Genomic DNA, 57,671 nt, shown 5'->3' on the forward strand with positions numbered 1-57,671 from the left:
TTCTCCCACAATTCACGATAAACACCCGCACTAATTGGATCGTTTACGTTTTCAAAATAAGAAGGTAAATAGCGGTAATAATCAGGACGAGGATCATTGGCGTCATTCCAATTTAAACTCGAACGCCTGTATTTCCCAAAAGTAGTATAGACAGAAGTATTTAATTTCGCTTCATTTTTTAATTTCCATTCGTGGCTTAAAGTAATAATCGGCATATGAGAAGAACTTGTTCTTGCATTGCGTTTCACTTTTTCACCATTTGGCAAAGATTGATAGCCCCAATTTGCGTTATAATAAGGATCGTCAGTTAAGTCATAAATTTCTTGAACCGCTAATCCTTGACCACCTCTATAAGAAGGAGCGCCCATCACAGAAAAATGGATACCATGTTTTTCGTTGATCTGTTTTTCGCCTGCAAAGTAATAACCTGCTGCTTGGTAAAAAGTTCCTTTAACATAGCCCTCTTGAGCATACCTTGCAGAAACCGATCCTGCAAAAGCCCATTTATTGGCTAAAACACCCGAACTAAAAGTATACATTAAACGGTGACGATAAGAACGGTTTGTGATGCCATAAGAAATTTGATGCCCCTTTCTGATGTTTGTTGGTGTTGCATCAATGTTTGAGTAACCACCTATACCACCAAAGTGATACGGATTACTCCCCAACCATCTTTTTGATTCTGCGTACCTTGTTACATCATTCAAACCACCCCATTTATACCAAGTACCATTCCCCGACTCTAAATCGTTCATTGGAATACCATTTATCATAATGGTTGTTTGATTTGAGTTATATCCACGTATTTTAAAACGCGCTACACCAAAATTAAAAGCGGCCGTATTAGTGAACACATCTCTTGACGATTGCAGCAATCCTGCTATTGCTTGTACAGCGGGGGAACTATTGTTTAAATCTTTTAATGTGCTTACAAAAACAGGGGACTCTACCTTCCTAATAATAGAATCTTTTTCTTGGGCATTTAAAAAACTATTAGCCAAGAAAAAAAATAATAAAAATCTTAATTTTAAGAGAGAAAACTGAATCATTAAAATTTGTTAAATAAGGTTATTTCCTATCAAAAGTACATATTTATTCTTTCGATTTTTCTTTATTTTTCATCCTTTCAAAAACTTAACGTTAAGTTAAAATCTACTTAAACTAATAAATATTGATTTAATTTGCATTAGTCTTACTTTTACCATACTAAAATAAAATTCATGGCTAAAATCAAATTATTAATAAGGGTAATCATTTTTATGTTTTTATCCACTTCTGGTTTCGCTCAAGCTAACAAGCAAATAGAAGTGGCTTGTATTGGTTTTTACAATTTAGAAAACTTATTTGACACCATAGACAATCCTGCGGTTAGAGATACAGAATTTACTCCTATGGGTAGAAAAAATTGGGACAGTAAGAAATACATGGAAAAACTACAAAATCTTTCTTTCGTCATTAATGATTTAGGCGCTGAAACTAGTCCGGATGGCTGCGCTATTTTAGGCATTTGTGAAGTTGAAAATAGAAAAGTAGTAGAAGACTTGGTAAAAGAAAAAAAAATTGCAAATAGAAATTATCAAATTGCACATATTGACTCTCCAGATAAACGAGGTATTGATGTCGGCTTATTATACCAAGAAAAATATTTTAAACCTGCTCACATCCGCAGTCATCCATTAATTTTTAAAGATAACCTGGACTATAAAACTAGGAATCAGCTGGTGGTAACCGGTAGTTTATTGGGGGAGGAAATTTCTTTAATTGTTTGTCACTGGCCCTCTAGATTTGGTGGACAAGCGGCTTCGGAAATTAGAAGAATTCAAGCAGCCAAATTAGGACGCCATATTATCGATAGTCTTTTTAAAGTAAACCACCAAGCTAAAATTATTTTAATGGGGGATTTAAATGATGATCCAGTAAATAAAAGCATCAAACAATATTTACAGGCAAAGTCTAAAACAACAAAGGTAAAAGCGAACATGCTTTATAACCCAATGTATGATTTATACAAAAAGGGATTAGGAACCCTTGCATGGGGAGATGCTTGGAATTTATTTGATCAAGTATTATTAAGCTATGCTTTTTTGGGGAGTGATTATACTACTTTTAAATATTTTAAAGTCGCCGTATTAAGAAAACCATATTTATTTCAAACAGCAGGTAGATATAAAGGTTATCCAAAAAGAACGACTGCAGGTGGAAAATATTTGGGTGGCTATTCTGATCATTTACCAGTTTATATTACCTTAGTTCGAAAAGTGGCTTCATAAATGCGGTATTATCTCTACATAACTATATTTCTTTTATGCCTAAGTTGTCATTCTAAAAAAAACTTATACGAGCAAAAAGCCAACTTAATTGTTTTAAACGATTCCATTATTGGGGATGAAAAAATAGAAGGACTAATTCAACCATATAGGATAGCACTAGACAAAGAGATGGATGTTGTGTTAGGTACTTTAGACACTACCTTTGAACAAAAACGTTCTGCTGCAGAATCTATGCTAGGAAATTGGGTCGCTGATGTGGTTTTTGAATCAGGATACACTTATCTCTTAAACCAAAACATTTTGCAAAATGAAGCAGTATGTTTTTCATTAATTAACAAAGGTGGATTAAGATCTAGTTTAAATAAAGGACCTATTACGAAGGGCGAAATTTATGAATTGATGCCTTTTGACAATGAAATTGTAGTCCTTAAATTAGATAACATACAAATTCGGGCTTTACTTAAATACTTATTTAATTACCAAGGCCAACCGATTGGAAATGCAAATTGTCAATTATCCAGTAATCAAAATAAATTATTTATCCATTCCAGACCTTATTTATTCGACCAGCCCATTTATGTAATTACTTCCGATTATTTAGCCAAAGGGGGCGATAAAATGTATTTTTTTGATGCGCCGATTACCTATATTCAAACGGGTATATTAATTCGAGATGCTTTAATACAGGAAGTAAAAACTAAAAAGAGTATCCACGCTCCCCTTAATTTTGGGAGAATTCAGTTTGTCAAATAAAATGAATAGAAGGCATTTTTTCAATCAATTAATAATCGGTGCAGGGGCGTATAGTTTACTTTCTCTTAAAGACAAGGAAGCATATACAAAGCTTACTATACTGCATACCAATGATACGCATTCCAGAATTGACCCATTTCCTTTAGACGATTCAAAATATCCTGGCTTAGGAGGCATCAAAAAAAGAAAAACAATTCTTGACCGTATTCGAAAAGAAAATGAGCATGTTTTATTATTAGATGCTGGCGATATTTTTCAAGGCACCCCCTACTTTAACATGTACCATGGTGAGATTGAATTAAAGGCCATGAGTGCTTTAAAGTATGATGCTGCTACCATGGGAAATCATGATTTTGATGGCGGATTAAATGGTTTTTTAAATGCGTTAACATTTGCCAACTTTCCATTTATTTGTTCAAATTACAACTTTGAAAACACCCAATTGAGAGACAAAACAATACCATATAAAATAGTAAAAAAAGCAGGTATTAAAATAGGTATACTTGGTGTAGGTATTGAACTGAAGGGACTGGTAAGTAAATCCTTATATGAAGATACCATTTACCAAAACCCAATTGAAAAAGCACAAGAATATGCTGACATTTTAAAATTTGAACAACAGTGTGATTACATCATTTGTCTTTCACATTTAGGCTATCAATTTTCCAACCAGGTAGATGACATTGATTTAGCCCAACAAACCAACCACATCAACCTTATCATAGGTGGCCATACCCATACTTTTATGAAAAAGCCAGCCATAAAAAAGAATAAAGACGGCAAAGAAGTAATGATTAATCAAGTGGGTTGGGCTGGTATAAACCTCGGCCAAATTGAAGTCTATTTTCACAGAGATAAAAGAAGTGAAATCTTAGCCCAATATACCTTAAAAACACCAATTCAGATAGGCTAAATTTAATAAGCGGAAAGTCAACCAACTAACCAGTAAACACAAGGGTTTACAAGTATTAATCGACCGTTTATACAAATAATTACTATATTTACTCGACCTAAAATTAAATTTTGCTGAATTATTTCATGAAAAGTAAATTCTTTTCAGTGTTTTCTTACTTCACTTGGATAGTTATTACCCTGTCCTTTAATGGCTATGGGCAAAACTTTTTAAACGGTGATTTAAACGGAAACGTTTCCATTAGTTCAACTCCAACCAGTTGGATACCTGTTCCATTCACAGACCCTGCAAGTTTAGCGACTGCGGCAGTTTATACTAATCCAGATGTTTGCGGTCCTTCTGGTCCAAATATTGGTACTGGAATTTACGGCTCCCCTTTTAGTGGTAACACATTCGCAAGTGGCATGTATGCTATCTCCAGCGGAATATTTATCTACCACGAAGGAATTCAGCAAACAGTGAATGGTTTTAGCCTAACCTCGACCTATAAACTAACTTTTCATCAAACTATTGTGAAGCAATCTAATTGTTTGGACACCTCGGGCGCTTGGCGTGTTTATATGGATAACACTTTACTGGGAACCTCTAATATCTCTATAAATCAAAATCCGTATGATACTAGCGTATTAACTTGGGATTTTCAACAGTTTAACTTTACCCCAACTGCCGCCTCACATACTTTTAAATTTTTACCCTATGATGATGATGCAGATTTAGATTTTTCTACCACGAATACCGCCGGTGCACTCCGACTGGGTATAGATTCCATTACCATTCAACCAGTAATAGATTGTTTAGACTCTTTAAATTTGGGGCCTGACACTACCATTTGCTTTAATGACACCTTGCATTTAGTGGTGAGTGATTTTGTTAACTTTAATTATTTATGGAGTAATAACGATACAGATTCCATTACCGATATCACTACCCCTGGTATGTATACCTTAGAAATTGATAGCACCTATTGCCATTATTACGATACCATTAATGTCTCCTTTACCGCCCCCATAGTGTTAGATTTAGGAACTGATACCACTTTGTGTTTTGGAGATAGCATTTTATTGGATGCAACTACACCAAACGCCAGTTACCTATGGTCGACCAGTTCAACAGACTCTGCCATTTATGCCAATCAAACCAATACCTACATTGTAAATGTTACTCAAAACAACTGTAATTTCTACGACACTATATCGATTAATTACCATCCAATACTTCCCTTAAACCTAGGTCCTGACACCCTATTTTGCGCTGGAGACTCCATTCAATTAGGTACACATATCAGTGCCACAGATTACCTTTGGAGTAATGGTAGTAACGACTCTTCTGCCACCTTTTTTAACTCTGGAAATGTTTGGGTAGATATTACAGAAAACAATTGTGTTTATACAGATACCATTGCCATTGGCTACCACCCTATTTTAAACCTTGATTTAGGTAATGATACTACGATTTGTATTGGCGATTCCTTGCTGTTTGATATCACTACGCCCAACGCTTCTTATCTTTGGAATGATTTATCTACTTTAGCGACGAATGGTATTTATACCGCCGGAATTTTAGGGGTGACCTTGACGCAATTTGGCTGTACCTATACCGATTCCATTACTGTGGGTAATTTCACTCCTCCTACTTTTGACTTAGGCAATGATACCACCCTTTGCTATGGCGACAGTATACTTTTAGATGCAACTACTTTAAATGCGACTTATTTATGGTCGGATGCCAGTACTACACCAAGTATCCAAGCAACCCAGGCGACAATTTATAGTGTTACCCTAACCCAAAACAATTGCGATTATTTCGATACCATCCACATTTCGTATTTCACTACCTATCCAAACTTTTTAGGTAACGATACTTTGTTTTGTGCTGGTGACTCCATTCAATTAGGTGCGCAACTAAGTGCCAGTAGCTACCTTTGGAGTAATGGTAGTACTGACTCTTCTACCACCTTTTTTAATCCCGGTATTATTTGGGTAGAAGTAATGCAAAATAATTGCCTTTATACCGATACGATTTCCATTGGAAATCATCCTATTTTAAACCTTGATTTGGGTAATGATACTACGATTTGTATTGGCGATTCCTTGCTGTTTGATATCACTACGCCCAACGCTTCTTATCTTTGGAATGATTTATCTACTTTAGCGACGAATGGTATTTATACCGCCGGAATTTTAGGGGTGACCTTGACGCAATTTGGCTGTACTTATACCGACTCTATTATAGTCAGTAATTTCACTCCTCCTACTTTTGACTTAGGCAATGATACTACCATTTGTTATGGCGACAGTATACTTTTAGATGTAACGACCTTAAATGCGACTTATTTATGGTCGAATGGGGCTAACACTGCTACACTTTATGCAAACCAAGCGACCAACTATGACGTAGTACTAACCAAAGATAATTGTACCTATTACGACAGTATAATAGTTAATATAAACGCAGCAATCAACCCATATTTAGGTAACGACACTACTTTATGTGCTGGAGACAGTTTAAAATTTCAATTCAATTACTTAAATGCACTATATATATGGTCTGACTTATCCACGAATACTTCACTCACCGTATATAACTCGGGTGATTATACCGTTGAAATTAATAGTAATAATTGTATTTACAAAGATACCATTTCGGTTATTTTCAATCCAGCTCCTTCACTCCATTTAGGAAATGACACTAGCTTTTGTACCGGAAGCTCTATTCCGTTGGATGCTGGTGCAGGCTTTTCTTATCTGTGGCAAGACAATTCTATTAATCAAATACAAACTGTAAATACAGCTGGAACGTATTGGGTGGTTATTGAAAATGGAAATGGTTGTAAGCAATCAGACACTATTGAGATTAATCAAATTGACATTAGTGTAACTTTGGGGCCCGACTTAAGTTTATGTGAAGATGATGTTGCATATATTCAAGCCATTGGTACTGACATTTCACAATACGAATGGCAAGACAACTCTACAAATGCAAGTTACACGACCAATATGGAAGGTACTTATTTTGTGGAAGTCACTAATGCTGCTTGTTCTGCTTCAGATACCATTGAAATAAAGTATACGCAAATTCAAGTTGACTTTACAGGTGAGACAGAAAATTGTACGTACGATAACACAAAATTTATTCAAAGTTCCTCCACTTCAAATAACAGTGTAATTAATAGTTATTCTTGGAATTTTGGAGACAATAGTTATTCCAATGTTCCAAATCCTAAACACCAATACAAGCAAGCAAACTCCTATGACGTCAGTTTAACTGTCACCACCGACAATTACTGTTCAGATACGGTAAAAAAAATAAACTTTGTGACCATACATCCTACACCGAATGCAGATTTTACATTTAGTCCAAATCCCGTATCCGATTTAAATCCTGTGATATATCTCAATGATATTTCAACACCTGCGCCCGACTTTTGGCGCTGGGAACATAACCACACTATTTTTTCAGATCAAAAAAACAACACCTTAAAATTAAACCAATTCGATTCTGGCAATCATCCAATTACACTTTACGTATATACTAAATTTGGTTGTGGCGACACGATTCAAAAAACGGTTTTGGTTAAGGAAACAGAGTTTTTATACATACCAAACGCATTTACGCCTGAAGGAAACAAGGGCATTAACAATGATTTTTCACCAGTATTCACAGATGGATTTGATCCTGTAAATTACCATTTTATCATCTTCAATAAATGGGGCGAAATACTATTCGAAAGTTATGATCCAAATGTTGGTTGGGATGGATATTACAATGGAAAACTGTGTAAGCTAGGGGCTTATATTTGGCAAATGAATTACCAAAACGATTTAAATGCTGCAGAACAAATTAAAACAGGACATGTTTCATTAATAAGATAAGTATTTTCATTCTTTTCTCTGTATTTTTCACTTACGCATATTGTGCACAATTTATACGATTTTAATCCACGAAATTTAGTATTTTTGTTTGTCTTAAACTTCCTAAAATGAAAAATAACAAACCATTAATTTTACTATTACTAGCTACTATATTCCTTATTGCATCTTGTAGTGAAGACTTGGAACCCAAAACAAAAAAAGAGGTCATAACTAAGGAAGTAGAATCTACAGAAAATAATACTTCAGCAATAATAAAAGATATTAGTCCAGAAGCATTTAAACGTAAAATTGCGAATGGAAATCGACAGTTAATAGATGTGAGAACTCCAGCGGAATACAGCAATGGAACTATAGAAGATGCAATAAATTTGGATTTTAATGGGGGTGTTTTTGAAAACGAATATGAAAATTTAGACCCTAATCAAACGGTGCTTATATTTTGTGCCTCAGGTGGACGTTCTACAAAAGCAAAAATGCTGCTTAAAGAAAGAGGCTTTCAGGAAGTCTATAACCTCATTGGAGGATATAATAATTGGCCACATTAATATTAATAATTACCGATAATTTTGACTGATAGAATTACTTATTTCGTAGATGTTGTTTTACCGTTGAGTATTCCAAATACTTACACGTATAGATTACCTTTTGAGTTAAATGATCAAGTTGCAGTAGGAAAAAGAGTTATTGTTCCTTTAGGTAGAGCAAAGTATTATACTGGCGTTATAAAAACGGTACACCAAAAAATACCCACCGCTTACCAAGTAAAATATGTGGAAACCATATTGGATGAACAACCTATTATTACCCAAAAACAATTAACCCTTTGGGATTGGATTGCGAGCTATTATATGGCCGATATTGGGGACGTTATGAATGCGGCAGTTCCCAGTAATTTTAAATTGGCTAGTGAAACCATTATATTTCTCCACCCTTCCTACGAAAGAGATCATGAAAACTTGAGTAACCGGGAATATTTAATTGTTGAAGCATTAGAATTACAAGAGTCACTGACTTTAAAAGAAATAGCTGAAATTATTCAAATAAAAACCATTCAACCAATTATTAAATTATTGATTGAAAAAAAAGTAGTGATTGTTTCCGAAGAATTAAAATCTAAATACAATCCTAAATACTTAAGTTTTGTAAAGGTTCATGAAGACTACAATAATGAAACATCACTAGGGGATATTTTAAATGCTTTAGAGAAAGATAAAAGAGCCGAAGGACAGGTTTCCGCTTTGTTAAAAACCGTTCAACTGACCAAATGGACGGACCAAAAACAAATTCCTGTCACTAAAAAACAATTAATAGAAACGGGGATTTCTGAATCCTCCATACAAACACTTGCAAAAAAAGGTATTCTTGAAATATTTTTATCCGAAATATCAAGACTAGAAGAATCGGATGATAAGGTTCACAAAATTAAAGCCCTTTCGCCAGCACAGGAAAATGCTTTTACCGAAATAAAAAGTGCCTTTGTCGAAAAGGACATCTGCCTCTTACATGGCGTAACCTCTTCGGGAAAGACCGAAATCTATGTCAAACTCATACAGGAAGCATTAGACAAGGAAGAACAGGTGCTATTTTTATTACCAGAAATTGCCTTAACCACCCAATTAATCACTCGATTAAAAGCATATTTTGGAGACTTAGTAGGCGTTTACCACAGTCGCTTCAATCAAAATGAAAGAATTGAAATTTGGAACCACATATTAAACAATAGTAAAAATCAATACCGAATTGTATTGGGCGCCCGATCTTCAGTATTTTTACCTTTCCAAAACTTAGGTTTAATCATTGTGGATGAAGAACACGAGAATTCTTTTAAGCAATACGATCCTTCTCCAAGATATAATGCAAGAGATGTAAGTATTGTCTTGGCCAAACAACACCAAGCAAAAGTATTATTAGGGTCCGCAACACCGGCATTAGAATCTTATTTTAACGCCAAAGAAAATCGCTATGGACTGGTGGAACTTTTTGAAAGATATGGCGGCGTTCAACTGCCCGAAATTCAATGTGCTGACCTTGAAAAAGAGACTAAAAATCGTTCTATGAAGTCGCATTTCTCTTCTTTTTTACTTACAGAAATGGAGGAGGCTTTAAAGAGAAAAGAACAAATTATTTTGTTTCAAAACCGTAGAGGATATACCCCTTTATGGTCTTGCGAAATGTGTAACTGGACCGTGCAATGTAAAAACTGTGACGTTTCTCTAACCTACCACAAAGCTAGCAATGTATTGAAGTGTCATTATTGTGGTTACTTTGTATCTCCCCCATCTTCTTGCGGTGCTTGTGGTAGTAAAAAGTTAAAAATGCTTGGTTTTGGTACAGAAAAAATTGAAGATGAACTTGTCATGTTTTTACCTAAAATAACCGTACAACGTCTAGATTTAGATTCGACAAGGGCCAAAAATGCCTACCAAAGAATAATTGAAGATTTTGAAAATAGGAAGATTGACGTTCTTATTGGTACGCAAATGGTGACCAAAGGACTTGATTTTGACAATGTAGGTTTGGTGGGGGTATTAAGCGCCGATCAAATGCTAAAATTCCCGGATTTTAGGGCCTTTGAAAGATCTTACCAACTAATGTCTCAAGTAGCAGGTAGAGCAGGAAGGAAATCAAAAAGAGGAAAAGTAATCATACAAAGTTTTGACCCGAACCATTGGATCATACAAAAAGTAATGCAGCATGATTATATTGGTATGTATACCCAAGAAATTTTAGAAAGAAAGAATTTCAACTATCCACCTTTTTATCGTATCATTACCCTTCAACTCAGACACCGAGATAGTAATTTACTTGAAGTGGCTGCTGCCGAACTTGGCAATAGTTTAAAAGTCATATTTAAGGACCGACTATTGGGACCTGAAACTCCTTTAGTTGGAAGAGTTAGAAATTTATTTTTAAAAAATATTACGATAAAATTTGAAAGAACAGCAAGTCCTCCTAAAGTGAAAAAAATAATAGCCGATAAATTAAATGAATTCCAATCCCAACACGATTATAGGTCAGTGCGGGTTGTGATTGATGTAGATCCACAATAAATGCATACCATAAAGTCAGCTATACAATTACTTATTTTAATCCTTTGGACTTTATTGATCATTGTGGTCACTTTTGTTACCCTAGTATTAACTTTTCACCCGACATGGGTACTAACTATTGTGAGAAGAGTTTGGGCTCCCTTTATATTAAAAGTTATGGGAGTGAAATTAAAAGTAGAAGGATTAGCACATTTTGACCGCACTAAAAACTACATCATCCTTTCTAACCACACTTCTTATCTAGATATTCCCATATTATTGTCGGCACTACCAGTAAACATTTATTTTATCGCAAAAAAAGAATTAATTCGTGTTCCATTTTTTGGCTGGATGATGTGGCTTTTAGGCATGATTTTTATTGATCGTAAAAATGCTAAACGGTCCTTAATCAGCATGAAAAAAGCTGCTATAAAATTAAAATCAGGTAAAAACGTATTGGTTTTTCCAGAAGGCACTTTTGACGATTCGCCTGGACTTCTTCCATTTAAAAAAGGAGCCTTTCATATTGCTGTCCGTGCAGATATACCGTTATTACCGGTTGTAATAAAAGATGCCGATCTTATTTGGCCTCCGAATCAAATTTTAAACTTCACCAAAGGCATAGTGACTGTGAAATTTGGGCAACCTTTTGGGAAAACGAAGGAGTTAGACAATGTAAAGATGGTACAACATTTAAAAGAGCAGGCGGAAGAAAGTATTCAACAATTATTAAAAAATTAAGTTGGCCTTTTAATTCCTTTATTAAATTGATAGGTCGCAAACCAGCCAACCACGCCAAATATTGCCGCCATTAAAAACACCAATTGATGGCCTAATGCCCCAGCATAATCATCTAACAATACACCCATAATAGGTCCCATAAAAACATCAGGAGTATACCCTATAAAAGATACCAATCCAACTGCTGTTCCGGTTAAAGCAATAGGTACATTAGCTTGATTCAAAATGGCGAAATATAGAATACGGAGCGTATACACACCGATTGCGACAAAAAAGATACTGACAAAAAATAAGAGCAATAAAGAAGCGTTAACTATTCCTGTGGCCAGTGCCCCACTCCCAATTATCATCAGTATAAAACCGAATTGTAATATGATTAATGGCTTTTTTCTATCTGCAACAACGCCAACTACCACACCTACAACAGGTCTAAGAAAAAGTAACAAAGTCCCAATTTTTGCTGCATCAACTTCATTATACAACATCACTTCTTTGGCATATAACGAAAAATCATCTGTTATTTTATAGCCAACATAAGCCGTTAAAACAATAAGCATTAACCACCATATTTGCTTATTCTTCATCACCAGTAAAATTTTTGAAACTGAAAACTGATGCTTATTCTCTACTGAATCTACTTCTATTTCCTCACTATTTTGACGCATGAACAACAGTACTAATATGCCAATAAAAGCAACAAAAATAGAAGCGATTAAAATTACATTTCTAAAGGCAGACTTTCTTTCACCAAAGGTCAAGTTATCCAAATTAATGGTAGCGGTATTCATTAAAAAGTAGGAGAAAAGTAGAACACCAAACAAACCAAAACTAGCCGCTACAAGTCCTCTTCCACCATCTAAAAAACCAAAAGCTTTCCCTTGTTTATTTTGACCTCCCCAAATCCTGGTTGCCTTTATCATGGCACTCCAAAACAAATAAATGGTAGTAAAGCCAAAGTAACCATACAATACTTTGAGTACAAAATAATTTGGAAACATGGCCATTACAAAACCACCAATCGAAGTACTTAATAAAGCGACAGACATCAATATTCGAGGAGAATACTTATCGGCCAAAGTCCCACCAAAAAGGTAGGAAAACATGGCCACAATACCATATACTGAAAAGCAAATACCTAATTCGTAATTACTCAAGTCGAAAGTGGTTAAAAAAGTAGGTCGAAAAACCCTAGCTAAGACGAATGGTAAGGCAAAGATAGCTTCTCCCGCTAAGATAAGCAGTAAAATAACATGTACTTTTACGGGGTTATTTTTTGCCATATTTACCCATCATAAATTGCGGATTATTCCTTAACCAACACTAATTTGTCTTGGTTCAAATTTACTATTTTTACTTTCCGTTTTTCTAGCTTCCTTTTCTGCGCGTACTTTTTTAGCTATAGCAACTTTTTCATCTGCTTTAGTTTCTGGTTGCACACCATCTTGAAATGGTTTCTTGGTCGTTAACCCAAGCAATTCAAATAAAGCCGCATCCTCATTAAAATCTGGATTAGGAGTCGTTAATAGTTTATCACCAGCAAAAATAGAACTTGCACCAGCAAAAAAGCATAAAGTTTGTGCTTCGTGACTCATTTGCGTTCTACCTGCAGACAATCTAATGATTGTTTTAGGAAATAATATTCTTGCCGTAGCAATCATTCTAATCATATCCCATACAGGAATAGGGTCCTGCTCTTCTAGAGGAGTACCTTCTACGGCAACTAAAGCATTAATAGGTAATGATTCTGGTGGTTGCTCCATGTGTACGTAAGTCATGAGCATGCCTACCCTATCTTCTACGGATTCTCCCATACCGATAATACCACCCGAACAAACAGATATTCCTGCAGAACGTGCATGGTCTATCGTTTCAATTCTTTGTTCGTATTCTCTTGTAGAAATAATGTCTTTATAAAATTCAGGAGAGGAATCTAAATTATGGTTATAGGCATACAACCCAGCATTTTTTAATCTATCTGCTTGAGAACGGTTCAACATCCCTAAGGTTGCACATACTTCCATTCCCATCCCATTAATCTCTTGTACCATTTCGACCACTTTGTCAAAATCTCTATTATCCCGTACTTCTCTCCATGCCGCTCCCATACATACACGAGATGAACCATTGACTTTCGCATTTTTAGCTAAACCAATCACTTCTTCTACTTGCATCATAGGTTTAACCTCTAAATGCGTGTTATATTTGGCAGATTGCGGACAATAGCTGCAATCTTCAGGACAACCACCCGTTTTAATTGAAATTAAAGAACTCATTTGAACCTCATTAGGGTTATGATTTTCTCTATGTACAGTCGCTGCTTTATACAATAAATCCATCATTGGACTGTGGTATAAGTCAGTTAGTTTATCAATTGAAGTGTATTGTTTATTTACCATTTTTAATGCTGTTTTGTCGCTGTAAATATAATTGAATTGCCAATTAAAACGAATTTTTTTAGGTTAATTATAACTGTAATTTAATGGCCTCCTGAAATACCGTTTTCTTAATTTTACTATATACCCAAGCTTTAATATTAAAATACTCCAATATTACTTGCTCATTACTCTCCTTTAAGAGATTGTCTAAAGATTTGTAAAAAGCTTTATATATCATTTCTTTATCTGCTGCAAATTCTGCTTTAGAAAGTTTTTTGATATAATGGATAAATACTTTTTCTATTTGGTAATCTTTTTCTTTTTTATTTAAAAACCTAGAAGTAGATTTTACCTCATATTCAACAAAGTCAAAATTATTTAATTCATAATGAATAATTAGGTTAAAAATTCTTGAAAAGCTATAAATATCTTGTCTTAACTTTTTTTCATTGTCATTTAACACCAAATTCATCAACTTAAGCGCTCCTTTATAATCCCCTATTCCAAACAAACTATATGCTTTCGAATAGTTGAAAAGAAGCATTTTTTCTTTGGTGAGTTTACTTTGATAGGATTCAAGTCCCTGGTTAATAAAAGTCAATACTTCTTGTGCTTTTTCAAAGTCGCCTTTTCTATTGTACATTTGAATTTCACCAATGCCAATAGATGAAAATATTTTTACTTTGGAATCAATACTATCATACCCTTTTTGGTTGGTAAGGTCTTTAATTTCATTTAAAAACTTTTCCGCATTTACAAAGTCTTGCTGATCGATATAACAATTTAGAAGAAAAGTTAAGGTTGAGATATAACGTCCCTGTAAATCCATTTTAATATCTGGATTTTTATCAATCACCAATTTTACTTTTCTAAAATTAATCAATGCCTCATCATAATCTCGATTACTGGCTGCACATAAACCTTTTATATAATAACAAATAGATGTTGCTCTTACTGAAATAGCCGTATTTTTCCCCTTAATTAAATGGTAGTTTTCCAACTCTGACACCACTTTCTTTTCTTCTGCATTCCTAGAAAAACCACCACTTTTAAAAATCAGATTTATTTTTGAATACAGCACTTGGTACTCGGCCAAATTCCGCAACTTGTCTATAACTTCTGCCTCTTCTTGAATAAGTTCATTGATATCTTGGTTAAAATGCCCATCTTCATATGCTTCCTCCAGTAATTTCTTCTCCCAACTAATTAATTCAAACCAATAATAGAATTTCTCATACTTTTTGGCCATTTTTTTTGCCCGAATAACAAACTTAGAGCACTCACGATACAAGGCTTTTTTGTGCAGAACTTCTACATTTTTAATTTCTTGTTTTAATTGGGCACTAATACTTTGTTCCGAATAAAAAGCCCGCAAGCTTTTAAGGATTAATTTGTATAAATGATTTTTTTCTGAGGGTAAATGATCGATAAAAACTTCATCTTTAAAATACTCTTTTAATTCCTCTTCATCATATTTTTTCTGCTTTTCTATAAAGTTGAAAATTTTTATGTAATTTTTCTCACCCGATTGTAAAGTAGAATTTAGTTTAAAAAAACGTTTCTCTGATTTTGTTAACGAGTCAATTAAGTTGAATAATTCATTAGAAGGCTTCATGGATAGGAGTTCAATAATTGATTGAACTAATTTATTAAAGTTTTTTTAATAAACTATTAGAATCCTCATATATTTCCATCTAATATTGAGATTAAATAACATAAGTTAACAGATCTCTAAGGTTGACTATTGGAATAAACACTGAAAATAATACATTATAGCAATACAATAAAGAAAGGAAGCACTTCGTGCCTCCTTTCCACAACAAACCAAAAAACCTCCTGTCGATTCACGATTTTACAGTATGCTTTTCAGAATATGTAAAATAGTCGTTTTTCAATTTGGTAACCAGCCGAATTTATTTAACGACTACCGGAGGGTAACTTTAGTACCTTTATTTATTATTTCTTCTGGATTCGAAATCAGGTTTATTTTCATTAGATTATTCAATCTAATTCCTTCTTCGTGTGCAATTTCTCTTAAGCTCAAATCTCTTTGGCAGGTGTACATCTCATTCATTCTGAGTGCCCGTCCTTTTTTTGGTGCAATGTACACTATCTCCCCTACCTCTAAAACGTCTTTTTTAATAAATTCGTTGTATTTGTATAGTTGGTTAATAGTCATTTCAAACTCATTTGCAATTCTTAAATAAGTGTCTCCTTCTTTAACAACAATAAATTTCACTTTATTTTTATTGGTATTAATTCTGTGTGAATTTTGACGTATTACAATGGTATTATTATTTGCCGTAGCTTGCTGCTCATCCCCTTTTACTACATTAGCGTTTTCATGGGTATTATTATGCTTTTTATCTGCATCTTCCATCACCGCTATTTTACTTGGATGTTTTTTTCTTAAATGGTGGTCTTTTTCATCTACACTAGTGTACTTATCGTATTGATTGAGGTGAAACCTTTCAATGATTTCTATTAATAAATGGGCATATTTTGGATTGGTTGCATAACCTGCAGACTTGAGTCCCCTTGCCCATCCTTTATAATCGGTTAATTTTAATTCAAATAAACCTGCATATCTTCCTCTTCCAGATAAGAACAAGGAATGATCAGTATAGGAGTCTGCAGCGGATACATAACTCCTGAAACATTCATTTTTAGTATCATCATCTTGAATAAAGGTCGCCCCACTCCATGCTTTATGGCATTTTATGCCAAAATGATTATTTGCTTCTTTAGCCAGCTTACTATTTCCATTAGCGGATTCTAAAATCCCTTGAGCCAAGGTAATACTGGCTGGTATTTTATGGGACAACATCTGCGCAATGGCAGTGTTTTTCCACATATCTATGTACTGTTCTGAAGAATATTTTGTTTCGCCGAAAATGATAGATGTGGTTAGCAAAAATCCGGTTAATAATAAAATTTTCATACTTATTGGTTTAGTTGTCTTCACTTTATTACGTCAAACATTTAAATGGGTTACACTTTAATTACTAAATAATCTTTTAAAACTGGTATGTTAACCCTAGCGTGCCCCCTAATAAATACATTTTATGCTCTAGGAATAAGCCGGTATAAGTATTCGAGAAATACTTTCTATAATCTACATTCAAATAAACACCAGCATTGCCAAAATTATATTTCACCCCAGTACCAACTGTTGCAGCGATTTGAAAAGAAGTAATGTTTTCAGACTTAGCGTCTATTTCATTTTCAAATTCTTTTCCAGTTGCATCCGTATAACTACTTTCCACCCGTTTTTGTAAAATAGTAGAAGGTATTAATCCCACAAAACCAAACCAAGAAATTTGCTCTCCCACCTCATAATACAGCCGTAAAGGAATAGCGATTTGTTGGTATTTATTTACATAATGATAGGAGGAATCGTTGGTGGATGACTCAAAATCATACCCTTCTCCTGCTCCAATAAACGAAGCACCAATCGATATTTTAAACCTTGGAGAAAGTGGTAAGAATGCCCCTACTTCAATACCTTTAGTGAAAATAGCGGTCTCCTCTAATCTATTTTGGTAGCCCTGGTAAACGGATAAATCTGTAAAATCTCTGTACGCATAAAAATAATTACCTTGCATATAAAATGTGGCTTCATTTTCATTTGTTATTATCTCATCAGCCCCTTTTGCAAATGAGCTATCTGCCATTTGTTCCTCTTGAGAAAAACCTGGTAGGTTAAAAAAAATAAATCCTAGTTGAAAAAAAAACAAAATTCGCATATTATACTACCTTTAAATTATTATTTGTAAACAAATGTATGAAAATCACCTTTAATTCTCCTGTTGTATTAACCTTTTCCTTTTTAAGTGTATTGGTTTACATTTTAACGGTACAAGTTGGAATAGGATTGGAATGGTTTACCTTATCCCCAAGCTTCAATTACCGAAATTTTTACGATTATTTAAAACTATTTACTTATGTATTTGGACATGTCAATGCCGACCACATCATTGGAAATTTATCTTTTATACTTTTACTAGGTCCAATCATAGAAGAAAAATACGGTTCGAAAAACACATTAATTATCATTGCCTCCACTGCTTTAATTACAGCTATATTGCATATTCTTTTTTTCAAAGCTAGTCTATTAGGGGCTAGTGGCATTGTCTTTGCATTTATTATCTTGGCCAGTTTAGTCAATATCAGAAACAAAGAGATACCCATTACCTTTATTCTGGTAGCCTTAATTTTCATTGGAAAAGAGGTTATTGTTTTTTTTGAGCAAGACAACATATCCCAATTTGCACATATTATAGGTGGATTTATCGGCGCATTTTTTGGATTCAAATTAAAACCAAAAGCAGGATTTTCTAGCGCAAAGTCGGGTAGAGATATTTTAAAGGGGTTAAAGTAATAAATTATGCCTCCTTTTTACTATTTTTGAAACAATTGAAAAAACTATGCAAAACTTAACTGACAAAGAAGGAGTTGACCTTCTTTCAAAAAAATACAATGCCATTAGTCAAGAAATTCACAAGGTAATTGTGGGACAAGAAACAGTTGTACGACAAGTTTTAATGTCAATTTTCAGCAATGGACATAGTCTTTTAGTTGGTGTACCTGGGTTAGCCAAAACACTTTTGGTACAAACCATTTCCGACTCATTAGGTCTTGGGTTTAAAAGGATTCAATTTACACCAGATTTAATGCCATCCGACATTGTTGGATCTGAAATTTTGGATGAGAATAGGAATTTTAAATTTATCAAGGGCCCTATTTTTTCGAATATTATTTTAGCGGATGAAATAAACCGAACTCCCCCAAAAACGCAAGCTGCATTATTGGAAGCTATGCAAGAAAAAACGGTTACTGCCGCTGGACACACTTATGTTTTAGAAAAACCATTTTTTGTTTTAGCTACGCAAAACCCAATTGAGCAAGAAGGTACTTATCCACTACCCGAAGCCCAATTAGACAGATTTATGTTTAATATTTGGCTAGATTACCCATCTTTAGAAGAAGAAATTAATATCGTAAAAAATACAACAGGCAACTTTAAACCACAGTTAAATTCTATCTTAGATGCGGCTGAAATTATTTACTTTCAAGAATTAATCAAAAGATTACCGGTACCTGAAAATGTTTTTGAATACGCTGTTAAACTAGTAGCTAAAACAAGAAAAAGCTCACCCCTTTGTCACCCTTTGACAGAGAAATATTTAGAATGGGGAGCGGGACCAAGAGCTTCGCAAAACTTAATTATTGGGGCCAAATGTCACGCAGCCATTAACGGCAAATATTCACCTGATATTGAAGACGTGAAAGCTGTAGCATATCCTATTTTACGACATAGAATTGTTAGAAACTATAAAGCAGAAGCGGAAGGATACTCGATTGAAGCAATTATTGACGCATTAATGCAATAAATTAATTAGCATTTTTTTACAATTCTAGAAATGGTATTCCAATTTCTAGTAGTAATTTCCTTACCAAAACTTGCTTCAACTATGCCCATGGCTTTTGGTGTGTTTGCTTTTGAAAGATCTAAAACAGAACAGATAATCTTGCTTTCATACCTTAAAATTTTAAAACTTTGATCTTCACTTGACCAAGGTATTTCGATTGGTGATTTATTGCTTTTTTTAAGAAATGAAACAAAAAACCTTGTTTCTGTAGTCTCTTCTATTTCTTTAAAAGGATTATTTTCCATTAAGGAAACAATTGTTTTAGCTTCTGCCAAAATGAGCGGTATTGGAAAACCAAATACAGAGGAAATTCGATTTTCAATCGTTTTGGTGAGAAGGCGTATATCATTTACATTGGACTCAAAAACTACATTCCCTGAATTTAAAATAGTATAAACATTTTCGCAATTTAAATTCTGTAATACTATTTTCAAATCCTCCATGGGAACTTTATGTTTCCCGCCCACATTCACTCCTCTTAATAATCCAACGTATTTTTTCATGCGTATAATTTCAATGCTAAAGATAATAACTTATCCATAGGAAAGTCTATTCAAAGCGGTGTAACTCTACTTAAACTATTTCCCGACTCAGTATTACAGTCCATAAATATTAAATTAAAAAACCATTACAGCTAATGCGACAAAGTAAAGCTATTCCAGTTCATTTCTTTTTTTCCAAATCGTTTTTGCCGTCGCACACACTTTTTGGTCTCCTTCGGTTCTGATGGTATGTAAAAAAGTGTCTTTTTCGTTTTCATCAGCCGTAAAGGTCAAGATAACATCTCCATATTGGGCCTCTGCAATAAACCGTCCATCAATAGCATGCAAATCATAGTTATTACTGATCTCTTCTGGTACAGATTCCATTAACCAATGTAAGTATTTTATATTATTCACATGCTTATTAGTGTCCACATCAAATCTATTTACCTTAAATTTATTGATTGGAAGGTGGTTTTGTATTGGTGCTATTTTCCGGTTAATGTTGTGTTCAATACTTTGCGTTTTACAAAAAGACCATTTCTCTTTAAACACATCCAGTATTGGAATGGGTCTTCTTTTCGCTATATCAAAAAACACCCACAAACCTTTTGCGCGACCAATAATCTCTCCAGCTGCATTATAAATAATATTTTCTCGTACCCCCTTTATGGTCGAATAACTCGATAGCCAAGTCCTAATGGTGATTTTATCCTTATAAACAGGATAATAATCTAATTCCATTACGCCTGAAACCAATACCCATCCAATATTCTGTTTCTCTAAATCCAACAAACTATGCCCTATGGCATAACAATGCTCTGCTGCAGTTTCTTCTAATAAAGTTAACATGGTAGTAGAAGAAGCTTCACCAAATTTATTCATTTCAAAATACCTAAGGTCATACTCCTTATCAAAATAATTATTCAAATCCATGGGTATGTATATTTCAAGATTGTATTAACTGTTTCCTTCTTTTTCTATCAACGTATTAAAAAGTAGTTTATTTACAAATACTCGTTTTAAATTGTTGTGGGGTCATTAATTCATTTTTTTTAAATTGGCGGTTAAAATAACTCACACTATTAAAGCCTGACTTATATGCAATTTCAGCGATTTGATCGTTACATTTTTCCTTCATCAATTTTTTGGAGAACTTAATTTTTTCAGAATTAATATAATCAATAGGAGAAATACCCAAGGTATTTTTAAACTTTTTGTGAAAGTGAGAACTACTCATATAAGCTTGCTTAGCAAGTAAATCCACCGTTATATTTTTATTGGTTAAATTGTCTTGAATATATTTAATAACGTTTCCAATCCTGGTATCATTAAAAACTTGGTCCTCATTACTCAATATTAACTTTTTGGCCTTTGTCTGTAAAAGCCTTACAATTAACTCCTGTATCATCAGGTCTAGAAGAATGTCTTTAGATTTATTATTATTGGTAAAAGTGTAAGTTAAACGTTCGACCAATCTATTGACATCTTGGTTATTGATTAGGTGTGAGGAATCATTATTTAATTTCCAATTATTATTTTCATTCTCTATGGCGACTGCATGGTTAAAATTCTCAACAATTTCTTTAATTTTTGAAGCATCTATTCCCAAGGCTAAACATTGGGTAGGTTTGGCTTCCGTTGCGAGTGGAAAATCGATTATCATTTCCTTTTTCGTTGGCATAATTACCGACTCGCCTGGAAAAAACTCAAAAGAGGGCATACCATCTAAATGCATTACTTTTTTTCCTGTAAGCATACTTGCAATAATTGGAAAATCGAAAATAAGAGAGACCTTTTCAGCAAACTGGTGCGTCTCATAAATATTTAATTCGGCATAAGCTGCACTATAGGTTGTTTTATTCTCAACCAATGTCGTTAGCTTTCTATTATTCCTATGTTGACTTAATAAGTTAGCCATAAACAATATTACAAAAAAAATTAATTCAAAATTAAAATTTGATAGATACCTTCAATAAATTGATAAATATGTTCAATTGAAATAAGATTTGATAAAATACTTTTATGCAAATTGAAATCGAAAAAGTTTTGATTTCTAAAAATTGAGTATTAATTAAAAGACAATTAAAATGAGTTATTCAAAACCAAAATTTAAAGAAAAGTACGACAATTTCATCAATGGAAAATTTGTCGCCCCATTAGAAGGCGCTTATTTTGACAACACATCACCAATAGATAATACCTTAATTGCAAAATATCCTCGATCACAAAAAGAGGATGTAGAACTAGCGGTTAATGCAGCAAATGCTGCCAAAGAAGCTTGGGGAAATACATCTGCCACACATAGAGCAACTTTATTAAATAAAGTTGCAGATATTATTGAAGCAAATTTAGAAGAATTTGCCTTAGTAGAGACCTGTGACAATGGCAAGCCAATTAGGGAAACACTTAATGCCGATATTCCTTTATGTGTGGATCATTGGCGTTATTTTGCCGCTTGTATTAGAGCAGAAGAAGGCAGTGCTACTGAATTAGACGAGCATACCTTATCCATGAATATTAAAGAACCATTGGGAGTGGTTGGTCAAATCATTCCATGGAATTTTCCTTTATTAATGCTTTCTTGGAAACTTCCACCAGCATTGGCGACAGGGAATTGTGTAATTTTAAAACCTGCAGAACAAACCCCATCCACTGCAACATTATTAATGGAAAAAATTGCAGCAGTTTTTCCTCCAGGTGTCATCAATGTTATTCACGGATTTGGTCCCGAAGCAGGAAAACCTTTGGCTTCAAGTTCAAAAATTGATAAAGTTGCATTTACAGGTGAAACTACCACAGGCCAATTAATTATGCAATATGCTTCCAAAAATTTAAACCCTGTTACTATGGAATTGGGTGGGAAATCACCAAATATATTCTTCAATAGTGTAATGGACGAGGATGATGCCTTTTTAGATAAAGCGGTTGAAGGTGCAGTAATGTTTGCATTTAATGCGGGTGAAGTTTGTACCTGTCCATCCAGAATTTTAGTCCAAGAAGACATTTACGACAAGTTTATGGAACGTGTAATTGCAAGAACAAAAGCAATTGTACAAGACAATCCATATGATGTAAACACTATGCTTGGCGCACAAGCCTCAAACGACCAATACGAAAAAATTCAATCTTATTTTAAAATTGGAAAAGAAGAAGGTGCAAAAGTATTAGCAGGTGGTGCTGCAGCAAAATTAACGGGTGAATTTGCGAATGGTTTTTACATTGAACCAACCTTGTTAGAGGGCCATAATAAAATGCGTGTTTTTCAAGAAGAAATTTTTGGACCAGTAGCTTGTGTAACTAAGTTTAAAGACGAAGCAGAAGCTTTAGAAATAGCAAACGATACACTTTATGGTTTAGGAGCCGGTGTTTGGACAAGAGATGCACATCAATTATACCAAATACCAAGGGCTATTAAAGCAGGACGTGTTTGGGTTAACTGTTACCACACCTATCCTGCACATGCCCCATTCGGCGGATATAAAAAATCAGGATTTGGTAGAGAAAACCACTTGATGATGATGAACCATTACCGTCAGACAAAAAACATGTTAATTTCATACGATAAAAATAAACAAGGATTCTTTTAAAATAATTCCTTAAATTAAAGGCTGGATCTATCGATCCAGCCTTTTTATTAAACCAAAATACCCACATGGAAAGAATTAAAATTACAGCTGAAGCAGAAAAAATTATCCAACAGTTAAAAGCAAAACACGGGGAATTAATTTTTCATCAAAGTGGCGGATGCTGTGATGGATCTGCCCCCATGTTATTTGAAAAAGGAGAAATGTATTTAGATGAAAGTGATATTCTATTAGGCGCCGTGGCAGGTGTCAATTTTTATATGAATCAAGATCAATTTGAATATTGGAAACACACCCATCTCACTGTGGATGTTACCCAAGGAAGGGGCGCTAGTTTTTCATTAGAAATACCACTGGGACTAAGGTTTCTGATTCATTCTCGTCTATTAACGGAAGAAGAGTTAGCCTTTTTAGCAAAAAAAGATTAAGGGGTTAAACCTGCTTGATTACAATTAAAATACTTTAAAATTTCATCCGCTACTAACTCATGTCCATTTTCATTAGGGTGATTAATATATGACATATACGCAGCTAGACTATCTCCATTTACTACCTTTTTTTTAAAAACATTATAACTATCAATTAAACCTACACCATTCTCTTTTGCTATACGGATTATTTGTTTTTGATGTTTTTCTAATTCATTATCAGGTTCCAAAATATTTATATTTTGATCAGGGGTAGGTGTTAATAAAATTACTTTAATATTCTCTCTTAAAGCTTTACTCACCATTTCCTGCCAGGCTGCATTAGCTTTTTCTAAACCTATTCCCATATCATTTAAAGCATAGTCAATGAATAGAACATCAGGATGATGGTTTAACACCTCATTACTAAATCGTTTTGCACCTTCTTCCGAATTCTCACCACCTTTGGAAGTGGTAATAATATTAATTACAGCATTGGGAAATTTCTTTTTTAAACCAACCAATACCTTAAATGGATATGCTTTTAAGGTGTTTACCTGAGGTGTTTCAAAAAAACCAGTTGGTACAGAATGTCCATGAAAAACTAAATTAATTGTTTTATTATTTGGCCACACTTCCACTAAATCAACACAAATATCTTTCAAATAGGTGTCTTGAGATACTACTTCTTTATTTACAACTGTATTACAAGCATGTAAACTAGCTCCTACCAAAAAGTAAATAATAAATTTTAGAGAAGAGTACTTAATTTTATTTATCATTTTTCACTTAGTATTTCTCGGGTTCATTTTTTTAAAAAATGACAGAAACTTTTTGTATTTAACATGAATTTTCCTGGATGATTATTTAGCTGTTTTCCTTTCTAAAAATGATATTATCCTTATAGTCAAATGGCAATTTATCTATCTTTTTTAAACCAAATGGAAATGCTTTAGGAAGATAGGCATTGAAACCCATATTTTGAATAAATTCGAACAAATCTTCTTTAGAAATATTTGCTTTTAGACAGTTATCATCTATTTCCACAATAAGAATCATATTCTTACTTTTCTTAATGATATTTACCGCGCCTTGTAAGCACTTAAACTCATGACCTTCAATATCAATCTTAAGGATATCAATATTGTTAATATTATTTTTTTTACAATAGCTATCCAAAGTAGTCAACGAAATAGTTTCCTGTTGATCTGAGTCTTTAAATTTATGAATAGAAGCACCTGTTAAATGCGGCGTATATAGTGTTAATGTCTCGTCCTTATTTGATAATCCGACAGCATTAACCGTAATATTTTCTATTTGGTTCATTTTAATATTTTCTTCCAAATAAACCAATGCTCTAGGATTAGGTTCAAAAGAAATTATTCTTCCTTTTTTAATCAAACTACTTAACCCCAAAGTGTATGTACCTATATTTGCACCAACATCTACAAACGTATCCGTTGTTTTTACATATTTTGACAGTTGTCTAAAAGTATTTTTTTCATATATCCCCATTAAATAGACCTGCTTCATTACATGATCTTTCAAATTTAGCTTGTACTTTAAACCAGTATAGGATTTATAAATAATATCTCCTTCTGGTAACTTAACATACTTTATAAGGTGATTTTTAAAATAATCAATGGGGAAACGTCTTAAATAATTTAAAATTATCTTACTCATTTTGGATTTTAGGTTTTAATTATACGATTGAATATAAATTAATTATATTTCAAGAGGATAAATATACAAAAAGTTTTACTTACCAATTAATAAGCGTACAGACAAATTTAATTTTAATCATTTCAAGGCTTTACCCCCGCTAAATACAGGCTGTCATTTTCTAACATATATTCTAAAATTGGTCGGCATTTATTTTTGCAAGCCGGGTAAAAACTTTGGTGGATTCTTTCCTTATTTTTATGCTGTATCCCCCACCAAAACTCTCCTAATGCTATTGGTTTTAAATTTTCTTGTAAGGCAAATTGTAATAATTTTGGCGCAGCACATTCGCCTGCCGCCGCTGGTGGACTTTCGTTATCTGAACCTTTAAATATTTCTAGTATATTTTCTGTTTTACCACTGAGGTTAGAAAAATAATAGTTTTCAAAAAGTCGTTTTTGTAACCCATTTGATTTTATTTTTCTCTTTTCTTTAAGCGCATTAATAGTTACAGTTGATGTAGCAGCTTTAATTTCCAAACCAATGGCAGTAATTTCCAGCATCCCTTTTCGGATAAAAAAATCGCCAACGGACTCATCAAACACGGATGGGACAAATTCTTTGCAATTTACATTACCAGGTAATTTCCCTGAAACAGCAGCTAAATAACCAAAAGATAGGTCTTTTTTCTGAACCACAAGTACCCCAAACATTTTGCCTTTGTGGGCCAGAAAATCATTCCCCCAATTGGGCGATTCAGCAACAATAAACTCTTGCAATTCCTTTGCTGCTATTTTCGCGAATGCCGGAACAAATGCTCCAAAAGGGTTATTTAATTTTTCTGGAATAAACACCGCTGTGAGGTTCGTTTTAAAGTTAAAAACCTGTTGATTTTCCATTTATTAATTGCCGTTTAATTCAAGCTCTGCTTACAAAAATAATTAGTTTATTTGAAGGTACCGTAATGTATGCGATTAATATTCTGTCAGCCTCATTTTAAGCTGCCTTTAAAGTTAATATTTATACCCATTTTAGATAAAAAACTGATTTTAATAAAGATTAACAGTGTCCGTTCGCAAGGAGACAAAAAGAATCCATACATTTACATGTATCAATGTATTATTATCATTATGGAATTAAATCAAGTTGAAAAAATATCTAAAGCTTTGGGGGATGTTAACCGTTTAAAGATACTGCAATACATGCAACAAAACCAAGGAAAAGTAGAATGTACACATGCTTGCAATCTAACCACTTTATCTCAACCATCCATTAGTCACCACATTAAAAAATTAGTAGAAGCCCAACTCATACACCAACATAAAATTGGAAGAAATTACCATTATTCTCTTAATCATGAGATTTGGGACCTTTACAAACTTAGTTTGGGAAATCTATAATGCCATTTTTGATACATAGAAACATTTAAATGAATTAAATTATGTCAACAAAAAAAATCGCTTATTCTATATTAGACCTTGCCATTGTTTCCAAAGGAAGTACCTTGAAAGAAACATTCGATCATTCCTTGGCACTGGCACAAGCTGCTGAAGCAGCAGGTTATAAACGTTTTTGGTTAGCCGAACACCATAACTCTGATGCTATTGGTAGTAGTGCAACCTCTATTCTGATTGGGAAAATTGCAGAAGGAACAAATCACATTCGAGTAGGTTCGGGTGGTATTATGTTACCAAATCATTCTCCTTTAATTGTAGCCGAACAATTTGGGACTTTAGGTATATTATATCCAAATAGAATTGACTTAGGATTAGGTAGAGCGCCAGGGACCGACCAAGCAACAGCGACAGCTATACGGTCTGACTTTTACCAAGCAGCTATGTCTTTTCCAGATGAAATTGCAAAAATTCAACAATATTTTTCCCTTGAAAATGCCAAAGAAAAAGTACGTGCAAATGTAGCTGAAGGGGTTCAGGTTCCCCTATATATTTTAGGATCCAGCACGGATAGTGCGCATCTTGCGGCAAAAAAAGGTTTACCCTATGCTTTTGCAAGTCACTTTGCAACTGCTCAATTAATAAGTGCGCTTGAAATATACCACAAAGAATTTCAACCTTCTGAAGCATTAGACAAACCTTATACATTGGCAGGAGTAAACATCATAGTTGCTGATACAGATGAAGAAGCAGAACGAATTTCGACATCTCTTTACAAAATGATTATCGGCTTACTTACTGGCAAAAGAGACTACATGCAGGCGCCAGTTGAAATGACGCCAGACATCCGTGAGTTGCGACAACATCCCTCTGTTCAACAAATGCTGAAATATTCCTTTATTGGTAGTAAAGCAAAAGTAAAAAAAGAAATAAAAGCATTTATCGACACCACACAGGTAGATGAGTTGATTGCTGTGACCAATATATTTGATGGCGAAGATAGAATTAAATCCTACCGCCTTTTTGCTGAAATTATGGCAGAATTAAATGACGAAAAACCAGAATAACTATCTTTTTGTAATAAAACCTCCTCTTATCAACTATAACCAAGAAGTTATATGGAGGTTTTATTTATTTTAAGGAGTACATTGTGTTGGTACATCCAATAAGTGTCCGTTTGCCAGACTAAAACTTAAAGAACGATTTAAACTTAAGGCATCTTTCCCCAATTCAATATTGTATTCCGTATTGTAAAACTCTATGGTCAATACTTTACCTTTTTGCAATAATTTTTTGGTTGTTTTTACCAGCTCTTTATCTACCGATTGAAATGGATTTACACATGAAACTGAATCTATAAAAAATAACACTTGTTCAAAATTAGTGGAGGTGGATGACGTAAAATCTAAACCACCCCAATAGCCATCTCTGTAGTTATTTGAGAATTCAATTAAATACTTAGGCGGCTGCGTAGTGTCTTCACATTCTAAAGCGAAAAACAGAATGTAATTAAGATTTGAAAAATTTGCTAGATATTTTAAACCATGCGATTGTACCAAAGCCCAGCCTTCATTGTGAAAACTGTATACATAGTCTTCGCTTAAAGTATCCATATTAAAGACAGCATCTTTTTGTACCACTTGGGCATTTGCTGTTAGACAAAAAGAGATAAGAGATAAAAAAACAAGGTACTTTTTCATGTGTCAGTTTAGTTTGTCATAATAAGGACGACAATTTAATTATTACCGTGAAATTAAACGATTTTTTTTGCATACTATTCCTCTCTAGTTGACTTAATTTATTGCCGTACTCTCTATTAAATCGAAGCATCCCAAATCAAAAGTAAAAATGTGATATAACTTCATCCTTTTGATTTTTCAATCCACCATTCTATCCGACTTAAAACCCTGTAATTAATAGATTCTTTTCGATTCCAAGCTGCTTAAATTTATCACGGAACGCACAAAGAAAAAAGGTAAATCTAGAGCATTTTTTTTCACATATAATCCGTCCCCTTTCTCTTGAATTAATCCTTCCAATAAAAATTCATCCTCCGACACCTTTACTGCATCATCAAAAACAGTTGAAACTCTAAAAGTAACCCCATTACTGCTTGCATAAATATGGGAAGGATAGCCACAACTGTCTTTTTGAACAGCAGTTATTTTAACAAGAATTGTTTCCGAAAAGGAATTAAAGTGACTTATATTATCCTTCAAACTTTCCCCTATTAATTCTTTTACTTTCATGGAATCAATAGCCTCTTGTTTAATTGTTTTCTTTTCAATGGACTCTTGTGTTACTGCAGAAAATATTTTTTTTAATGCACAACAATCCACTAATAAGCGAGTAAATAATTCCAATTCATACTCTTGTTCACCAAAGTTGCTCACTAACAAGGAATCACTTTTTGTGAATGGATAGATATCACTACACCTCTGCAATTTATCACTTAAGTCATCTTTACTTTCGTAAGTGCTAATTTCTGTAATACAATTACAAAAAACTGAGCTCTCTTGTTCAATGAGTCTATCTATTTCTTGGGCATGCAACACAACGCAAGATGTAAATAGTAAACAAAATGTGAAAAATTTATTCATTTTAATTTAAATTTTATCCGCTAAATATAGCCAAGAATCACACAATATAATTCCTTGGTATCCATTATTTATATATAAAAAAACAGTTTCCATTCCTTCAAGGTTAACCTTAATAAAAAGGGAATTATGGCAGTAATAAATGAACTTACGCGATCTCCAACTGCTTTTATTTCTCCTTTGCATTTATCAGTGGGCTAGCTAGGCTATTTTTAAATTATTTTTTATCCGCTATTCTTAACAAATCGCCAAACACTCCCCTAGCCGTTACCTCTGCACCAGCGCCAGCACCAATAATAGTAATTGGATTTTCCTTGTAGGATTCCGTATAGATTTCAAAAATGGAGTCAGAACCAGTTAAGTTTCCTAAGGCGCTGTTTTTAGGGATAGCAACAAGTTTTACTTGTAAATCACCTTTTTCCTCTTGTAAATTCCCAGATAAATCACCTATATATCTTAACACATAGTCATCAGCAAGCTTATTTTTAATTGCGGAATAGTAGGTATCTATGCCTTCAATATTAACCAAAAATTGTTTCGTATCTCCTTTTCTTAAAGATTCTGGGATCAAATTTTCAATATTTATATCGTTAAATTCATTTTTCAAATCTAACTCTCTGGCCAATATCAATAATTTACGCGCCACATCATTCCCACATAAATCTTCTCTGGGATCAGGTTCTGTATACCCTAATTCAATGGCTTTTTTTAAAAAATAACTAAAAGGCTGTTCACTAGCAGAAAAAGAATTAAATAGATAACTAAGTGAACCTGAAAAAACGCCCTTGATACGGGTGATATTTTCTCCAGACTCATGTAAGGTTCTAATCGTATCGATAATTGGTAAACCCGCCCCTACATTCGTTTCGTACAAATAGTTTTTTTTATGTAGCTGTAAACTCTCTCTTAGTGTTTTATATTGAAAATATCGTTGTGTATTTGCAATCTTGTTCGAAGAAACCAAATCAAACCCATTTTCTATAAATGAGGTATAATAGTTTACAAAGTCCTCACTTGAAGTGTTGTCAATTAAAACTAAATTTTCTAAATGGTGTTTTCTGGCGTAGGCGATAATGGCTTTTTCATGGTCTAAAGTGTTTTCCTTTTCCTGTAAACTTGTTCGCCAATTGTCTGAAATACCATTTTTATTGAATAATATTTTTTCTTTTCCTGCAATGGCAAATATATTCAACTTTAAATTCTTCCTATTCAAAACTTTAGCCTTAGACACTAGTAATTGATTGATTAAAGAGCCTCCCACAGTGCCTTTACCTACAATTGCAATATGCATTGTTTTAATCGCGCCAAAAATTTGAGAATGAATTACATTAACCGCCTTCTTTACTTCTTTTTTATGGATTACCAAACTGATATTATTGCCACTAATGGTATTATTGATGAGTAAAATATTTATTTTATTTTGTTTAAGGTAATCTAAACAACTGGCAAAATTTCCGATATGTTGTCCGACAATGGTGACTACAGAGATATCTTCAATGGTGTTTACCGCTTGAATATCTTGCTTTAATATTTCATGTTTAAATTCATTTAGAAGCACTTTTTGTGCCATGGCTTTATTTTTTTTAGGGATAATAAAACTAACGCCTCTTTCTGAAGATCCTTGAGAAATTATACCAATGTTTACACCAATGTTACTTAGGTTTGAAAATATACGTGCATCAATACCTTTTTTACCAATTATCCCCTTTCCAATAATATTGATTAATACCACCTCTTCTTGAACGGATATGGATTTAATACTTCTCGCAGTTTGGTGGTTACTAATAAGTGTCCCTTCGTTTTCTTTATTAAAAGTATTTAAAATGTGTAAAGAAATGCCATCTTCTATTAAGGGATTAATGCTTTTGGTATGCAGGATAGAAGTCCCGAAACTGGCTAATTCACTGGCTTCATTATAATTAATATGTTTTATTATTTTAGCATTGCTTACTATTTCAGGATTTGCGGTGAAAATACCATCTACATGCGTATAACTTTCAATGGCTTTAATGCCTAAAAAATTGGCGATCAAGGAAGCAGAATAATTGGTTCCATTTCTACCTAAGGTCGTGGTCTCATTTGTTATGTTCGACGCAATAAACCCAGTAATAATTGGGGTTACATCCGCATCAATAGTTTCAATATACTTTACTGTTTTCTCTTTAGAAGTGACCAGATTTACCTGCGCATTTCCAAAATTGTCATCTGTTTTTAAAAACAATCGACTATCCACCACTTGACACTTTATGTTTATGTTATTTAGTAAAGCAGAAACCATTTTCACCGCCAGTAATTCCCCTTGGGCTAAAACCAAATCTTTAATTTTTTGACTATAGTCCTCGGTTAATTGTACCCCTTTCAATAACCTATTTAACAAGTCAAATTCTTGGTCAACATTTAATGTTGTAAGCGGCTCAATTTGCTGTTTTCTAAATTGTATCAGCACCTTTTCATAATTACAATTTGATTTTGCTAGCTCCAAAAGGTTTTCTAATTCATCTGTTGCATCTCCTCTAGCAGAGAGTACTACAATTATTTTTTCTTTATTTTTTATTTTTTCAGAAAGGATGGCAATAACATTTTTTATTCCTTTTCCATTCGCGAGAGATTTCCCTCCAAATTTTAATAATTTCATCTTATTTTATTTTAATGCGTTCTATATATCTTCTATACTATCATCAATGTGCTCTAATCCTTTTGAAATCCGACTAACACCTCGCTATATCTCCCCCCCCTTCCGGTAGGCTTGCATGGGGGGTAAATGCAGGATGGGTTACAATATATCCTCTCCTAAATTTGTGGTGCGTGCATTCATTTTTCAGGATATATTGAAAATCCCAATTCTTCCTTTTTAGTTGCTTTTTCATATCGTTTTCTTAAAAATTGGCGCTAAAAATTCAGTAATTTGTTGGTGCTCCAGTAGGAAAGCATCATGTCCATGTATGGATTTGATTTCAAAAAATTGATTTGGAATTTTTAAGTCATCCAATATTTTTTTTGTCTCGTAATTTTCGATTGGAACAAAAAACAAATCACTTTCAATACTAATTTGGACAATCGTAGCGGTTATTTTAGCAAAAGTATTTTGAATTGTTTTTCCTTGAGGTACAGCATCAATAGTCGATAGCAAGTGATTCATCAATAAATATGCTTTTAACTCAAAACGATTTTTCAATTTCTCTCCATGATGGTCTAGCCATGATACAACGGCATAGCTTTCTTCCTCTTTCGTTTTTAGGCGGTTAAATTTTTCTTTGAAGGACGCTGGTGTTCGATAAAAAAGCATGGCCATTTTTCGCGCATCTTCCATTGGCTTATTAGCATGTAATAAAATACTTTCTTGAATGGTACTTTGGCCAATAATCCAATCGGAAGCTTTCCAATCGGAAGCAATAGGAATAACGTACTTTGCAAAATCAGGAAAAAGGCAAGCCATTTCCCATGCTATTCCACCACCAATTGAGCCACCTAGAATTGCAAAAACACTTTTTACATTTAAATCATTTAATACGCGTTGGTAAATAATGGCAATATCTTTTGCTGAAAAGTCTTTATATTGCTCGATCAAAAAACCATCATATCCATTTCCCGGCACATTAAAAGCTATCACACAATAATGATTCGTATCGATTAACTGATTGGCACCTACAATTTCACGCCACCAACCTTTATCCGGACTATTCAAGTCCGAATTTCCTGTTAAGGCATGATTAATCACCACCACCGGCGCCGCATTCATTTCCTGACCAAAAACCTGATATGAAACAGGTATTGCTGAATAACGCACGCCTTTTGTGGTTTGGTAATTATGTATTTTATGGTGTTTTAAAATATCCATATTTAAGCATTAAAGGCTTGACGTAAATCATTTTTCAAATCAGTTATATCCTCTAAACCAACAGATAATCGGATTAAATCTTGACTCACTCCAGCAGACAATTGGTCTTTTTCGGAAAGTTGTTGGTGTGTAGTACTTGCAGGGTGAATAATTAAAGATTTTGTATCACCAATATTTGCCAATAGTGAAAAAACTTGGGTCGTATCCGTCACTTTCCTTGCAGCTTCAAAACCATCTTTAAGACCAAAAGTAACCACCCCACTTTGTCCTTTTGGCAAGTATTTTTCACTTAGCTTATGGTACGCATTACTTTTAAGTCCTGGATAATTAACCCAAACGACTTCTGGCTGTTCTTCTAACCAAATTGCTAGTGCTAATGCGTTTTTTGAGTGTTGCTTAATCCTAACTTCTAAAGTTTCTAAACCTTGTATGATTTGGAAGGCATTGTATGGACTCAAAGCACCACCAAAATCACGCAAACCTTCCAGTCTCAATTTTACGATAAAAGCAATTTCACCAAGGGCTTCGGCATATTTTAATCCGTGGTACCCCTTAGAAGGTTCTGTAAATTCTGGAAACTTTCCATTGGTCCAATCAAAAGTACCGGCATCAATTACGGCACCACCAAGAGAGGTACCTTGTCCGCCAATAAATTTAGTTAAGGAATGAATAACGATATTGGCCCCGTAATTTATTGGGTTTAATAAAGCAGGACTGGCCACTGTGTTATCTACAATTAGCGGAATATTATTTTCTTTTGCAATTTTTGCTATTGCTTCAATATCCAAAACATCTAATTTCGGATTTCCCAATGATTCAATAAAAATACCCCTTGTATTTTCTTTTATAGCATCCGAGAAATTATTCACCTCATCCGCATCAACAAAACTAGTTTCAATACCGAATCTAGGCAAGGTAACATTTAACAAATTGAAGGTTCCGCCATACAAACTACTCGAAGACACCAGGTGGTCGCCTGCTTTAAAAAGTGTTAGAAATGTGGATGATATTGCTGCAGTACCAGAAGCAAACACAGCTGCTCCCACTCCTCCTTCAACTGCGGCTAAACGTTTTTCTAAAATATCATTGGTAGGATTATTTAAGCGGGTATAAATAAATCCAAACTCTTTTAACCCAAAGAGATTTGCTGCTTGTTCGGTATTATTAAAAACATAGGAGGAAGTTTGGTAAATGGGTACAGCTCTTGTTCCTTCTGTTAATTTAGTATCGTGTCCTGCATGTAATGCGTTTGTTTTTTGTGCGAAAGTATTCATTGATTATATTTTTTATTATTAATTTATTAAAAGCAAAAAAAAAGTCCCTTATGGTTATGTATTACCAAAGGGACTTTTAAAAATTGTTTTAGAACTTTTTTAATCTGGGTAATACTTTAGCCTGATGCGCATCATCATACACATTTGCATAAAGCAACAACAGTTAAAATTATTCAGATTGGTATTCATTTATTTATTTAAATTTTTGGTCAAAAAAAAAGCCTTTGCATTTGCAAAGGCTTTTTTTATAAAATATATTTTTTTTATATAATGGTGCCTTTAGCATAAATTTCTTTACACATCATACAACACATCATATTGTTATTTCTTGTTTTCACTGAAGCAAATATATTATTTTTTTTTAGAAACAAACCATAAGAATCATTAATTTTTGAAAAGTTCCGATTGAAATACAAAGTTAAAAAACTGTATTATAGACTACTACTCATCATTAAAATAATTTTTATTAAAAATAATAATTCCTTTTTCAATCTAAGGCCATAAAAATTTAGAAAAATATTTATCCAAGCTACACCTGAATCTGGTCTGTTACATCCCTTACCTAATATTCACTTACTCGTAAAATAGACCGAGATACAAGGAATGTTATAGCGATATAGAGGATAATTTATTTTCCCTAAAAAAGCAATAGCGACATCCCAGACGGATTCGTCTTTTGTCGCTATTGCAATTATATTTTATAAGGAATTCAATTATTTTAAAAAATCTTCTTTCAAGAAAGCAGGATTTGGATATTTATAAAAACCTTCCCCAGTAGAAACGCCTAATTTATTTTTATCGATAAAGTTTTCTTTTAGATATTCCACCGTTTTAATTTTCACTGGATCTTTGGTTCTTTCTGCGGTCATTTTACTCACATTGTACAACGTAGTAATACCAACAACATCCAGCATTCCAAATGGTCCAGTTGGTGAACCTGTTGCCTTCATCCATGTTTTATCAATTGTTTCTGGATCTGCCACTTCCTTAATTAACAAATCAGTAGCGGAATTAAAGAAAGGGACCAACATAGAATTGATAATATAACCCGGCTGTTCTTTATTCAAAGGTAAAGCCAACATACCTATTGCTTTGGCAAAGGCAACCACATCCTCAAATACTTTAGGGTCAGTTCCGGGATGTCCCATAATTTCTGCGGTATTGTGTTTCCAAATACTATTGGCGAAATGCAATGCTAAAAATTTAGCTGGTCTTCCTGTTGCTTCTGCAAAATCACTAGGTAAAAGTGTAGAAGAATTCGTTGCAAAAATGGTTTTTTCAGGTGCTACCTTGGCTAATTGTTCATAAAAACCGATTTTAATTTTCGGATTTTCGGGTACAGATTCAATCAATAAATCGGCCTCTTTTACTGCTTCTTTTAAATCTGAAGTATAGCTTAAATTTAAAGCCGTTTGGTCTATTTGTTTTTGAGTCGCATTTAAGTCATTTTTAAAAGCTTCACTCATGGTTGTAAATTTCGCTTTTGCTTTTTCTAATACTTCGTCGTTAATATCGTATACAGTAACTTTGAATCCGTGAAAGGCAACTTGAAAGGCAATTTGGTATCCTAGAACACCACTACCTGCTATTGTTATATTTTGATAATTCATCTTTGTATGTTTTAATTATACTACAAAGATAGCTTGATTTATTAGCCGATTATATCCTTAAACTCAGTAATAGTATACTTAATTTTCAAGCTTTCAGATTTTCTTTCTTCCGATAAGCCAAAGGAGAAATATTGGCATTTTTTTTAAAGAATCTACCAAAAGCGGAAACGGAATTAAATTGCAGTCTGAATGCTATTTCAGTAATATTTAGAGCAGGCTCACCAAGCAAGACATATGCCTCTTTCATTAAAGCCTCATTAATAATTTCATGCGGTGTTTTTTCACTCGCTTTTTTTACAATTTCAATTAAGTATTTGTTGGAAACATTCAATTTATCCGCATAAAACTGGACTGATTTATTGTTTAAAATATTTTCTAAAATCAATTTTCTAAATTTAAAATACACCGTCGAAGCATTCTCACTCACCCCACTATTATCAGTCATATTTTGTTGTTTAATTTCAGCTATTTCTAAAAGTAAATTGAAGATAATGGTCCGGATAATTTCATCCGTAAACTCTTTTTGGTCCTTACTTTTCCGTTCGAGATAACTTAAAATATCCTCTAATCCATTAATAGAAGCTGTGTTGGCATTAATTATAGAATAAGTATCGTTTTGAAACAATAGATTTTTTTCAAGAATAAAAGGATTAGACAAGTTTTTTATTAAGAAATTTTTCTCGAAAAGCAGGAGTTTATACTTAAAGTTTTTACTGGCATTTCTAAAGCGTATGGCGGTGGATGGGGCAGAAATAAGAAACCCATTTGCATGAATGATGTGTGCTTTATTATCTACATCAATCGTAATTTCACCATCTATACAAACAAAAAAAGTATAAAAATCCATACGGAAAGGAATCTCCGGAAACCAATGCTTTGGATTCCCTAAAGAAATGTAATATGGTTTATTAATAGCTACACCATATAAAGATAGTACCTGTTTTAAGTTTTTGTACAAATTAAAAAGTATTAATAGGTGCAAAGGAATGTAAAAACCATCTTTTACGTGACCTCTATTTCAAAATAAATAGGGAGGTACTTCATACCTCCCTATTCTTTAAATATTTTCGATAAATTTTAAAAAGACTTTTTTATGTAATTCCAGGTCTAGATTTGGAGAAAGTGATGCCCGAACAATATAATCCTTATCTCCTTCTTTTGTCGTACCTTGTGTAGAAGTAGCTGGGATTGTCCAATAACATCCTTTTAACTGTCCATAACTCACACAAAATTTACTTTCCTTAGGGATTTCTGTAATCATTAAATTAATTAATTTAAGGTTTAAAGCCCTTTTATACGTTTCTCTTTCTTCATCTGTATTTCCTTTGGTTGGAAGATCTAATGAAAACACAGAGGGTGTAAAGCCTTGTTTGGCCAGTTCTTCTGAAACAAAATTAATTTTTGCTCCAGGTAAAGATTCGTGAATAAAGTTTACGAACTCCCGTGTATTTTTGTAGGCATCCAGAATCCTTTGGTTCATGGAAGGTAATTGTTTTGCTAATATGTCATATTGCAATGCTGTTGCTTCGTTATCACAAAGTGCCAAATGGATATCTATTTTATTTATCAAGTCCACCGTTTTTTTATTGCCAACGCAATATCCAGCAGTACATAATCCACCACTAGGGAATTTAGAACCACTTGCAAATGAAATAGTTCTAACCGTAGACAAGATTTCACCTTCCCCTAAAAAGTGAACATTTGGACAAAATGTTTGGTCTAAAATGAAAACAGGATCAATGGCAATAGCACCATCTTTAGTTTTACGTTTAGCACTTAACACCGCTTTTAATTGAATAAGGTCAGGCACTTCCACTCTAGGGTTAGTCGGTATTTCCGCAATGATATATGGCACGGCATCTTCTACTGCAATTTCATTCAAAATCTTATCAATACTTTGTACCATATCATTACCACCATCTACTGGTAAATCCACAACCGATACATTATCAAGACAAGCAGCAACTCTTCTCGCTTGATCATTCGTGCCACCATAACAGTTTGGTGGGACAATAATTTTTATTGCTTTTCCTTTATGATTTTCAAGTGCATCATGCACAAGTCCCATCATTATTGCATATTGTATGGAAAGACCACTAGAAGCAACTAAGGCTTGGGTAGTTGTTCCGGTAATCTCATTAATCGATTTTAAAACACTTTCCTTATCCGCAATGCTATTATTTTTTGCAATAACAACAGGTTTTTGATCCATAAGTGATTTTAGTGCAGTAAAAGAATTTGCAGGTGTCATTGCAATCGTTTCTCTTCTTCTTACATGCTGTATATCGGACACATAATTTTCATTCTGTTTTCCATTTACGACTAAAACACTCCCTAATCCTTCATGGAGACTGATAAAAAAGTCGATATTAGGCGTACATTCAATTGTTCCTATCCTTTTTTCTGGGGCAAGAAATACGGTACTCCCTTCAAAGGCCTTAATTTCCGTTAAATTATCTACTTGTTTTAATTCAAATTTATACCCGTAAACATTTTTGATTAATTCGGCATCAAAGCAAGCAGGTAAATCACCTGTATAGGTAATTTGGGTATTAATATTTTCTAATAAGTTTTTTCTAAGGATTGCCAAAATTGGAATTGTCTGTGAAGAAAAACTGATTACGTTATTTGCATGTAGATGGTGTAAGTTTGCAATACCCCATTCTAAAACACAAGATAATGGGTGTCCTAAACGAATATAATCGTATGCTGTAGGTAAAGCACTCAAAGCAGAAGCCGAGGAATTATTGTTTTCATATAAAGTTGTAAACTGCTCTAAAAATTGAGTTTTCGCCAATTTCTCATCATATATATCTAGTCTATGCGTGGTGGTACTCAACCAACCATTAGGCATATTTTCAAGCACATTCTGAATGTAGTCAAGCATTTTATTGTCTTTCATAATTTTCAACTTTAATTAGGCCGCGAAGATACATTAATTCGTTAAAAATTAAAAGTAATAGAACACGTATTGTTAATACTTACAGATCATTTATAATGGACACTAAAAATTAAAAAAGCAGGAAACAATTTGAACAAAAATTGAGGAAAATAAATAGATTTATGGTGAAAATAATATTTATAAATAATTAATTTGCAAGCAGCTTATGGCTTTTTTAATTAAACCTTAAAAGGTTACCAAATCACTAATTTGCATGATTCCTTTTACGTTACTATAGTTTTTAATATCAGCAGCAAATAGTTTTGCATGCGACAAAAAAGAATCTTTAAAAGCATTTCTATCTTCAAATTTCAAATGTGCGATAGCTACATATGGTGCTAATTCTCCAGATTCTCTACCGCCAATACCTAAGTCTAATTCCATCCCTTTTAACGCTGGTCCCACCATTTTGGCGATCATGGGTAAATGTGTGTTTTGATAGTAGTCGACATCAAATTTAATGTCTTTTGTATTCGGATACATTACAGATACTTTTATCATCATTAATTATGGTTAATTACCCCATAAAAGTATAGGTTTCGTGAAAATAAACACTTGTTTTTCTCCTAAAAAAATAAAACAACCTCTACTTATCCAAGTAAGTAAAAATTTTAAGTCAAGCCTTATATTTTACTCATTTCAGCGCATTATCCTCCTTTAAGAAATAATTGTGTAGCTCAAAAAATCTTATTCCGTAAGTGCTTTTCTTTTTTTCATCACTACAAAAAACAATGCGGTAATGAGCAAGGTAAATGCTAAACCAATCCAATTTGAAATAGCGACATCTAAACCAAAACCAATAGTTGGATCGTAAAAGATATAAGAACCGATAACTGAGGTAATAAAAAAAGCAGGTACCAATGCAATCATATAATAGGTCTTTTTTTGGTATAAATAAACTGCTCCAATCCATAATGCAATAGAAGCGGTGACTTGATTAGCCCATGAAAAATAGCGCCATAATAGTTGAAAATCCATATTGGTTAATATATATGAAATCAGAAATAAAGGAATAGCTACTTTAAATCGATTTTTTAATACTTTTTGGTCTATTTTTAAGTAATCCGCAATAATCATTCTTGCTGCTCTAAAAGAAGTATCGCCCGAAGTAATAGGTAAAACAATTACACCTAACACAGCGACGGTTCCTCCTATGGTGCCAAGAAAGGTTACTGCAATTTTATTAACAACCGCAGCTGGACCACCATTTTGTAATACCACATTTAAATCTTCTCCATTCATCAAACTCATGGCTGCCGCAGCCCATATCATAGCGATAACCGCTTCGAGAATCATCATCCCGTAAAATATTTTTCTACCATCTTTTTCATTGTCAATCGTTCGTGAAATAATTGGTGATTGTGTAGCATGAAATCCAGACAAAGCACCACATGATATGGTTAAAAATATTACTGGATAATAAGGCGTTCCGTTTGGGTGTAAATTCTCCAAAGTTAATTCCGGAATTGGGTTTCCATAAATAAACATTCCGATACAAATTCCGAGTGCACTTAATAAGAGTAAAAAACCCAATATGGGATAAATTTTCCCAATAATTTTATCAATAGGCAATACAGTTGCAATGATATAATAGATAAAAATACAAAAGACAATAATGGTTAAGAAACTAGTCTCACTACCCATCAATTCATTTATCATTTTTGATGGTGCAGTTACAAAAACAGTCCCAACCAATACCAAGAGAAGTAAAGCAAAGAAATTTACCACATGACTAAAGGCTTTTCCCAAATATTTAGAAGCTAAACCAGGTAAATGTGCCCCTCCATTTCTTAAGGATATCATTCCTGTAAGATAATCGTGTACACCTCCAGCAAAAATAGAACCAAAAACAATCCAGATAAAAGCAGAAGGACCATACAATGCACCTAAAATTGGTCCGAAAATAGGTCCTACCCCAGCAATATTTAAAATTTGGATGAAAGCATTTTTATTACTATTCATTGGCACAAAATCCACACCATCAGATAGTGTGTGTGCAGGGGTTAACTTACCGCCATCTGATTTAAAGGTTTTATCTACAAACTTACCATATATAAGATATCCTAAAAGTAATAAAACTAAAGCAGTAATAAATGTTACCATATTTGCTGTTTTTATCGAAAATATTTTTCCTAAATTTAACTATTTTACCTGTACTAAATATGGCATTTAAAACCTTAAACGTTGCATTTAAAACAGCACACATAAAGCCGGAGTGAAGTAAAATATTATTCCCAATAAATAAGAACGATTTAGAACGATTTAAAACTATTTTATAGAAGGATAGTTTTTTTGAACAGGTAAAAAAATAGTTGAAATACAGCGAAATGGATACCGCATAAAACATTTAATAAAAAAAATAAAGCGCCTTCATGACTAACTTTGTTTTTATACTAGGGTTACTTTACACGGTTTTTAAAATTACTTATATGCGTCGTTTCCTTAGTGAAAAAGAGTATTAAAGTAAGGAGAAACACCCTATTTGTAATTACTTTTTCATCATTTCATCTGCAACTTTTTGCGCATCCACGCAATATTTATCTTCTCCTTTTAATTTCCACTCTCCTGATTTATCCATATAAAAACGAACTGTTTTTTTAAGTACTTCGTCATAACCACCATTTAAAGTTAACATACTTTGTACCCTTTTCATATAGTCTGCCATACTTAAATCACCTGCAACTACTTGGTTCCAAAGCCTATTTAAACGTTTAGATTGCTCTTTGTAAATTGGCTTTACAGTTTTAAAAGCCATTAAAAAAAGGGATAAGGCTTTTGCTTCTGCGGATGGTTTTTCGGTATTCTCTTTCATATTAATTGCACTTGGTAGGTTTAAGGCTATAAAGGTAATTCAATAAAGTCAATCCATGGTATGATGTATGAAAATTCACCCGCCATTGCGCTTTTATTTTTTGGCTCAGTTAACTATTTTAGTTTTTTTTTGGATAGGTTGATTTAAACAAATTGTAATAGACAAAACAGGTGATCCTGCATTATTTTGCATTGCGGATGCGCTAAAACTAATACAACAATACTTTTAGAGAATTAATTAATGGACAAAAAAAGATTAGCAGGAGAAAACTAATTCTCCTGCTAATTCATTCTTACACCAAAGAGAAATTTCTTCTGCTTTAAATTCAGTTTTTAAACTTGCCCTTCCTTTCAACTTTAAGAAGAAAAATCTATTTACGGGTTTGGTTATTTATTTTAAATCAAACCTATCCGCATGCATTACTTTCGTCCAAGCTTTGACAAAATCTTTAACAAATTTTTCTTTATTATCATCTTGCGCATAAACTTCGGCATAAGCGCGTAAAATAGAATTAGAACCAAACACCAAATCTAGTCGTGTAGCGGTCCAAATTGCCTTCCCTGTTTTACGATCACATACTTGGTATAAGTTATCCTCCACTGGTTTCCAAGTATATTGCATATCCGTTATATGAACAAAAAAGTCATTGGTCAGCGCCCCTTCGTTATCAGTAAAAACACCATGTTTTGTATGGTTATAATTTGTGCCAATCATTCTCATTCCACCAACAAGCACGGTCATTTCTGGAGCTGTTAAGCCCATTAATTGTGTTCTATCTAGCATTAACTCTTCTGGACTAACTACATAGTCTTTTTTTAGCCAATTTCGGTATCCATCCGCCAATGGTTCTAGGGGATCAAAGGAAGCAGCATCTGTCATTTCATCCGTCGCATCACCTCTACCTGGTTCAAAGGGTACATTAATTTCTAAACCTCCAGCCTTTGCAGCTTGCTCCACACCAAGGTTACCCGCTAAGACAATAGTATCTGCTACACTAATTCCAAATTCAGCAGCAATTGGTTCTAATACATTTAAAACCCTAGCTAAACGTTTAGGTTCATTTCCTTCCCAATCTTTTTGCGGTGCTAAGCGAATACGGGCACCATTTGCACCACCTCGCATATCTGAACCACGATAAGTCCTTGCGCTATCCCAAGCGGTTACCACCATATCTGAAATAGATAAACCAGATGCAGCAATTTTTGCCTTTACAGCTACTACATCATAGTCTGAATTTCCTGTAGGTATTGGATCTTGCCAGATTAAATCTTCTTTTGGCACATCCACACCAAAATAATTTGCTTTTGGTCCCATATCTCTATGGGTTAATTTAAACCAAGCACGTGCAAATGTTTCTGAAAAATAGGCTTGGTCATTCTTAAATTTTAGAGAAATCTCCTTATAAATAGGGTCTACTTTCATGGCCATATCCGCATCCGTCATCATTGGGTTATGGCGAATACTAGCATCTTCTACATCCACAGGCCTGTCTTTCTCTTTAATGTTCACGGGTTCCCATTGCCAAGCACCAGCTGGACTTTTCACGGACTCCCAATCGTGTTTGAATAACATTTCAAAAAAACCATTATCCCATTTCGTTGGGTGGGTTGTCCATGCGCCTTCCAAACCGCTAGTTACAGTAAAACGACCTTTTCCAGATTCGTTAGGATTATGCCAACCTAATCCTTGTTCTTCTACATTTGCAGACTCAGGATCTGGTCCCAAAAGACTTGCATCTCCATTTCCATGTGTTTTCCCAACCGTATGACCGCCTGCAGTTAACGCTACAGTTTCTTCATCATTCATGGCCATACGAGCGAAAGTTTCCCTCACTTGCGCAGCTGTTTTTAAAGGGTCTGGTTTTCCATTTACCCCTTCAGGGTTTACATAAATTAATCCCATTTGCACAGCGGCTAAAGGATTTTCCATGCTGCTAGGATTATCTACGTCATCATAACGTTCATCACTAGGCGCTAACCATTCTTTTTCAGCACCCCAATAGGTATCTATTTCAGGATGCCAAATATCTTCTCTTCCAAATGCAAAGCCATAAGTTTTTAATCCCATGTCTTCATAAGCCATAGTACCTGCTAATACAATTAAATCTGCCCAACTCACTTTATTGCCATATTTTTTCTTAATCGGCCACAATAGTCTTCTTGCTTTATCTAGACTGACATTATCGGGCCAAGAATTTAAAGGAGCAAATCTCTGATTTCCGGAACCACCTCCACCACGACCGTCAGCTATACGGTAAGAACCAGCAGAGTGCCATGATAGACGTATTAATAAACCACCATAATGTCCCCAATCTGCTGGCCACCAATCTTGACTATCTGTCATAAGCGCACGCATGTCTTTTTTTAAGGCAGGTATATCTAGTTTTTTTAATTCTTCTTGATAATTAAAATCTTGGCCTAAAGGATTGGTCTTAGTATCGTGTTGATGTAGAATATCCAAATTAAGGGCGTTTGGCCACCAATCCATCACGTTTTCTTTATTAGAAGTATTTGCCCCATGCATAACAGGACATTTTCCTGCTGATGCATCCTGCTGAACAGGTTGCGTAATATTTTCTTTTTCGTGATGCGGACATTTACTTTCGTCGCCAGATGAGTTTGCTTGTTTATTGTCTTCCATAATTGTGAGATTTATTGGATAAAAAATTTGTTCAAACCAAATTTAACCAATTTATAGGTAATAGATATGGCATATTTATTCTTATTCTTAATAGCTTCATAGATAGAATTTATCGATCATTTATTAGCTTTTACATTGGTCTAGAGTAAACCATTTAGCCCTAGAAAAGGAAGCAATTAATACCTGTTTGCTTTGCATACCTCAGCATGATAAATTGTTTTAAAAAGTGACAAACAAACTGTTACTCTTCCTTATTTAGTTTTGTTAGACTCGCAATCAACGGCAGAATTTCCTTTTCGTAATTTTTTACCCCTATTTTTCTTAGTAACAACAATACCAGTAAAATAAGCAAAGAAATAGCATGAAAAAAGAGACTATAGTAAACACTTTCTTGTTCCCACAAGCCAATAAACGCAATATTTAAAGCAGCAGTAAAAAGTACAATAAAAATCAAAAAGTATAATTTTGGGATTAATATTTTACCTTTTAAATATTTAATTCTATTGTTAATATATTGTTGATTGTCCACCCCATAGTCCTTTAATCGATTATTAAAAAGTGGAACAAGCATAAATAACATGGCAACAGCCAGGAGAATAAATGCGATTAAATTATATCCGTTTAGGCTAAGGTGTGTAAGCATGGCATAAATTGCATAAACCGTAACAGATAAAAAAAGTAATCGTTGGTATTGGGTAATCCGTTCCAATTTATGCAAACGAATGGTTAAAGCATCAATATCCAACGGACTAGACTTTTCTTGTTGCCATAAATTTTGCCATTTATTAAAATCACTTTCCATAACTATTCATCTTTTTAGTGAGCGACTTTTTAATTCTATTAATTTTCACACCAACATTTGACACACTTATCCCAACAATTTCTGCTATTTCAATATAACTATGTTGTTCCAAAAATAAACTAATAATAATTCTATCCTGTTCTTTCAAAGTCGCGATTACTTTATACAATTTCATGATTTCTTTTTCGGCGTAATCGGGACCAGAATTGTCTAAGGTTAAAAATTCGTTTTCTAGCTTTAATTGATCCATTCGCGCCCTGGTTTTAGCACTTTTATTTGCAGATAAAATGGCTGTATTGGTCGCTATTCTATAAATCCAAGTATTGATATTACTCTCCTTCCTAAAAGAACTTAAGTTGTTCCAAACTTTTATATATACCTCTTGAAATAAATCATCAGCTTCTGCTTTGTTTCCTGAAAACCCCAAACAAAGTCGATAAATCTTATCCTTAGATTGTTTATAAATCTCCTTAAATTTTACTTCCTTATGATGCATAACATGGCAATCAATTCTATTTGCTCAAGATTTTTCTTTTGTCCTTTCCCCAACTATATAATGCAATTATTATTGTGCCAAACGCCACTCCCATCAGACCGCCATAAAATCCATCTGATAATGGGTTATAATGTTGAATAATTTGAAATAAAGCCGACATGATTAGGCCTAAAATTAGTAGATATTGTGATTTTTTATGTTTCATTTTAATAAAATTAATAGGTTCTTTTACTCTTTAGATTACTATTTATTCCATTTATTACACTTTTTTTTATTTTTATTTTCCGCTTTTATTTTACCCATCCATAGCTGTTGTAATTTGAGCAAGCGAAAACACCCCACATTTAATAGTAAGTATTGAAGTATTAAAGCTAGTTATGCATTGGCACATCCATTAAAAGAACCCTAGTGTGCTCTGTTACATTAAGGGTAATGGCTGCTACATCCCAAATCCCCATACCGTCTTTTTCAGTAAGATTTTCACCGTTAATTTCTACCTTTCCTTTCAGGATGAAAACATACACCCCATTGCCTTCTTTTTTTATTTTATATTCAACTGTTTTAGCTTTGGTAAATTCTCCTAAATGAAACCAAGCATCTTGATTTAACCAAACCCCTTGATCGTCTTTATGAGGAGAAAGTACTTGATACAATTCGTTCACTTTTTGAATAGCGTGAATAGAAATCTGATCATACCTTGGGTTTAAATTTTTCAACTTAGGTAATACCCATATTTGAAGAAATTTCACTTCTTTATCCTTATTCTTATTGTATTCTGAATGAGTAACGCCGGTTCCTGCACTCATTATTTGGACATCTCCTTCCTTGATTAAAGTAATATTCCCCAAACTATCTTTGTGTTCCAAATCACCTTCTAATGGAATAGAAATAATTTCCATATTATTGTGTGGATGTGTTCCAAACCCCATTCCAGCTTGTACAGTATCGTCATTTAAAACACGTAGTACCCCAAAGTTCATTCTTTCGGGGTTATAATAATTGGCAAAACTAAAAGTATGAAATGAGGTTAACCAACCATGATTTGCGTTTCCCCTTGTGGAAGCTTTGTGAATTACGTTATGCATAGTTTATCAATTTTTATTTCGTTTTTGAAAACGCAGTAAACTGCTTAAATTTAAATAAAAGATTAAATTAATAATTTTTAAATGACCAAGTACCATCAAATCAGCTAAAGCTTATTTTTTGAAAATACAATTTCAATTCGCTTTTTCAGTATCAAGAATACTTAAATAAATGGATAACAACTTGTCCTCAACTACACCCTTGCTTCAACAAATCAGCAACAAGCGTTTCTCTCCACTTTTTTCCTTTGGTGCACGGTGAAGACAAGGAGGAACTTTACTTTCAGGATGATCTACCGCTATCCGCCAAATATTTCCTAAACCTAAAGGAATTGGATGTGCCCCCTGAAGTGGTTGATAGTGTAGGTCGAAAAAATACGCCTTTAGAAACGATTCAAAACCTTCATCTACTCCACCATATATTTTTTTTAGTGCTGCTCTTATTTCGGGGATAAGTACTTTTTGAACGCCTTCTGCATTTGGTAGAATATCGCTAGGCTCGCCGTAATAAGTACATAAAAATGTGTCCACTGGTATCGGTGAACGGTCGACATGAAAGGAATATACATCCGTTGGAAAAAAAGGCAAGTCAGTATCTCGCTCATAAGATTGGATAATATTTAGTATTGGAGATGCACCTTGTGCTTTCAATAATTCTAAATCCTCTAAAAGTACAGCACGTGCAAGTTCACCTTGCTCACTTAACTGCAGCGAGACAAGTACTTCTTTTTCCAGTACAACCATATTTTCTTTCAATGCTACTTTATCGATAATTTCAGCAAAATCTCCTACTAATTTACGCTCCCAACAAACGGCATTTCTATCGTCATAAAAAGGTGTGGTAACAAGATCTTTAAAACTATTGACTGTAATAATTTGAGATACTCCAGGTGTTAAATCAGTCATAATAAAGAATTCAAGCACATAATTATTAAAAAAAGCAAGACAAGCATTTTACACTAATTTTTAATCCGTGCCTTACAAAGATAGAATCTATTTTTTAGCTACATAATAATTGCTCTATTGGGGATAAAAAACACCCTGCTTCCATAACTTTTTAAATTGCTTTTGGTACGTTCTCTCCTTCCAGGTAGACTTGTTCTTTTTAAGACTGGCATTCTTGTATTTTATTCAAAAAAATCTGGTTTAAAAAAATATACTACGTACTCAAATATTTTTTTCAAAACGCTGTATCATTCAAATATTAATTAGACTATATACTCTCTATTATTATTTGATAATCAGTTTTTCCCTAAACACTTCCTCCCCTTTGCTTCCAACAATAAGGTATATGCCAGGTGATAATTTATTGGTTAAATCCATGTGTATAATGGAAGAACCTGCTTGTTGCATCCTACTTTTTGAGTAAACCAGAACACCAGAAGTATTGTATAGTTGTATATAAATTTTACCTCCAGCTTTTCCTTTGCTATTTATATAAAAATCACCACTTGTAGGGTTGGGATATATTTTTGTTTCTATTTCTTTTTTACATTGTACAGAGATAACCTCACTATATTTATAATCCCCATCAAAATCAGTTTGTTTTAATCGGTAATAAGAAAGTTGATTTAAGGGCGCGTGATCTACAGCTGAATAATTGATCACCTCATTACTATTCCCAGCTCCATCATGGGTTGTAACGGATTCCCAATTGGCAGCATCACGGCTTCTTTCTACCGTAAAAAAGTCGTTATTAATTTCAGATGAAGTCCGCCATTTTAAATCTACTTTATCCTTATTTAAAACGGCACTAAAGCTTGCTAGTTCAATTGGTAGTGGACCGTTTGAAGTAATGGAACCTATCGTAAACGTACTAAACGTTGAAACTACAGCATCTGTAACAATAGTCCCATTTGAAACTGTGCCAGTAGTCCCTCCATTCCCTTCGCTTTCCCATAATAATCCATTCCATTTTACCACACGCAAGTCTGTTAAATTGAGAATTCCACAGCTGCGTGGCGATTGAAAACTTAGTGTCACGTCCACATTAGAGGTCCCCACATTATGGTCAATGGTCCAATATTCACAAAGATTTATATGATCTAGTAAAACATCTATTACTGCAATAGGATGAAGTGTATTTGGATTAGCATTAAGATAAGTAGCGGTAAACGCATCTGAAACTGGCGCAGAAATACTTAATGGAGCATAAACATTAGAAATTATATCACCAATAGGGAAAGTAAAAGCTTCGTCTCCAATTTTTTTAACAGGACCACTTACAAAACTAGCACTACTAGCACCGGTCATTGAAATATTATTATTTATCGTTAAAAGATTAACAGGAGTACTTATCACATAACCTTGGGTAAAATCAAGTTCTTCTTCTACGGTTATTGGATAGTTTAAGATTACATTTCCGTTTGCTTTATGGATGGTTAAACTTCTAAGATTTATGGCAGGAGTTAAACCAGTATTATTAATGTTTTGTATACCTGTTCCATCCATTATTATCCGCCCGTTTATATTTGAAGCAAGTGTCATTGTGGCGTTTGAATTAAAATTTATATTTCCAGCATAAGTACAAGAGGTATTGTTTGCTCCCAATATTAAACCCGTTGACGTTTTAGAGTAGGTAACATCCCCATTATAATCATCTCCCGTTAAGTTAGCCATATTAAATGTCCCTACGCCACTATTTTTTATTTCTAAATTTGTATTATAAACACCTCCTCCAAAACACCAATCATACGACGCACCCGTTTTATGAAAAATAGTATTCGCGCCATTGAATACACCGCCACTTAGACGAAATTTAGGAGCAATAAAATTTACATTTCCATTAAAAATAGTTCCTGATGCAATAGATAAATCTGTATCTCCAGTCAATAATAAATTTTGTGGCGTGGTACCAGTTTGGATAAAAGATTTAAACCACAAAAATCCAGTAAAAAAACCTAAAGCACCAATACTCATAGATTGTCCGGCTGCTAAAGTTCCATCTCCCCCATTTTGTCCAAACTTTATACCGGTACTATTGGAATTTGTACACTCAAATAGCAAACCACCATTATATTGATTGGAAGAAGCTGCATTGGTATTTAGTAAAATAATAGAAGAGTTCCCTACCCCTATATTTCTAAGCGAAAGTAGACCTGAAAAGGTAACATCCCCATCTGAACCAATGTAACTGGTTTGGTTAGCGCCCGAACCTTCATTCGTAATCGTTGTGGCACCACTAACGGCAAGAGAAGACAAACTTGAAAAAGCCAATATAATGGAAGCATTTGTTAAATTAGAAGAATTAATGGTGGACAGATCTCCATTAACTTGGTTTCCTGTAGTATTGGCTGCAATTATCAAATCACTACTGCCAACATTAGTCAATATCAAATTGGCGTTAAATACGTCGGCACTTGTACTTCCCGTCGAAAAAACATCACTACCACTATTAATAAATTCAGTAGCAGCATTAAATGTGTTTCCTCCGTTACCCCAATCTGCACTGGTCCCATTTTTTTTTAAGGTAGCTGTCCCATCAAAAGTAGAGCCATTCAACAGTATCCGGGAAGAAGTTGCGGAAATATTTGCGCCAAAACTAGTTCCCGAAAATTTAGTAGTTGCGGTACTATTAATAAAAATAGAAGACATGCTTGTTCCGTCATTAATCGTACCTCCTTCAAAAAGATTATCATTTGCACCTACGATATCGAATGTTTCGCCGGCAATATCAATAACTCCTATATAGCCAATATACATGCTGATACTATTGACAGCAACACCAACGTTCACCGTAGCGTGCTTATCTGCATTTAAATTTACACCATCAAAAATCACATCACTACTGGCTATCGGCAGCCCAGTTGTTGTAGTGCCATCTCCGCCAGAAACATCAGACCAGTTATCGGGATCATTCCAATTGTTTGTCGCGCCATCTCCTACCCAATAATAGGGTTGTGCATAACTTTGCGAAGGAATTAAAAAAAATAAAATTGTAGTATAGAGTAACTTCATAAATGGGGATTTTAGGAGGTTGTAAAAAAAGATATTTATTACATAATTTTTTGTTTAATGTGAATATAGATTGGAAAGCGTAATATATTTATCTTTTAGCATTGGGATAAGTAAATTTTTACGCAATAGTTATCACACTATTTTACACAGAAAGAGGAAGATACAAAATATTATGGAATAAACCATTGAATATTACTATTTTTTTGAGAACCAGTATACTATCTCTTGCAAAAAATAAGCTTAATCTTAAAGCGTCCATTTGCTGTAAATAGCTATCTCTTCACTAACAGCATCTGAAATTATTGATGGCATACATACCGTTTTTCAATTATGGGGAGAAGTAAAAATAACAGTTCATACTTTCGAGAAATAATCAGTTTTTATCCGTAAAGGAATATGCTTCAAAAATGAATATAAGTCCAATTTATTTAACTGAATGCACTAAAAAAGCAACCGGTAAGAGTGCACAAAAAATAATCATAGATTATAAAATCTTATATGCAAAAACACTACTACACCAAATGGATAAATCTGTAGCCGAAGTAGCTTATGCATTAGACTTTAATGAAGTGGCTAATTTTAATCAGTTTTTTAAAAGAAATACAGGCATTACTGCAACTCAATTTCGGCAAAGTAAAAGCTAAATAGTAACATTATTTTAAATAAATTGTTTCGGTTTTTCACCTTCCCCTGCAGCAATAACAATTTCAGTAATTCTCTTCTCTTTAGTTTCCTGTCTTTTTGCCACAATTACCCAATGCAATAATATTTTTTTATTTGATTTTGACAAGCTTTCAAAAAAGGCCATTGCCCCTTCCATTTTATTCAAAGCATCACTTAAGGCTTGGGGTACAATCAAATTCTCCACATCATCCATGGAAACCCAAGCGCCATTTTCTTTTGCTTTAAGAATACAGTCCATGCCTGCTTTTTTCATTAACTTATTTTTAACAAGCTCATCCACCTTGTCTTTATTCACTTTTGACCATGCACTTTTCGGTTTTCTTTTACTGAAATATTGCATGTACCTTTCCTTATCAATGGTTTTTTTAGTACTATCAATCCAACCAAAACAAAGCGCTTCATCTACTGCTTCGCTCCAAGTTAAAGAAGGAGTTTTTGCTGAAGTTCTATAATACACCAACCAAACCGACTGTGAAGAATGATGATTTTCAACCAACCATTCACGCCATTCGGCTTGACTTTTAGGACAAAATTTTTTGGTTTCAGTTTTAGGCATTGGTACAAAATTAAGACTTCACATGAAAGTCAACACAACATTACAATAGTATTTATTATTACAAACAAAGATATATTCAAGCGTTTACAACAGCATGTCAACAGTGAACTGTAATAATAGTAATGCTCCGAATCATTTCTACCTCAAAATCTAACATACTGTAATGCAATGACAAGGTGTAAATTGTTGCATTAAATAATCGTTCTTTTTCTTGCGAATTCACGCATGCATATATTTTTATGGTTTGACTTACCTTATATTTAGTCTCCATTGCGTATGCAGTGCACTAAGGATAATTCACAAAATTGGATAAAAATGTTATACAATTTTCGATTTAACCATACCCTCATTATTAATTGAGATTAATGAATATCTTAGCGAGATAGATAAATGGAAATTTCTCTGAAATGCTGCATGTGCTTTCGCTAAAATCATGCTACATATTGGATACATCCAGAAAAGTCTTCCTCATTAAAACATATAATAATGAATAATTTTAAACTAATTTTTATTTTTTTCGCCATAATCACCTCAGCATTAACCTCATTCGGACAAGGTATTCCAATACCTCAGGCTGGTTATACTATACAATCATTTAGTACCAATAATAATATCAATGTGGTAGCTAGGGCTTTTGATACAGACACGGTAACATATTGGGCATTGGGTGCTAACAATCCGTTTCCGGCTTTTGTGGAAATTGATTTAGGAATGGATTATGATGTAAATGGATTTAGTTTTTTACCTCGACCAGACGCTTCTAATAAACCTGGTGGATTTGAAGTATACCTAAGTGCGGATGGCGTGAATTGGGGAAGTGCAGAGATTTCAGGAAATATGCCATGGACAAGTACCACTGATGCGACACGTAAACACATTTATTTTGGAGCAATAACAGCACGATACGTAAAAATAGTATACACCTCCAGTTTAGCCTCAAATGGTAATGTGCACACCAACGATTTATTTATATACGAAAGTACTACTCCTGCCACTGGACAGGCCAACCAGGCAGTAAGTTTATCTATACCTAATAAAAGTACAGTGGACGCGCCATTTACAATTTCGGGATCCTCTACCTCTGGCTTAGCATTAACCTATTCAATTGTTTCAGGTCCTGCAACAATAGCTGGAAACACTATTACATTAACAGGAACTGCTGGTAACGTTGTTGTACAAGCCGACCAAGTTGGTGATGCAGCTTATTATGCAGCTTCCAGAACCGCTACATTTGAAGTGATTGATTTAACCACCTTCAACCCTGTAGTTACAACAAGACTGACAGAAGATTTCCCATTAGAGATGAACACTTTGAAAGCTTACCCTATTTATATGAATGCTTCCATTGATCAACCATCATTTTTAGCCATAGATTCAATTACCTTGACTATCGGTAGTCAAACAGTAAAAGCTACTGAAGCTACTGGTTACTTTTATTATTTATGGACGCCAGACGCTTACGGTAACCATAACATTGTAATCACTGCTCATGGCTCAAATGGAAACACCATGATGCTCAATAAAAATATTGCAGTAAGCAATTCTATTACTAATCAAAATGTGACAACCATCAATGACATTGATGTTATTTTTGGTGGCGCTAATAGTAGATGGTATTATGGCACTTATAGCATGCCACAATTTGTTGGAGCCTACGATCAAATTAATGCTAATTTGACAATTGCTTGTCCTAACATTGCGAATGCATGCGACGATTGGGACCGTTTGGCATATATTGACATTAAGGCACCAGATGGTAACTGGATACAGATTGTACGTTACATTACACCATATGGAGTAGCCTGTAATCACAACATTGATTTATCGGACTACGCCTCTTTATTACAAGGAGAATTTGAGTTTAGAATATTCATTGACACTTGGGGAACTGGCGGCTGGAATGTCACCCTAGATTTCGATTTTCAAGCTGGCACACCAACTTATGCCTATTCAAAAATAGATGAAATTTGGGATGCGCGTTACGATTTTGGTAACCCAAATAACCTACAACCTGTAGATACAATCGCTTACGAATTTTCTTCAAATGCACAAGCAGCCAAATTAATCATTTCTAACACGGGACATGGTTGGGGATCTAATAATAGCAACAATGCAGCTGAATTTTACAACGCTACAAATTATGTATTTGTAAATGGCGTAAATACTTTTACGCAAAACCTTTGGAATACCTGTAACCCGAATCCAGACAACTGTACAGGTCAGCAAGGAACATGGACATATTCTAGAGCTGGTTGGTGTCCAGGAACGATTGCACCTCCAAGCGAATGGAATTTAACCCCTTACATAAATTCAGGAGTTGATTTACATTACCAATTTGACCCTACCTACTCCGATTTGTGTCATCCAAACAATCCAAATTGTATCACTGGGTCAACTTGTATTGACTGTAACGACACCTATAACCCAGCTTACGAAGTAGATGGCCATGTAGTAAGCTATAGTAACACACCACTATTATACGAGACTACTGTTGCAAACCTTGTCGACAACACCATTGAATACAAATTTTCAACTTACCCCAATCCTACGCAAAACACCTTCAGAATTGAACTTGAAAACAATGAAGGAGCAGTTAAGGTATTAATATATAACATTCAAGGAGCAGGATTAAAAACCTATTATTTTGATTCAAAAACAGCATTAAACAATTATTTATTTGATGTTTCTAACCTAAGCAGCGGTACCTATTTTATCAGTGTAGAAAATCAAAGTGGTGCTGGTGTAAGTAAACTTGTAATCCGTAAATAGTCCACGCTTTTTGACCAATAGGTGTCGGTAATAAAAATTCTAAATGGAATGACGAAAAAATAATTATTTTTTTGGACTAATGTATACTACATAGCTAATTTAAAGCATTGATTTTTAAACAACTTCATCAGCTTAAGCTTCAGGTAATTTTGATGTTTTGTGTACAAGTATCAATTAGTATTTTTGCCACTGCACCATTATCATTGTAAAATTTAATCGTCCCATTTATTTGCTCAATCAATGATTTGACTATTTCAATACCAAAAGAATTTGATTCCTCGGTAGCATCTAAAACGGCTTGACTATAGCCAATACCATTATCTTTGTACAGGATCATTAACACATTATTGATGTGTTCAATGGTGATACTTATTGTTTTCTTTTCTGTATTAATAAAAGCATGTTTTAAAGAATTATTTACCAATTCCGTTAAAACTAACCCTATAGGAATAAGAAAATCAATGCCCTTGTCGAAGACGATTGCTGTTATTTGCAATTCAATATCTTGACTAATAATTAAAGGTTTTATTATTTGTGACAAATAAGTTTTAATTGAAATTTGCTCAAATCTATCCGACTTATAAATAGCTTCATAAGCATGGGCTATGGAGTTAATAGAATCTTCCATCTCTTGGATATCCACCTTGTCATTCTTGTCTTTTAGCCTAGCAAGACTCAATATTAATTGCAGGTTATTTTTTACGCGGTGATGCACCTCTTTTAAAAGTAAATCTCGCTCGTTTAGTGCCTTTTTGAGTTTAATTTCAAGTTCTTTATCCTCCGTAATATCAATATGACAACCAATTGCCCGAACGGGCTCGCCTTTGTCCGACCATTCAACGACCTTACCATTACAGCGTACCCATATTGTTTGTCCGTTTTTATGATGATACCTCAAAATTGAAATAAATGGAATTTTTCCTTTGGATTGCACATGCGCATCAAAGGCTTTGAACATTACAGGTAAATCATCTTTAAAGACAATTTTTTGCCAAGCTTCAGGACTACTTTCCATTTCATGGTCTTCGTACCCAAACATTTCTTTAAACCGCGGACTTAAATACTCCTCATTCGTTAACATATTCCAATCCCAAAAACCAGCTAAAGAACTCTCTAAGGCAGTTTCTGCAATTAAATATAAATCTTCTGATTTCGAATAATTTTTCATTATTTTTAATAATAGGCGCACAAATCACTTGTGATTTTCACGGAGTCGATACATTTAACGTGGAGTCATTCAAATATAAGCAAATGATAACTAACTTAATCGTTTTAAAAAAAATATTTGTAATAAAACACCAAGAATTAGAATATCCTAAAGTCAAGTAATGGTTAAAAAAATTCCGTCCTGGTATTTAAATTCTATTGGGCAGGTTGACTGAACATTAAAAGAATCCATTTTTATCTCGTTTTTTATCTAGAAAACTTTTAAATGCAGCTCCAAATCTTTTTTTTATTCTATTTTTTTTAAAGTTTTATGACCAGAATAATCTCCAAATAAACATTCAACTTTTTTAGCCCCTGAACTATCCGTAATAAACTCCCAAATAACTGGAATATTTGATTTATCCATAAACATAAAAGTTTTATTTTTAATAAGGTATTGATCCGATTTAGTAGCATCATCATTATTCATCATAGAGAATAACTTATTCCCTTCTATAAAGAAATCCATCTTATCTGATGTTTCTGAGTCAGAAACTTGATAGCTTCCTTGATATTCTTCTAATGGACTACCAACCCCAATCAAACCTAATAAATTTAAGGTGTCCAAATTCCGAGTAAGTGGCTTTTCGATAATAGCATTTATTTTCATATAGGTATCAATTGCTTTTATTCTAAAACGTTGGGTATTTACAAAAACGACAATCCTACCATTCATAAATTTTATGACATATCTTTTATAGCTATCGTCATTTACATAATAATTCACTTCTTCATCAGAAGCTTCAAAATTTTTAATGCGGTCTAAATCCCAATTTTGTTCACTGATAAAATTAATTTGATTAAAAACAATTTCCCTTACCCTACTGTTAGCCATTTGAATTCGCGCATTCATATCTATGTATAATATTTTTAAATCAGGTAAGACAATGCTGTGCGCCATTGGCAATTTATCTATTTGACGGGTGAGATTTTCATAACCATAATTATTTATGACAAAAGAAACTGGATTAAACCCAACATATTCAAATTCATTGTTTAAATAACTTGACCTACTTCTTGGGTTTTTGAAGTCCAAAATTTCCAAATGGTTGTTGTAAGATTTTAAAAAATCTTCTAATTCTACTTGGGAATTGTAAATATCTTCGAGTAAGTTGTTTTGAATCTGTTTAAGAACTGAAGTTGATATTTGTTCATTTTTCCTTAATTCATTTCGATTGTTGATGTTGAGTGCGATTAGGATACCGAAAACAACCAACACAATTTCACCTAAAGCATACAATAAATACTTCCCAAATCTATTCTCCTTGAGTAAGATCTGTCTTGTTTTTTTGAACAATTTTATCATGTTTTTGTATTAAGAATTAGTTAAATCATTTAATAATAGTAAACTATTTCAATATAAATCCTAACCCATGGGTAAAATTTCTGTTGCCGTAAGGAACAAAACAGCAAAGAAAATGGTTTGTAGTTAGCAATGGTTTTTTATCTATTCTATAATAAATTCTCCTTTTTCTTGTGCTGCTTCTACC

Annotated in this window: 48 protein-coding genes (2 of these 48 cut by a window edge); 15 read left to right on the top strand and 33 right to left on the bottom strand. The window is 33.7% G+C overall.

What is annotated here, in order from left to right:
• On the bottom strand, positions 1–1,049 hold the beginning of the coding sequence (locus DNU06_RS08880) for a TonB-dependent receptor plug domain-containing protein (RefSeq protein ID WP_111062900.1). 1,489 nt of this gene lie to the left of the window's left edge; only the first 1,049 of its 2,538 coding nucleotides appear in the window; it begins with the start codon at positions 1,047–1,049; the stop codon falls past the left edge of the window.
• A 171-nt stretch (positions 1,050–1,220) separates the two neighbouring features.
• On the opposite strand from DNU06_RS08880, the gene DNU06_RS08885 reads away from it, so the two are divergent.
• The 7 genes from DNU06_RS08885 (at position 1,221) to DNU06_RS08915 (ending at position 11,578) form a co-directional block, all read left to right on the top strand.
• Positions 1,221–2,270 (top strand): endonuclease/exonuclease/phosphatase family protein, encoded by a 1,050-nt coding sequence (locus tag DNU06_RS08885; protein WP_111062901.1) that lies wholly within the window; start codon positions 1,221–1,223, stop codon positions 2,268–2,270.
• Positions 2,271–3,023, top strand: coding sequence for a 5'-nucleotidase C-terminal domain-containing protein (locus tag DNU06_RS08890; RefSeq protein ID WP_111062902.1), 753 nt, complete (start codon positions 2,271–2,273; stop codon positions 3,021–3,023).
• Between the two features lies 1 nt (position 3,024).
• Positions 3,025–3,936: a bifunctional metallophosphatase/5'-nucleotidase gene (locus tag DNU06_RS08895; protein WP_111062903.1), complete on the top strand. Its 912-nt coding sequence runs from the start codon at positions 3,025–3,027 to the stop codon at positions 3,934–3,936.
• A gap of 125 nt (positions 3,937–4,061) precedes the next feature.
• The gene (locus tag DNU06_RS08900; protein ID WP_111062904.1) at positions 4,062–7,808 is read left to right on the top strand and encodes a PKD domain-containing protein; all 3,747 of its coding nucleotides are present in this window, start codon (positions 4,062–4,064) and stop codon (positions 7,806–7,808) included.
• Positions 7,809–7,915: 107 nt separating this feature from the next.
• Entirely contained in the window at positions 7,916–8,353 is a 438-nt protein-coding gene (locus DNU06_RS08905; protein ID WP_111062905.1) for a rhodanese-like domain-containing protein, read from the top strand.
• A gap of 21 nt (positions 8,354–8,374) precedes the next feature.
• On the top strand, positions 8,375–10,858 hold the full coding sequence (gene priA, locus DNU06_RS08910; RefSeq protein ID WP_111062906.1) for a replication restart helicase PriA: 2,484 nt from the start codon (positions 8,375–8,377) through the stop codon (positions 10,856–10,858).
• Between the two features lie 162 nt (positions 10,859–11,020).
• Positions 11,021–11,578, top strand: coding sequence for a lysophospholipid acyltransferase family protein (locus DNU06_RS08915; protein ID WP_158526860.1), 558 nt, complete (start codon positions 11,021–11,023; stop codon positions 11,576–11,578).
• On the opposite strand, the gene DNU06_RS08920 is transcribed toward DNU06_RS08915, so the two are convergent.
• From DNU06_RS08920 to DNU06_RS08940, 5 genes are all read right to left on the bottom strand, one after another.
• Positions 11,575–12,858, bottom strand: a complete 1,284-nt coding sequence (locus DNU06_RS08920) for an MFS transporter (protein ID WP_111062908.1) — start codon at positions 12,856–12,858, stop codon at positions 11,575–11,577. The genes DNU06_RS08915 and DNU06_RS08920 overlap by 4 nt on opposite strands.
• Before the next feature lie 30 nt (positions 12,859–12,888).
• On the bottom strand, positions 12,889–13,974 hold the full coding sequence (gene bioB / locus DNU06_RS08925) for a biotin synthase BioB (RefSeq protein ID WP_111062909.1): 1,086 nt from the start codon (positions 13,972–13,974) through the stop codon (positions 12,889–12,891).
• A 67-nt stretch (positions 13,975–14,041) separates the two neighbouring features.
• On the bottom strand, positions 14,042–15,568 hold the full coding sequence (locus tag DNU06_RS08930) for a hypothetical protein (RefSeq protein ID WP_111062910.1): 1,527 nt from the start codon (positions 15,566–15,568) through the stop codon (positions 14,042–14,044).
• A gap of 309 nt (positions 15,569–15,877) precedes the next feature.
• Positions 15,878–16,894, bottom strand: a complete 1,017-nt coding sequence (locus DNU06_RS08935) for a glucosaminidase domain-containing protein (RefSeq protein WP_111062911.1) — start codon at positions 16,892–16,894, stop codon at positions 15,878–15,880.
• A gap of 76 nt (positions 16,895–16,970) precedes the next feature.
• Positions 16,971–17,699, bottom strand: a complete 729-nt coding sequence (locus DNU06_RS08940) for an outer membrane beta-barrel protein (RefSeq protein WP_111062912.1) — start codon at positions 17,697–17,699, stop codon at positions 16,971–16,973.
• A gap of 38 nt (positions 17,700–17,737) precedes the next feature.
• Between DNU06_RS08940 and DNU06_RS08945 the strand changes: the two genes are divergently transcribed.
• Together DNU06_RS08945 and DNU06_RS08950 are read left to right on the top strand one after the other, a co-directional pair.
• Positions 17,738–18,334, top strand: a complete 597-nt coding sequence (locus DNU06_RS08945) for a rhomboid family intramembrane serine protease (RefSeq protein WP_111062913.1) — start codon at positions 17,738–17,740, stop codon at positions 18,332–18,334.
• 46 nt (positions 18,335–18,380) lie between these two features.
• Positions 18,381–19,346, top strand: a complete 966-nt coding sequence (locus DNU06_RS08950) for an AAA family ATPase (protein WP_111062914.1) — start codon at positions 18,381–18,383, stop codon at positions 19,344–19,346.
• 5 nt (positions 19,347–19,351) lie between these two features.
• Here DNU06_RS08950 and DNU06_RS08955 read toward each other — a convergent pair whose 3' ends face one another.
• The 3 genes from DNU06_RS08955 to DNU06_RS08965 all read right to left on the bottom strand — a co-directional run bounded on the left by DNU06_RS08955 (position 19,352) and on the right by DNU06_RS08965 (position 21,788).
• Complete coding sequence (locus tag DNU06_RS08955; RefSeq protein WP_111062915.1) at positions 19,352–19,888, bottom strand: DUF1697 domain-containing protein; 537 nt, start codon at positions 19,886–19,888, stop codon at positions 19,352–19,354.
• 150 nt (positions 19,889–20,038) lie between these two features.
• Positions 20,039–20,803, bottom strand: coding sequence for an acyl-[acyl-carrier-protein] thioesterase (locus tag DNU06_RS08960; protein WP_199399006.1), 765 nt, complete (start codon positions 20,801–20,803; stop codon positions 20,039–20,041).
• A gap of 67 nt (positions 20,804–20,870) precedes the next feature.
• Positions 20,871–21,788 carry an AraC family transcriptional regulator gene (locus DNU06_RS08965; protein ID WP_111062916.1) on the bottom strand — a complete coding sequence of 306 codons (918 nt, stop codon included), beginning with the start codon at positions 21,786–21,788 and terminating at the stop codon, positions 20,871–20,873.
• A 169-nt stretch (positions 21,789–21,957) separates the two neighbouring features.
• Here DNU06_RS08965 and DNU06_RS08970 point away from each other — a divergent pair, with 169 nt between their 5' ends.
• Positions 21,958–23,457 carry an aldehyde dehydrogenase family protein gene (locus DNU06_RS08970; protein WP_111062917.1) on the top strand — a complete coding sequence of 500 codons (1,500 nt, stop codon included), beginning with the start codon at positions 21,958–21,960 and terminating at the stop codon, positions 23,455–23,457.
• A gap of 65 nt (positions 23,458–23,522) precedes the next feature.
• The gene (locus DNU06_RS08975) at positions 23,523–23,882 is read left to right on the top strand and encodes a DUF779 domain-containing protein (RefSeq protein ID WP_111062918.1); all 360 of its coding nucleotides are present in this window, start codon (positions 23,523–23,525) and stop codon (positions 23,880–23,882) included.
• On the opposite strand, the gene DNU06_RS08980 is transcribed toward DNU06_RS08975, so the two are convergent.
• From DNU06_RS08980 to DNU06_RS08990, 3 genes are all read right to left on the bottom strand, one after another.
• Entirely contained in the window at positions 23,879–24,643 is a 765-nt protein-coding gene (locus tag DNU06_RS08980; protein WP_111062919.1) for an SGNH/GDSL hydrolase family protein, read from the bottom strand. The genes DNU06_RS08975 and DNU06_RS08980 overlap by 4 nt on opposite strands.
• Before the next feature lie 85 nt (positions 24,644–24,728).
• Entirely contained in the window at positions 24,729–25,544 is an 816-nt protein-coding gene (locus DNU06_RS08985) for an FkbM family methyltransferase (RefSeq protein WP_111062920.1), read from the bottom strand.
• A gap of 122 nt (positions 25,545–25,666) precedes the next feature.
• Entirely contained in the window at positions 25,667–26,422 is a 756-nt protein-coding gene (locus tag DNU06_RS08990; protein WP_111062921.1) for a pseudouridylate synthase, read from the bottom strand.
• A 69-nt stretch (positions 26,423–26,491) separates the two neighbouring features.
• On the opposite strand from DNU06_RS08990, the gene DNU06_RS18030 reads away from it, so the two are divergent.
• Positions 26,492–26,923, top strand: coding sequence for an ArsR/SmtB family transcription factor (locus tag DNU06_RS18030; RefSeq protein WP_233502991.1), 432 nt, complete (start codon positions 26,492–26,494; stop codon positions 26,921–26,923).
• A gap of 41 nt (positions 26,924–26,964) precedes the next feature.
• The gene (locus tag DNU06_RS09000) at positions 26,965–27,984 is read left to right on the top strand and encodes an LLM class flavin-dependent oxidoreductase (protein ID WP_111062922.1); all 1,020 of its coding nucleotides are present in this window, start codon (positions 26,965–26,967) and stop codon (positions 27,982–27,984) included.
• 69 nt (positions 27,985–28,053) lie between these two features.
• Here DNU06_RS09000 and DNU06_RS09005 read toward each other — a convergent pair whose 3' ends face one another.
• The 17 genes from DNU06_RS09005 to DNU06_RS09090 form a co-directional block, all read right to left on the bottom strand.
• Complete coding sequence (locus DNU06_RS09005; protein ID WP_111062923.1) at positions 28,054–28,617, bottom strand: hypothetical protein; 564 nt, start codon at positions 28,615–28,617, stop codon at positions 28,054–28,056.
• A gap of 213 nt (positions 28,618–28,830) precedes the next feature.
• A complete protein-coding gene (locus DNU06_RS09010; protein WP_146239193.1) occupies positions 28,831–29,517 on the bottom strand; it encodes a hypothetical protein in 687 nt (228 codons plus the stop codon).
• A gap of 214 nt (positions 29,518–29,731) precedes the next feature.
• Positions 29,732–32,149: a bifunctional aspartate kinase/homoserine dehydrogenase I gene (gene thrA / locus DNU06_RS09015; RefSeq protein WP_111062925.1), complete on the bottom strand. Its 2,418-nt coding sequence runs from the start codon at positions 32,147–32,149 to the stop codon at positions 29,732–29,734.
• Positions 32,150–32,377: 228 nt separating this feature from the next.
• The gene (locus DNU06_RS09020) at positions 32,378–33,352 is read right to left on the bottom strand and encodes an alpha/beta fold hydrolase (RefSeq protein WP_111062926.1); all 975 of its coding nucleotides are present in this window, start codon (positions 33,350–33,352) and stop codon (positions 32,378–32,380) included.
• A 2-nt stretch (positions 33,353–33,354) separates the two neighbouring features.
• The gene (locus tag DNU06_RS09025) at positions 33,355–34,626 is read right to left on the bottom strand and encodes an O-acetylhomoserine aminocarboxypropyltransferase/cysteine synthase family protein (RefSeq protein ID WP_111062927.1); all 1,272 of its coding nucleotides are present in this window, start codon (positions 34,624–34,626) and stop codon (positions 33,355–33,357) included.
• Between the two features lie 713 nt (positions 34,627–35,339).
• The gene (locus DNU06_RS09030; protein WP_111062928.1) at positions 35,340–36,236 is read right to left on the bottom strand and encodes a 3-hydroxyacyl-CoA dehydrogenase; all 897 of its coding nucleotides are present in this window, start codon (positions 36,234–36,236) and stop codon (positions 35,340–35,342) included.
• An 85-nt stretch (positions 36,237–36,321) separates the two neighbouring features.
• The gene (locus DNU06_RS09035) at positions 36,322–37,194 is read right to left on the bottom strand and encodes an AraC family transcriptional regulator (RefSeq protein ID WP_111062929.1); all 873 of its coding nucleotides are present in this window, start codon (positions 37,192–37,194) and stop codon (positions 36,322–36,324) included.
• A gap of 99 nt (positions 37,195–37,293) precedes the next feature.
• Positions 37,294–39,138 (bottom strand): PLP-dependent aminotransferase family protein, encoded by a 1,845-nt coding sequence (locus DNU06_RS09040; protein WP_111062967.1) that lies wholly within the window; start codon positions 39,136–39,138, stop codon positions 37,294–37,296.
• A 225-nt stretch (positions 39,139–39,363) separates the two neighbouring features.
• Complete coding sequence (locus DNU06_RS09045) at positions 39,364–39,681, bottom strand: EthD family reductase (protein WP_317048236.1); 318 nt, start codon at positions 39,679–39,681, stop codon at positions 39,364–39,366.
• A 183-nt stretch (positions 39,682–39,864) separates the two neighbouring features.
• The gene (locus tag DNU06_RS09050) at positions 39,865–41,280 is read right to left on the bottom strand and encodes a carbon starvation CstA family protein (protein WP_111062931.1); all 1,416 of its coding nucleotides are present in this window, start codon (positions 41,278–41,280) and stop codon (positions 39,865–39,867) included.
• A 385-nt stretch (positions 41,281–41,665) separates the two neighbouring features.
• Positions 41,666–41,989: a hypothetical protein gene (locus DNU06_RS09055; protein ID WP_111062932.1), complete on the bottom strand. Its 324-nt coding sequence runs from the start codon at positions 41,987–41,989 to the stop codon at positions 41,666–41,668.
• 390 nt (positions 41,990–42,379) lie between these two features.
• Positions 42,380–44,629 carry a catalase/peroxidase HPI gene (gene katG / locus DNU06_RS09060; protein ID WP_111062933.1) on the bottom strand — a complete coding sequence of 750 codons (2,250 nt, stop codon included), beginning with the start codon at positions 44,627–44,629 and terminating at the stop codon, positions 42,380–42,382.
• A gap of 241 nt (positions 44,630–44,870) precedes the next feature.
• The gene (locus tag DNU06_RS09065; RefSeq protein ID WP_111062934.1) at positions 44,871–45,431 is read right to left on the bottom strand and encodes a hypothetical protein; all 561 of its coding nucleotides are present in this window, start codon (positions 45,429–45,431) and stop codon (positions 44,871–44,873) included.
• A complete protein-coding gene (locus tag DNU06_RS09070) occupies positions 45,421–45,927 on the bottom strand; it encodes an RNA polymerase sigma factor (protein ID WP_111062935.1) in 507 nt (168 codons plus the stop codon). Before DNU06_RS09070 ends, DNU06_RS09065 begins: the two co-directional genes overlap by 11 nt.
• Before the next feature lie 371 nt (positions 45,928–46,298).
• Positions 46,299–47,012, bottom strand: a complete 714-nt coding sequence (locus tag DNU06_RS09080) for a pirin family protein (protein WP_111062937.1) — start codon at positions 47,010–47,012, stop codon at positions 46,299–46,301.
• A 204-nt stretch (positions 47,013–47,216) separates the two neighbouring features.
• On the bottom strand, positions 47,217–47,915 hold the full coding sequence (locus DNU06_RS09085; RefSeq protein WP_111062938.1) for a hypothetical protein: 699 nt from the start codon (positions 47,913–47,915) through the stop codon (positions 47,217–47,219).
• Between the two features lie 324 nt (positions 47,916–48,239).
• The gene (locus DNU06_RS09090) at positions 48,240–50,966 is read right to left on the bottom strand and encodes a beta strand repeat-containing protein (RefSeq protein ID WP_111062939.1); all 2,727 of its coding nucleotides are present in this window, start codon (positions 50,964–50,966) and stop codon (positions 48,240–48,242) included.
• A gap of 407 nt (positions 50,967–51,373) precedes the next feature.
• On the opposite strand from DNU06_RS09090, the gene DNU06_RS09095 reads away from it, so the two are divergent.
• A complete protein-coding gene (locus DNU06_RS09095; RefSeq protein ID WP_111062940.1) occupies positions 51,374–51,610 on the top strand; it encodes a helix-turn-helix domain-containing protein in 237 nt (78 codons plus the stop codon).
• A gap of 14 nt (positions 51,611–51,624) precedes the next feature.
• Here the strand turns inward: DNU06_RS09095 and DNU06_RS09100 are convergent, their stop codons facing one another.
• Entirely contained in the window at positions 51,625–52,206 is a 582-nt protein-coding gene (locus DNU06_RS09100) for a YdeI/OmpD-associated family protein (RefSeq protein WP_111062941.1), read from the bottom strand.
• Positions 52,207–52,692: 486 nt separating this feature from the next.
• On the opposite strand from DNU06_RS09100, the gene DNU06_RS09105 reads away from it, so the two are divergent.
• Entirely contained in the window at positions 52,693–54,975 is a 2,283-nt protein-coding gene (locus DNU06_RS09105) for a discoidin domain-containing protein (protein WP_111062942.1), read from the top strand.
• Positions 54,976–55,114: 139 nt separating this feature from the next.
• Here DNU06_RS09105 and DNU06_RS09110 read toward each other — a convergent pair whose 3' ends face one another.
• From DNU06_RS09110 to DNU06_RS09120, 3 genes are all read right to left on the bottom strand, one after another.
• Entirely contained in the window at positions 55,115–56,143 is a 1,029-nt protein-coding gene (locus tag DNU06_RS09110) for a sensor histidine kinase (RefSeq protein ID WP_111062943.1), read from the bottom strand.
• Between the two features lie 285 nt (positions 56,144–56,428).
• Positions 56,429–57,487 (bottom strand): DUF6090 family protein, encoded by a 1,059-nt coding sequence (locus DNU06_RS09115; protein ID WP_111062944.1) that lies wholly within the window; start codon positions 57,485–57,487, stop codon positions 56,429–56,431.
• Between the two features lie 141 nt (positions 57,488–57,628).
• On the bottom strand, positions 57,629–57,671 hold the end of the coding sequence (locus tag DNU06_RS09120; protein ID WP_111062945.1) for a winged helix-turn-helix transcriptional regulator. Its footprint extends 338 nt past the window's final position; only the last 43 of its 381 coding nucleotides appear in the window; its start codon lies beyond the right edge, outside the window; its stop codon occupies positions 57,629–57,631.

It is taken from the genome of Putridiphycobacter roseus (assembly GCF_003234935.1).
Lineage (GTDB): Bacteria > Bacteroidota > Bacteroidia > Flavobacteriales_D > Crocinitomicaceae > Putridiphycobacter > Putridiphycobacter roseus.

What these genes read in the sequence shown, in the direction of transcription:
- bioB (WP_111062909.1), bottom strand. Translation starts at nt 13,974, where the DNA reads ATGGTAAATAAACAATACACTTCAATTGATAAACTAACTGACTTATAC.
- DNU06_RS08970 (WP_111062917.1), top strand. Translation starts at nt 21,958, where the DNA reads ATGAGTTATTCAAAACCAAAATTTAAAGAAAAGTACGACAATTTCATC.
- DNU06_RS08990 (WP_111062921.1), bottom strand. Translation starts at nt 26,422, where the DNA reads ATGGAAAATCAACAGGTTTTTAACTTTAAAACGAACCTCACAGCGGTG.
- DNU06_RS09105 (WP_111062942.1), top strand. Translation starts at nt 52,693, where the DNA reads ATGAATAATTTTAAACTAATTTTTATTTTTTTCGCCATAATCACCTCA.
- katG (WP_111062933.1), bottom strand. Translation starts at nt 44,629, where the DNA reads ATGGAAGACAATAAACAAGCAAACTCATCTGGCGACGAAAGTAAATGT.
- DNU06_RS09115 (WP_111062944.1), bottom strand. Translation starts at nt 57,487, where the DNA reads ATGATAAAATTGTTCAAAAAAACAAGACAGATCTTACTCAAGGAGAAT.
- DNU06_RS09090 (WP_111062939.1), bottom strand. Translation starts at nt 50,966, where the DNA reads ATGAAGTTACTCTATACTACAATTTTATTTTTTTTAATTCCTTCGCAA.
- DNU06_RS08900 (WP_111062904.1), top strand. Translation starts at nt 4,062, where the DNA reads ATGAAAAGTAAATTCTTTTCAGTGTTTTCTTACTTCACTTGGATAGTT.
- DNU06_RS08955 (WP_111062915.1), bottom strand. Translation starts at nt 19,888, where the DNA reads ATGAAAAAATACGTTGGATTATTAAGAGGAGTGAATGTGGGCGGGAAA.
- DNU06_RS08950 (WP_111062914.1), top strand. Translation starts at nt 18,381, where the DNA reads ATGCAAAACTTAACTGACAAAGAAGGAGTTGACCTTCTTTCAAAAAAA.
- DNU06_RS08930 (WP_111062910.1), bottom strand. Translation starts at nt 15,568, where the DNA reads ATGAAGCCTTCTAATGAATTATTCAACTTAATTGACTCGTTAACAAAA.
- DNU06_RS09010 (WP_146239193.1), bottom strand. Translation starts at nt 29,517, where the DNA reads ATGAATAAATTTTTCACATTTTGTTTACTATTTACATCTTGCGTTGTG.
- DNU06_RS08885 (WP_111062901.1), top strand. Translation starts at nt 1,221, where the DNA reads ATGGCTAAAATCAAATTATTAATAAGGGTAATCATTTTTATGTTTTTA.
- DNU06_RS09030 (WP_111062928.1), bottom strand. Translation starts at nt 36,236, where the DNA reads ATGAATTATCAAAATATAACAATAGCAGGTAGTGGTGTTCTAGGATAC.
- DNU06_RS09045 (WP_317048236.1), bottom strand. Translation starts at nt 39,681, where the DNA reads ATGATGATAAAAGTATCTGTAATGTATCCGAATACAAAAGACATTAAA.
- DNU06_RS09000 (WP_111062922.1), top strand. Translation starts at nt 26,965, where the DNA reads ATGTCAACAAAAAAAATCGCTTATTCTATATTAGACCTTGCCATTGTT.
- DNU06_RS08960 (WP_199399006.1), bottom strand. Translation starts at nt 20,803, where the DNA reads ATGGATTTGAATAATTATTTTGATAAGGAGTATGACCTTAGGTATTTT.
- DNU06_RS08890 (WP_111062902.1), top strand. Translation starts at nt 2,271, where the DNA reads ATGCGGTATTATCTCTACATAACTATATTTCTTTTATGCCTAAGTTGT.
- DNU06_RS08945 (WP_111062913.1), top strand. Translation starts at nt 17,738, where the DNA reads ATGAAAATCACCTTTAATTCTCCTGTTGTATTAACCTTTTCCTTTTTA.
- DNU06_RS09025 (WP_111062927.1), bottom strand. Translation starts at nt 34,626, where the DNA reads ATGAATACTTTCGCACAAAAAACAAACGCATTACATGCAGGACACGAT.
- DNU06_RS08985 (WP_111062920.1), bottom strand. Translation starts at nt 25,544, where the DNA reads ATGAGTAAGATAATTTTAAATTATTTAAGACGTTTCCCCATTGATTAT.
- DNU06_RS08965 (WP_111062916.1), bottom strand. Translation starts at nt 21,788, where the DNA reads ATGGCTAACTTATTAAGTCAACATAGGAATAATAGAAAGCTAACGACA.
- DNU06_RS09080 (WP_111062937.1), bottom strand. Translation starts at nt 47,012, where the DNA reads ATGCATAACGTAATTCACAAAGCTTCCACAAGGGGAAACGCAAATCAT.
- DNU06_RS08905 (WP_111062905.1), top strand. Translation starts at nt 7,916, where the DNA reads ATGAAAAATAACAAACCATTAATTTTACTATTACTAGCTACTATATTC.
- DNU06_RS09005 (WP_111062923.1), bottom strand. Translation starts at nt 28,617, where the DNA reads ATGAAAAAGTACCTTGTTTTTTTATCTCTTATCTCTTTTTGTCTAACA.
- DNU06_RS09085 (WP_111062938.1), bottom strand. Translation starts at nt 47,915, where the DNA reads ATGACTGATTTAACACCTGGAGTATCTCAAATTATTACAGTCAATAGT.
- DNU06_RS09040 (WP_111062967.1), bottom strand. Translation starts at nt 39,138, where the DNA reads ATGAAAGACAATAAAATGCTTGACTACATTCAGAATGTGCTTGAAAAT.
- thrA (WP_111062925.1), bottom strand. Translation starts at nt 32,149, where the DNA reads ATGAAATTATTAAAATTTGGAGGGAAATCTCTCGCGAATGGAAAAGGA.
- DNU06_RS08895 (WP_111062903.1), top strand. Translation starts at nt 3,025, where the DNA reads ATGAATAGAAGGCATTTTTTCAATCAATTAATAATCGGTGCAGGGGCG.
- DNU06_RS09065 (WP_111062934.1), bottom strand. Translation starts at nt 45,431, where the DNA reads ATGGAAAGTGATTTTAATAAATGGCAAAATTTATGGCAACAAGAAAAG.
- DNU06_RS08975 (WP_111062918.1), top strand. Translation starts at nt 23,523, where the DNA reads ATGGAAAGAATTAAAATTACAGCTGAAGCAGAAAAAATTATCCAACAG.
- DNU06_RS08940 (WP_111062912.1), bottom strand. Translation starts at nt 17,699, where the DNA reads ATGCGAATTTTGTTTTTTTTTCAACTAGGATTTATTTTTTTTAACCTA.
- DNU06_RS08935 (WP_111062911.1), bottom strand. Translation starts at nt 16,894, where the DNA reads ATGAAAATTTTATTATTAACCGGATTTTTGCTAACCACATCTATCATT.
- DNU06_RS08920 (WP_111062908.1), bottom strand. Translation starts at nt 12,858, where the DNA reads ATGGCAAAAAATAACCCCGTAAAAGTACATGTTATTTTACTGCTTATC.
- DNU06_RS09050 (WP_111062931.1), bottom strand. Translation starts at nt 41,280, where the DNA reads ATGGTAACATTTATTACTGCTTTAGTTTTATTACTTTTAGGATATCTT.
- DNU06_RS09020 (WP_111062926.1), bottom strand. Translation starts at nt 33,352, where the DNA reads ATGGATATTTTAAAACACCATAAAATACATAATTACCAAACCACAAAA.
- DNU06_RS09095 (WP_111062940.1), top strand. Translation starts at nt 51,374, where the DNA reads ATGAATATAAGTCCAATTTATTTAACTGAATGCACTAAAAAAGCAACC.
- DNU06_RS09070 (WP_111062935.1), bottom strand. Translation starts at nt 45,927, where the DNA reads ATGCATCATAAGGAAGTAAAATTTAAGGAGATTTATAAACAATCTAAG.
- DNU06_RS08980 (WP_111062919.1), bottom strand. Translation starts at nt 24,643, where the DNA reads ATGATAAATAAAATTAAGTACTCTTCTCTAAAATTTATTATTTACTTT.
- DNU06_RS09055 (WP_111062932.1), bottom strand. Translation starts at nt 41,989, where the DNA reads ATGAAAGAGAATACCGAAAAACCATCCGCAGAAGCAAAAGCCTTATCC.
- DNU06_RS18030 (WP_233502991.1), top strand. Translation starts at nt 26,492, where the DNA reads ATGCGATTAATATTCTGTCAGCCTCATTTTAAGCTGCCTTTAAAGTTA.
- DNU06_RS09110 (WP_111062943.1), bottom strand. Translation starts at nt 56,143, where the DNA reads ATGAAAAATTATTCGAAATCAGAAGATTTATATTTAATTGCAGAAACT.
- DNU06_RS09100 (WP_111062941.1), bottom strand. Translation starts at nt 52,206, where the DNA reads ATGCCTAAAACTGAAACCAAAAAATTTTGTCCTAAAAGTCAAGCCGAA.